This window comes from Duganella sp. SG902, assembly GCF_013376005.1.
Classification (GTDB): Bacteria; Pseudomonadota; Gammaproteobacteria; order Burkholderiales; family Burkholderiaceae_D; genus Rugamonas.
On record NZ_JABMJK010000019.1, the window covers coordinates 1 to 57,671 of the forward strand.

Consider the following 57,671-nt stretch of genomic DNA (forward strand, 5'->3'; position numbering starts at 1 on the left):
AGGGTGTAGTCGCTCTGAGTCCGCTTTCGTCCAGTTCCCATCTCGCTCTCCTAAGAAAAGGCGGGAAATGACAACTTAAACCAGGACGGGTCACATCCGAAAAAAAAGCCACCGCAAGCGGTGGCTTTGTCGTTTTTAGGCTTCCGCCGTTTTCGGCGGGTCCATCTCGCCTTCCCACTTCGCCACCACGGCGGTGGCGATGCCGTTGCCGATGACGTTGGTCGCGGAGCGCGCCATGTCGAGGAAGTGGTCGATGCCCAGCAGCAGCAGCATGCCGGCTTCCGGAATGTTGAACTGACCCAGCGTCGCGGCGATCACCACCAGCGAGGCGCGCGGCACGCCGGCCATGCCTTTCGAGGTCAGCATCAGCACCGCCATCATGGTCATCTGCTGGCCCAGCGACATCTCGATGCCGTACGCCTGCGCGATGAACACAGTGGCGAAGGTGCAGTACATCATCGAACCGTCCAGGTTGAACGAGTAGCCGATCGGCAGCACGAACGAGGCGATGCGGTTGCGCACGCCGAAACGCTCCAGGCCCTCCAGCGTTTTCGGATACGCCGCCTCGCTCGACGCGGTCGAGAAGGCCAGCAGCGCCGGGCTGCGCATTTCCTTCATCAGCGCGAACACGCGGCCTTTGAGGAACAGGAAGCCGATGAAGATCAGCAGCGTCCACAGCAGCACGATGCCGAAGTAGAACTCGGCCATGAACACGCCGTAGGTCGACAGTACGCCCAGGCCGCTCTTGGCGATGGTGCCTGCCACCGCCGCGAACACGGCGAACGGCGCGAACTTCATCACGTAGCCGGTCACTTTCAGCATCACGTGCGCCACGCCGTCCAGTGCGTCGATCAGGGCATTGGCTTTCTGGCCCACGGCCGCGGCGGCCGAGCCGAAGAACAGCGAGAAGATCACAATCTGCAGGATCTCGTTCTTGGCCATGCCGTCCACGATCGACGACGGCACCAGGTGGGTGACGAAGTCTTTCAGGGTCAGGCTGGAGGTGGCCAGGTCGGCCTTGGCGGCGGTGGCGGCCATGTGGCCCAGCAGCGCGTCGCCCGGACGGAAGATGTTGACCAGCACCAGGCCCAGGCTCAGCGACATCACCGAGGCGATGAAGAACCAGCCCAGCGTCTTGACGCCGACGCGGCCGACGGCGGTGGCGTCGCCCATCTTGGCGATGCCGCACACCAGCGTGGAGAACACCAGCGGCGCGATAATCATCTTGATCAGGCGCAGGAACAGCGTGGTGATCAGCGCCATGGTGTCGGCAAAGCCGGTGGGACTGGCCAGATTGTCATGGGCGAAGTAACCGGTGATGATGCCTAGCACCAGTCCAATCAGGATGTACGTGGTCAATCGGCTTTGTTTGTTCATATTTTGAGGTTTCCTGTGGTAGTGTCTCTCTGAGCCTGAACAGCGGGATGGGTAGCCGCTGCTTTCTTCTTATGGCGGCAGCCGGTTTCGGGTGCGTCGGCTGCTGAAACTATTGGCAAGTTCCGCAGTATCCTTGTGGGCAAGGGCGCTGTCAAGCGCGTGGCTGCGCGCAAAATAATCTACTTTCCTATGATCGAAATCAAAAATATCAGCAAGTGGTATGGCCAATTCCAGGTGCTCAAGGAGTGCGGCACCCGGGTTGAAAAAGGCGACGTGATGGTGATTTGCGGCCCGTCCGGCTCCGGCAAGTCCACGCTGATTAAGACCGTCAACGGGCTGGAACCGTTCCAGCAGGGGGAAATTATCGTGGACGGCACCTCGGTCGGCGCCAAGGGCACCGATTTGCCGGCGCTGCGCGCGCGCATCGGCATGGTGTTCCAGAATTTCGAGCTGTTCCCGCATTTGTCGGTGCGCGACAACCTGACGCTGGGGCAAATCAAGGTGCTGGGGCGCGGCAAGGACGAGGCCACCGAGCGCGGCTTGCATTATCTGGACCGCGTCGGCCTGCTGGCGCACCAGGACAAATTCCCGGCCCAACTGTCCGGCGGGCAGCAGCAGCGGGTGGCGATCGCCCGCGCGCTGGCCATGGACCCGATCGCCATGCTGTTCGACGAGCCCACCTCGGCGCTGGACCCGGAGATGATCAACGAGGTGCTCGATGTGATGGTCGGCCTGGCGCAGGAGGGCATGACCATGATGGTGGTCACCCACGAGATGGGCTTCGCCCGCAAGGTGGCCAACCGGGTGGTGTTCATGGATCAGGGGGCCATACTGGAGGACAGCAGCAAGGAGGAGTTCTTCCACGCCCCGCGCACGGAACGCGCGCGCGATTTCCTGGCCCGTATAATTCACTGATGAACATTCCTTTCAAGCAATTGAGCGCCGCCATGCTGGCGCTGGGGCTGCTGAGCGTGGCTCATGCGGCGGATAAGATCGCCGCCGATCTGGTGCTGACCAAGGCGACCCTGATCGACGTGGCCGGCGGCAAGGCGGTCAAGGGCAAGTCGGTGGTGCTCAAGGGCGACACCATTCTGGCGGTGGTGGACGACAAGCAGTTGTCGCGGTACGCGGCCAGCAAGACCATCAGCCTGCCGGGCAAATACCTGATGCCGGGCCTGTGGGACACGCACGTGCACTTCGGCGGCGGGCCGGCGCTGATTGAAGAGAACAAGCATTTGCTGCAACTGTATCTGGCCTACGGCATCACCGCCGTGCGCGATTGCTCGGGCGATTTGCCCGATACGGTGTTGCAGTGGCGCGACCAGGTCAACGCGCGCCAGCTGGAAGGCCCGACCATCTTCACCTCCGCCGCCAAGCTGGAGGGCTACAAGCCGCTGTGGAAGGGCACCATTGAGGTCGGCACGCCGGAAGAGGTGAGCCGGGCGCTGGACAAGCTGCAGGGCCAGAAGGTGGACTTCGTCAAGATCACCGAGAACACGTTGAAGCCGGAGATTTACCTCGAAGCCCTGCGTCAGGCCAAGGCGCGCGGCATGCGCACCTCGGGCCATATTCCGGTGCAGCTGACGCTGGCGACCATGTTCGACGCCGGCCTGGGCACGGTGGAGCATCAGTCGTATCTGCTGCGTGCGGCCACGCCGCGTGAGAAGGAATTGACCGAGCAGGTCGCGGCCGGCACGCTGACCGGCAAGGAGGCCGTCAAGCAGAGCCTGGCCTCCTACGATGAAGCGACCGCGCGCGCCTCGTTCCGTTACATGGCGTCCAAAGGCACGGCGGTGGTGCCGACCTTGTCGGTGTCGCGCGTGGTGGCGTACCTGGACGTGGACGATCACGCGCATGACGAAGCCTTGCAGTACATCGGCAAGGGCCTGCGCGCCACCTACGACTGGCGCGTGCAGCGCGCGGCGCAGGACGACGCGGCGGCGATCGCGCAGCGCAAGGCGGTGTTCGAGAAATCGGCGTCGCTGCTGCCGATCCTGCAGCAGGAAGGCGTGAGCATCATCGCCGGCACCGATGCGGGCTTCCTGAATTCCTACGACTATCCGGGCCAGGCGCTGCACGATGAAATCGGCCTGTACGTGAACTATGGCCTGACGCCGGCGCAGGCCCTGCAAACGGCGGTGATCAACGGCCCGCGCTTCCTCGGCAAGCTGGATCGCTACGGCGCGCTGGAGGCGGGCAAGGTGGCCGACGTGCTGGTGCTGGATGCGAATCCGCTGCAGGACATCGGCGCCACCCGCAAGATCCGCACCGTCATCAGCAAAGGCAGCGTCTACGACCGCGCCCGCCTCGACAAAATCCTGGCCGACACCAAAGCCTGGGCGGCCCAAACCAAGGCCGAATAAGCCGCCAGAGCAACTACCGTAAGGCATAATGTGGACATTCTTACATCTTGAGACCGCCATGCCTTTGATTCGTTCCCTGTTTTTTGTGCTGATGTGTTTTGCGCCCGTGGTTTGGGCGGCCGATGCGTTTCCGGCAGGGGCGCCGATGAAGGGGCCGGTGGGCTTTGTGTATGCGATTTACTATGCCGAGGCGCCGGCGGCCGAGCCGCTGGCAGCGCTGAATGCGGCGTTGGCGCGGCAAGGCGGCAAGATCACGGTAGTGAAGGATCTGGCGGAAGCGCCAACCGCGCCGCAAGTGGTGGCCACGCTGGACGCGAATATTCAGAAAACCTACCCGCCGCCCAGCGTGCGAATGATCGAATACTTCGGCCGTGGCCTGAGCAAGGCGCAAGCGCAGGCGCTGCAATTGGCTCAAACGGCGCTGGTGCTGGAATTCCGCGCGCCGGCATCGCCCACTTACGCCGCGCTGCGCGCCGCGGACAGCCTCCTGCTGCAAGTGGCCGAGCAAACCGGCGGCTTGATCTGGGACGAGGAAACCCGCGAGATCTTCACCACCGCCGAATGGCGCAAGCGCCACGTCGAGGGCTGGCAAGGCGATGTGCCCAACGTAATCCGCCACACCGTCATCCACGCCTATCAGGGTGACAATCTGCTGCGCGAAATCACGCTGGGCATGGCCAAGTTTGGCCTGCCGGATATCGTGGTGAACGATGTCGCGCATTCGCAGAACAATCAGGCCGGTAACCTGATCAACATCCTCGCGCAAGCGCTGGTGGAGGGGGCTGAGATCGGCCAGGGCGGGGCCATGACGCTGAACCTGAAGACCATCCGGCACGATGGCTTCCGCAACGGCCAACTGCCATCGCTGGTCGACAATGCCAAGGGCGTGGCCCAGCTATCGCTTTACAAAGGCCAGCCGGAAGAAGGCGATCCGCAAAACCGCCTGCTGGAAGTGGGCTTTGAGCGCTACCCCGGACCGGACCGCTACGCGCGGCAGACCGCCTTGTTCGCGTCCCTGTTCGGCTTCACCGACACGCTGCAGATGGTTAAGCACGATGACGCGATCCTGGCCGCCAGCGCCGCCGCCAAGGCCAAGCTGCCCGCCTTGCGCCAGCGCTTCAACGCCGGCTTGAAGCCGGGCGAATACGTCATCGTCAAGGCGCCCTTCGCCACGCCGGACGAGGGCCGGGAATGGATGTGGGTGGAAGTCACCAAGTGGGATGAAAAAGAGATCACCGGACTGCTGAACAACGAGCCGGCTCAGATTCCGACGCTGCACAGTGGTCAGATCGTCAAGGTCAAGGTGGCCGACGTATTCGACTATCTGCTGTATGACGGCAAGGGCGGCGAAGAGGGCAACGAGTCGGGCAAGCTGATGGCCCGCCAGCGCGCCGGGCAGTGAGAACCGGGTAAAATATCGGCTATTCGCATTTTGAAAGCCCGCCGCCATGTCCGACCTCGAACAAACGCCAACCAGCATCACCATCACCCGCCCAGACGACTGGCACCTGCATCTACGCGACGGCGCCACGCTGGCCAGCGTGCTGCCGCACAGCGCCCGTCAGTTCGGCCGCGCGATTGTGATGCCGAATTTGAAGCCTCCGGTCACCACCACCGCCGCCGCCATCGCCTACCGCGAGCGCATTCTGGCGGCTCTGCCGGCGGGGCTGGATTTCGAGCCGTTGATGACGCTCTACCTCACCAATAACACCCAGCCGGACGAAATCGTGCGCGCGGTGGAGAGTGGCGTGGTGCACGCGGTGAAGCTGTATCCGGCCGGCGCCACCACCAACTCGGACGCCGGCGTGACCGATCTGGCCAACTGCTACAAGACGCTGGAGAAGATGCAGGAACTTGGCCTGCCATTCCTGGTGCACGGTGAGGTGACCGATCAGGATATCGACCTGTTCGACCGCGAGGCGGTGTTCATCGAGCGCGTCATGCGTCCGCTGCGCCGCGATTTCCCAGCGCTGAACATCGTTTTCGAACACATCACCACCAAGCACGCCGCGCAGTACGTGGCGGAAGCCGAAGGCCCGATCGCCGCGACCATCACCGCGCATCACCTGCTGTACAACCGTAACGACATCTTCAAGGGCGGCATCCGTCCTCACTACTACTGCCTGCCGGTGCTGAAACGCGAAGAGCACCGCCTGGCGCTGGTGACGGCGGCGACCAGCGGCGACGAGCGCTTCTTCCTCGGCACCGACTCGGCGCCGCACGCCAAGGGTGCCAAGGAAGCCGCCTGCGGTTGCGCCGGCTGCTACACCGCGCTGCACGCGATGGAGCTGTACGCCGAAGCCTTCGAACGCGCCGGCGCGCTGGACAAGCTGGAAGCCTTCGCGTCGCTGAACGGCCCGGCCTTCTACAACCTGCCGGTCAACCAGGGCAAGATCACGCTCAAGCGCGAGCAGTGGACGCTGCCGGAAGCCCTGCCGCTGGCGGACCAGCAAGTCATTCCACTCAACGCCGGCGAAACCATCAACTGGAAAATGGTGTAAGCAGTGCTGGCTACAATCGACTGGTCGCGTCCGTGGTACGAATCGGTACGCGACGCGGCCGGCCGGTTGTCCGCGCAGGCGCATTTCCGCGATGAGTTCAGCCAGCAGGCCGCCGCGCTGGGCCTGCGCAACCACCTTGGCTTGCCGCTGTCCTTCGTGCCGCAGGAGGATCTGCCGGAAGGCACGGCCTACGAGGAACACATCGGCGCCACCGGTTGCGTGCCCACGCGCGACAACCTGCATGACTTCTTCAACGGCCTTGTGTGGCTGACTTTCCCGCAAATCAAAGTCCAGCTGAACGCCCTGCAGGCGGCGCAGATCGCGCTGGACGGCGTCGGCAAATCGCGCGGCCCCGCGCGTGACGGCGCCACCATCTTCGACGAAAACGCCGCTTTGCTGGTGGTGCGCGATAACGCGGACGGCCATGCGCTGATTGAGGCGCTGCGCGAGCATCGCTGGCACGAAGCGTTTGTCGAGCGCCGCGCGCAGTGGGGCAATGATGCGCAGACCTGGCTGTTCGGTCACGCGCTGATGGAAAAGCTGGTGGCGCCGCGCAAGGCCATCACCGCCCACACCCGCATCCTGCTGGCAGGCGACGATTTCTTCACGTTGGACCACGCCGCTCGCCGCGCATGGATCGACGCCACCGTCGCGCGACAACTGGCCGAGGAGGGACTGAGCACCGCCGGCTTCACGCCGATGCAGGCGTTGGGCGTGCCGGGCTGGTGGCCGGGGCAGGACGAAGCCTTCTACGCCGACGCAACGGTGTTCCGCCCCAAGCGGGCAGGCGCAGTAAAATAGTCGCTTCGACATCAACTCACACGCCGCCGACGCGGCAGAAAGTCCATGCCATGACGCAGCCAATCCGCTGGGGTATTCTCGGCACCGGCAAAATCGCCAAAGCCTTCGCCACCGCTTTGCAGGACACGCCTGACGCCAAACTGGTGGCCGTCGCTTCGCGCTCTGTGGACAGCGCTACCAACTTCGGCCAGCAGTACGGCGCCGAGCGTTTTCACGGCAGCTATCAGGCGCTGGCCGACGATCCGGATGTGGATGTGGTCTACATCGCCACGCCGCATCCCATGCACCATGAGAACGCGCTGATATGCCTTAACGGCGGCAAGGCGGTGCTGGTGGAGAAGTCGTTCACCATGAACCGGCGCCAGGCCGAGGACATCATCAACCTCGCGCGCGCGAAGAAGCTGTTCGTGATGGAGGCGATGTGGACGCGCTTCATGCCATCCGTGGTGGAAGCCAAGCGCATCGTCGACAGCGGCGAGATCGGCAAACCGGCCAACGTCACCGCCGATTTCGGTTTTACGTCGGACGCCGGCCCGGAGCACCGCCTGTTCGCGCCGGAGCTGGGCGGCGGCGCGCTGCTGGACCTGGGTATCTATCCATTGTCGATGGCATCGTTCTTCCTGGGCGGCGTGACTGGCGTGAAGGCGCAGGCGGAGATGACCAATACCGGCGTCGATATGCAAACCGCGTTCACCCTGTCGCACGAAGGCGGCGGCGTGTCGTCCTGCGCGTGCAGCCTGCGTTCGCGCACGCCGACCGAGTTGACCATCTCCGGCGAGAAGGGCTTCGTGCGCCTGCATGACCGCTTCCACAACACCGACAAGGTCACCGTCACGCTGGTGAACGGCGCTTCGCGCAGCGAGCGCACGCTGGATCTGCCAAAAAGCGGCAACGGCTACACGCACGAGGCGCAGGAAGTGGGCCGCTGCATCCGCGCGGGCCTGATCGAAAGCCCGGTGATGCCGCACGCGGAAACGCTGGCCATCATGGGCACGCTGGACGAGATCCGCGCGCAGATCGGTTTGCGCTATCCGGCCGACGAGTAAGCAAGGCCGCGCCGAAGTGGTTACAATCCCCGGATACGAATTCAATAACGGGGATAGATCATGCTTGCCACGGACCGCACACTGACCTTGAAAAACGTGCTGCTCGCCACTGGCGTCATCCTGACGCTGGCGATGGGCGTGCGTCATGGTTTTGGCTTCTGGCTGCAACCGATCTCCCAGGCCAATGGCTGGACGCGCGAGACGTACTCGCTGGCGCAAGCCATGCAAAACCTGATGTGGGGCGCGTTCGGCCCGTTCGCCGGCATGGCGGCGGACCGCTTCGGCACCATGCGCGTGGTGCTGGTCGGCGCGCTGTGTTACGCGGCGGGGCTGGTGTGGATGGCGATGGTGACGCAGCCCACCCTGTTCGTGCTGGGTACCGGCGTGCTGGTGGGGCTTGGTCTGGCCTGTACCGCGTTTGGAGCGGTGAGCGGCATCATCGGCCGCGTGGCGCCGCCGGAAAAGCGTTCGTGGGCGTTCGGTGTCTCGGGCGCGGCCAGCTCGTTCGGCCAGTTCATGATGATGCCGATCGAGCAGCAGCTGATTTCCGCCGTCGGCTGGCAGAACGCCTTCTACATCCTGGGCGCCTTGATCCTCCTGTTGATGGTGCCGATGGCCCTCTACCTGCGCGAGCCAGCCGTGCAGCATGCGCATGGTCCGCAGCAAAGTGTGCGCGAGGCGGCCAGCGAGGCGCTGGGCAATCGCTCCTTCCTGTTCCTGGTGGCCGGCTATTTCGTGTGCGGCTTCCAAGTGGTGTTCATCGGCGTGCATCTGCCGGCCTACCTGAAGGATCAGGGCATCGTCAATCCTAATGTGGCGGTGCTGGCGCTGGCGCTGATTGGCTTGTTCAACATCTTTGGTTCCTATTACGCGGGCAAGCTGGGTGGGCGCTTCCCGAAACGCTATTTGCTGTCGACGATTTACTTCTCGCGTTCCGTGGTGATTTCATTGTTCCTGCTGGCGCCCTTGATGCCGCTGTCGGTGTACCTGTTCGCGGCGGCGATGGGGGTGTTGTGGCTGTCCACCGTGCCGCTGACGAACGGCATCATCGCCGGCGTGTTCGGCGTGAAGCATATGTCGATGCTGGCGGGGATCGTGTTCTTCTCGCACCAGCTGGGCAGCTTCCTGGGCGTGTGGCTGGGCGGTTATCTGTACACCAACACCGGCAGCTATGACATCGTGTGGGGCATCGCGATTGCGCTGGGTGTGATGTCCGGCCTGATCAACCTGCCGATCAACGAGCGCCCGCTGGCGCGCACGCAGGCGGCATGATGAAAACCTGGCTGCTGCGCGCCGCCGTCGCCGTTGTGCTGGCGCTGGGGTTCGCGGCTTACCTGACCCCAGACTTTGTGGTCGATCTGGCCAATCGGATTTATCTCTGTTTTTAAACCTTGAGGAATTCCTCGCGGCCGCCTAGCCAGCGGGCGAGGTGGGCTTCGACGGTGGCGGCTTTTTCGGGCGTGTTCGCGTGCAGCAGGTCGTGGGCGACGTCGCGGGCCTGGTCCACCAGCCAGCCGTCGGTTTCCAGATCCGCGAAGCGCAGCATGGCCTGGCCGGACTGGCGCGCGCCGAGGAATTCGCCAGGGCCGCGGATTTCCAGGTCGCGGCGGGCGATTTCGAAACCGTCCGTGGTTTCGCGCATGGTCATCAGGCGCTGCTTGGCGACGTGGCCCAGCGGGCTTTGGTAGAGCAGCAGGCATACCGATGCCGCCGAGCCTCGCCCCACACGTCCACGCAGCTGGTGCAGCTGCGACAGGCCGAAACGTTCGGCGTGTTCGATCACCATCAACGAGGCATTCGGCACGTCCACGCCCACTTCGATCACGGTGGTGGCGACCAGCACCTGCATTTCGTTGGCACTGAAGGCGTCCATCACCACCTGTTTTTCAGCGGGCTTCATGCGGCCGTGCACCAGGCCCACATTCAGGTCGGGCAGGGCTTCGGCCAGCAGGGCGTGTGTTTCGGTGGCGGTTTGCAGTTGCAGCGCTTCCGATTCTTCGATCAGCGGACAGACCCAGTAAATCTGGCGGCCTTCCAGCGCGGCGGCGTGCACGCGCTCGATCACTTCATCGCGGCGATTCTGGTCGATTGCGCGTGTGACGATCGGACTGCGGCCTGGCGGCAGCTCGTCGATCACTGACACTTCCAGGTCGGCGTAGTAGGTCATGGCCAGCGTGCGCGGAATCGGCGTGGCCGACATCATCAGCTGGTGCGGCACGGCGCCTTCCACGCCCTTGTTGCGCAAGGTGAGGCGCTGGCCGACGCCAAAGCGGTGCTGCTCGTCGACGATGGATAGGCCGAGGTTCTCGAACGTCACCACGTCCTGCAGCAGCGCGTGCGTGCCGACCACCAGCCGCGCTTCGCCGGATTCGATCATGTCGTAGGCGGCCTGCTTTTCCTTTTTCTTCAAGCTGCCGGTTAGCCAGGCGACCTTCACGCCCAGGGGCTCCATCCAGGCGGCGATTTTGCGGAAGTGCTGCTCGGCCAGGATTTCGGTCGGCGCCATCAGCGCGGCCTGGTAGCCGCTGTCGATGGCCTGGGCTGCGGCCAGCGCGGACACCACGGTCTTGCCGCTGCCGACGTCGCCCTGCAACAGGCGCTGCATCGGATAGGGCTGACGCAGGTCGGCGCTGATTTCGGCCAGCACGCGCTTTTGCGCGCCGGTCAGCTTGAACGGCAGGGCAGCCTCCAGATTGCGCGACAATGCGCCGACCTTGGTCAGCGCCGGCGAACCTTTGGCGCGGCGCGCGCGCTGGGCGCGTTTGAGGGACAGCTGCTGTGCCAGCAGCTCGTCAAACTTCACCCGCGTCCAGGCGGGATGCGAGCGGTCGGCCAATGCGTGCTCGTCGACCTGCTGCGGCGGGTAATGCAGCAGCTTCACCGCCGGTTCCAGGTCGGACAGCTGCAGCTGGCGGCGCACGTCGGCCGGGATGGTGTCGGTCCAGTCGACCCGCTTCATGGCCTCGCCGATCGCGCGCCGCAGCACCGGCTGCGACAAGCCTTCGCCGGCCGGGTACACCGGCGTCAGGGAAGTCGGCAGCGGCGCGCCCTCGTTCACCACCTTGTAGGCCGGGTGCACCATCTCGGCGCCGAAGAAGCCGTGCTTCAACTCTCCGCGCACGCGCACCCGTGTGCCCTCGGCCAGTTGCTTCACCTGGCTGCCGTAGAAATTCATGAACCGCAGCTGCAAATCGCCGGTGCCGTCGCTGATGTGCACCAATAATTGCCGTCTTGGCTTGTAGGCGATCTCGTTTTTTGTGACAACGCCCTCAACTTGGGACGTGTCGCCGCCATGCAGCCGGGCTTCCTCGATGGTGATGACCTGCGTCTCGTCTTCATAGCGCATGGGCAGGTGCAGCACCAGGTCCATATCGGTGTGCAAGCCCAGTTTGGCCAGTTTGGCTTCCGCGCTGACGGTTTTTTTGGTAGTTTTCGACGGTGAAACAGGCATATGGCGTAAAATAGAGGGTTGGCCGCCGGTATTGTAAGGCCTACCGTATTTTTGTTTAACAGAGTCCGACCATGTATTCGCTTTCCGATTTCGATTTTAACTTGCCGCAAGAGCGTATTGCGCAATTCCCGCTGCCAGACCGCAGCGCTTCCCGTCTGCTGCATCTGGACGGCGCGCAGATTATCGACCGCCAGTTCGCCGACATCGTCGACCTGCTGCAGCCGGGCGACCTGCTGGTGATGAACAATACCCGCGTGCTGAAAGCCCGCTTCTTCGGCACCAAGGAGAGCGGCGGCAAGGTGGAAGCGCTGGTCGAGCGCGTGCTGGATAACCGCACGGTGCTGGCCCAGGTGCGTGCCTCGCGTTCGCCGCTGGCTGGCACGAAAATGCGGCTGGCCGATGCCTTCGACGTCACGGTGGGTGAGCGCGCCGGCGAATTCTTCACGCTGCACTTCGATGCCGACGTCTTCGACCTGATCGAAGCCCACGGCCGTCTGCCGCTGCCGCCCTACATCGAGCACGATGCGGATTCGTTCGACGAAAACCGCTACCAGACCGTGTTCAACAAAGTGCCGGGCGCGGTGGCCGCGCCGACCGCCGGCCTGCACTTCGACGAGCCGCTGCTGGAAAAACTGAAGGCCAAGGGCGTCAACTTCGCCTATGTCACGCTGCACGTGGGTGCCGGCACCTTCCAGCCGGTGCGCCACGAGAACCTGGCCGAGCACCAGATGCACACGGAGTGGTACACCATGCCGCAGGAAACCGTGGACGCGGTGCGCGCCGCCCGCGCGGCCGGCCGTGATGTGGTGGCGGTCGGCACGACCTCGCTGCGCGCTCTGGAATCGGCCTCGCAGACCGGTCAGCTGGAAGCCGGCAGCGCCGATACGGCGCTGTTCATCACGCCGGGCTACCGGTTCAAGACCGTTACCCGCCTGATCACCAATTTCCACCTGCCCAAGTCGACGCTGCTGATGCTGGTTTCGGCCTTCGCCGGTTTTGAAGAGATCCGCAAGGCCTATGCCCACGCGATCGCCCAGGAATACCGCTTCTTCAGCTACGGCGACGCCATGCTGCTGACGACGCAAGCTAAGGCATAAAAAATTTAGGGAATTTGGTTTAAACCGGATTGTAAAAGAGGTAAAGGAATACAATCTTTGAAACAGATGGTTTAACCAATCTTAGGACATTCAGCTAATGACCCCAACGCCGTTCTTGACCAGAATCGTGCTGCACAATTACAAGAGCATTGCGTCTTGCGATGTGCGCTTGGGGCCGCTTACCTATCTGGTTGGGCCGAATGGTGCAGGTAAGAGTAATTTCCTTGATGCGTTGCGTTTGGTGGCGGATGCACTGCGGACTTCGTTAAGTAATGCCATCAACTCGCGGTGGGGTGTCCTGCACCTCTTGCATCGCAACGTGGGCCAGGTGAGCCATCTTGGTATTCGGTTGGAGTTTCGTTTACCGGGGGGAAGCTCGGGCCACTATGCCTTTACGCTTGAGCGCTCCGAAAGTGCAGCGTATCAGGTTGGGGGGGAAGAGTGCTATGTAGGGCAGCATTGGTATCAAATTGCGCAGGGACGGCTGGTGGGTAGTTCTGTCACACCATTTCCCGCCATTTCGCAAGATCGCTTAGCGCTGGTAAGTGCTTCTGGGTTGCCGGTCTTTCGTCCAGTGTTTGACGCGCTTTCGGCGATGAGCATGTACAACCTGAATCCGCAGGCTATGCGTGCGCAGCAGCCCCCGCAAGATGGGCACGTGCTGAAAGAAAATGGTGAGAATATCGCCGGGGTCCTGAATTACTTGCGCCAGTCGCATTATGATGCGCTGCAATTGATCGAAGAGTATTTGGCGATTATCGTTCCGACGGTGCATGGGCTTGAGCATTTCTCCTCGGGGCCGATGGAAACCGTGGTGTTCAAGCAAAGTCCTGGTGGTCAGATTGAGAATCGCTTCTATGCGAACAATATGTCCGACGGCACGCTGCGTGCTCTGGGTGTATTAACTGCACTGTTCCAGCGGAATGATGTTCATACGCCGCGATTGGTGGGATTGGAGGAGCCTGAAACGGCCTTGCATCCGGCGGCGTTTGCCGCAGTGCGTGAAGCGATGGTGCGGGCATCGGAGCAGCGACAGATTATCGTCGTCAGCCATAGTCCTGACTTGCTGGACGACATGGACCTGGAGCCCGAAAATGTTCTGTCAGTACAATCGGTTGGTGGTGAGACACTCATCACCGCAGTGGACGGCGGCTCGTACCAGGCAATCAAGACGCACCTGTACTCGGCCGGAGAATTGTTGAGAATGGGGCAGTTGGGCGCGGGGCATGCAAGTGTGCGTCCTGCGCCAGCGGTATTGTGGGGGCCTTCACCGCCATGAACGTGATAGCGATTGTTGAAGGCGATGGCGAAGTCAAGGCTCTACCCACGTTGTTGCGCCGGTTTCCTGAGTGGCGGGGCTGTGCTTGGGCAGATCTACCGCAGCCCATTCGTGTGCGCCGCGATCGCTTTCTCAACAACGATGACGAGTTTCGTAAGCAGGTTACTCTCGCGGGCTATAAGTGCGGTGAGGCTGGGTGGATTTTGATCCTGCTCGATGCCGATGATGATTGCCCGGTCACGATGGCTGATAGCATCCTGCGGCGAGCTCAGACGATAGTGCCGGGCCATAGGATATCGGTAGTGATTGCGACGCGCGAATATGAGGCTTGGTTTATTGCAGCCGCATCGTCGCTTGACGGGCAACGGGGATTTTCGCTGCCCGCCCATGTACCGGATGCTGAGTCGGTGCGCGCGGCGAAAGAATGGATAAGCAGTTGCATGCCGCATGGTCACAAATATCACGAGGTGCATGACCAAGCTGCGTTTTCGAGCCAAGTGAATTTGGACCTGGCCTACGCTAACAGCCGATCATTTCGAAAGCTGGTAAGCGAGTGGGACAAGCAAATGGCTGTTGCGGGATAAGAACAGATTGTTAATTGAAAGTACGGAATGCTGGAATTTAAATTACATAAAACCGACACCACCGGCGTGACCAAGGCCCGCCGTGGCGAGGTCAAGCTGAACCATGGCGTGGTGCAAACGCCGATCTTTATGCCGGTCGGCACCTATGGCTCGGTCAAGGCGATGTCGCCGCTGGAGCTGAAGGAAATCGGCGCGCAGATCATCCTGGGTAACACCTTCCACTTGTGGCTGCGTCCGGGCAATGACATCATGGCCAAGTTCGGCGGCCTGCACGACTTCATGGGCTGGGACAAGCCGATCCTGACCGATTCCGGCGGCTTCCAGGTGTTCTCGCTGGGCGCGATGCGCAAGATCACGGAAGAGGGCGTGCATTTCAACTCGCCGATCAATGGCGACAAGCTGTTCCTGTCGCCGGAAATCTCGATGCAGATCCAGCGCGTGCTGAATTCGGACATCGTGATGCAGTTCGACGAGTGCACCCCTTATGAAATCGATAACCGCCCGGCCACGCTGGACGAGGCGGCCAAGTCGATGCGCATGTCGCTGCGCTGGGCGCAGCGCTCCCACGACGAATTCCACCGCGGCGAGAATCCGAACGCGCTGTTCGGCATCGTCCAGGGCGGCATGTTCGAGAAGCTGCGCGATGAATCGCTGGAAGGCCTGGAAAAGATCGACTTCCCGGGCCTGGCCATCGGCGGCCTGTCGGTGGGCGAGCCGAAGGAAGACATGATGCGGATCTTGCAACACGTCGGCCCGAAACTGCCGGCCAACAAGCCGCACTACCTGATGGGCGTCGGCACGCCGGAAGACCTGGTGGCCGGCGTCTCCAACGGCGTCGACATGTTCGACTGCGTGATGCCTACGCGTAACGCCCGCAACGGCTGGATCTTTACCCGCTTTGGCGACATCAAGATCAAGAACGCCCGCTACAAGGATGACAAGGAACCGTACGACAGCACCTGCTCGTGCTACGCCTGCAAGAACTTCTCGCGCGCTTACCTGCACCACCTGAACCGTACCCAGGAAATCCTCGGCGCGCGCCTGAACACCATCCACAATCTGCACTATTACCTGGACATCATGCAGCAGATGCGCGACGCCCTGGATGCCGACCGATTCCCGGCCTGGGTGCAGCAATTCCACGCCGATCGCGCGCGAGGGGTGTAAAAGTCCTAACGCCGTGCGGCCAGTGCTAGAATACAGCGCTGTTTTTTAAACTATAGATATCGGAGTCACCTGTGTCCTTCTTCATTTCCAACGCTTACGCCCAATCCACGACCGACGTCTTGGGCTCGTCCAGCTTCCTGGGCCAATATGGTTTCCTGATTCTGATGTTCGTGGCCATGTACTTCCTGATGATCCGTCCTCAGCAGAAGCGCGCCAAGGAGCAGAAGGCCATGATGGAAGCGCTGGCCAAGGGCAATGAAGTGGTCACCGCCGGTGGCGTGCTGGGCAAGATCACCAAGATCTCCGACCTGTACGTGACCCTGGAAATCTCCAGCGGCGCGGAACTGGTGGTGCAAAAGAACTCGATCACGATGGTGCTGCCGAACGGCACGCTGAAGAGCCTGTAATTCCCCCGGCCCGCACACGCTGCGGGCCTTTTGACGTCACCACTGAACGTTAGAGCTATATGAATCGTTATCCAGTCTGGAAATATATCGTTATCGCCGTCGCCATCCTGCTGGGCGCGCTGTTCACGGTGCCGAACTTCTTCGGCCAGTCGCCGGCGGTGCAGGTCACCAGCGGCAAGTCGACCGTCAAGATGACCGCCGACATGACGGCCAAGGTGGCCGACGTGCTGGCCAAGGCCGGCATCGCCAACAACGGCCTGACCTTCGACGGCAGCGGCAACTACGCCTCCGTGCGCGTGCGCTTCGCCACCCCGGACATCCAGTTCCAGGCCAAGTCGGTGCTGGAGAAGGGCCTGAACGCCGATCCTGAAGATCCAACCTATCTGGTGGCGCTGAACCTGCAGGAAGACACCCCGCAGTGGATGCAGAGCCTGCACGCGCTGCCGATGTACCTCGGCCTCGACTTGCGCGGCGGCGTGCACTTCCTGATGCAGGTGGACAGCAAGGCAGTGCTGGCCAAGCGCGTCCAGGGCATCCAGGCGGCGGCCCGCGCCGCGCTGCGCGACAAGAACGTGCGTCACGCCGGCATCGAGCTGGTCGGCAATACGGTGGAAATCAAGTTCCGCGACGACGCCACCCGCCAGAAAGCCAAGGACGTGCTGTCCAGCCAGATCGCCGACCTGAACTTCGTCGACGCCGGCGAAGGCAGCGAGCTGAAAACCGTGGTCAGCCTGAAGCCGGCCGCGCTCAAGCAAACCATTGACGATGGCGTGAAGCAGAATATTTCCACCCTGTCCAAGCGCGTGAACGAGCTGGGCGTGGCTGAGCCGGTGATCCAGCAGCAAGGCCCGGACCGTATCGTGGTGCAGCTGCCGGGCGTGCAGGACGTGGCGCGCGCGCGCGCCGTGATCGGCCGCACCGCCACGCTGGAAGTGCGCATGGTGGACGAATCGATCACCCCGGGCACCGAGCTGACCGCGGCGATCCCGTTCAACTCGGAACTGTTCACCGTCGGCAAAGGCGTGCCGGTGGTGCTGCTGAAGGACGTGGTGCTGAGTGGTGAGTACATCTCCAGCGCCGTGGCCAGCTTCGACCAGAACCAGCAGCCGGCCGTGGGCATCGACCTGAACGGCGACGGCGGCCGCCGCATGCGCGACGCCACCCGCGACCGCGTGGGCAAGAAGATGGCCATCGTGCTGAAGGAGAAGGGCAAGCCGGAAGTGCTGTCGGTGGCGACCATCCAGAGCGAACTGGGTAGCCGCTTCCAGATCACCGGCATGGGCAACGCCGAGAACTCGGCCGAGCTGGCGCTGTTGCTGCGCTCCGGCGCGCTGTCGGCGCCGATGGAGGTGATCGAGGAACGCACCATCGGCCCAGCGCTGGGCGCCGAGAACATCGCCAAGGGCATTCACTCGACCTTGTACGGCTTTGCCGCCATCGCGATCTTCATGATCGCCTACTACATGATCTTTGGTTTCTTCAGCGTGTTTGCGCTGGCGTGCAACCTGCTGTTCCTGCTGGCCATCCTGTCGCAGCTGCAAGTGACCCTGACCCTGCCGGGCATGGCCGCGATCGCGCTGGCGCTGGGTATGGCGATTGACTCGAACGTGCTGATCAACGAGCGTATCCGCGAAGAGCTGCGTGCCGGCGCCACGCCGCAGGCGGCCATCGCGGCCGGCTTCGACCGCGCCTGGGCGACCATTATCGACTCCAACGTCACCACGCTGATCGTCGGCGTGGCGCTGTGGGTGTTTGGTTCCGGTCCGATCCGCGGCTTCGCCGTGGTGCACACGCTGGGTATTCTGACCTCGATGTTCTCCGCCGTGTTTGTCTCGCGCGGTGTGGTCAACCTCTGGTACGGCCGCAAGAAGAAACTGCAGTCGATCGCAATTGGTACCGTCTGGGTACCAGGTCAGAAATAATCAGGGGTACTGAAGATGGAATTTTTCCGCATTAAAAAAGACATCCCGTTCATGCGCCACGCGCTGGTGTTCAACGTCGTTTCGGCGTTGACCTTCGTCGCGGCCGTGTTCTTCCTGCTGCATCGCGGCCTGCACTTCTCGGTGGAGTTCACCGGCGGCACGGTGATGGAGCTGCGTTACCAGCAGGCGGCCAATCTGGAACGGATCCGCCATACGCTGGAAAGCATCGGCTACGAGCAGCCTGAAGCCACCGGCTTCGGCACTGCCCACGACGTCATGCTGCGTCTGCCGGTGGTGAAGGGCATCACGCCGAAGGATGCGTCGGCGCAGGTGTTCGACGCGCTGTGCAAAGCTGAAAGCGGCAGCCTGAAGCAGATCGACACCGTGACCGCCAAGGGCGAGCACGTCGTCAAGCAATCGTGCGCGGGCGCCGGCGATGCCGAGCTGGTGTCGCTGCAGAAGGTGGAGTTCGTCGGTCCGCAGGTGGGCGACGAGCTGACCCAGAATGGCCTGAACGCGCTGGTGATGGTGGTGATCGGTGTGATGATCTACCTGGCCGTGCGCTTCGAGTGGAAGTTCGCGGTGGCGGCGATTATCGCCAACTTGCACGACGTGGTGATCATTCTGGGCTTCTTCGCCTTCTTCCAGTGGGAATTCTCGCTGACGGTGCTGGCCGGTATCCTGGCGGTGCTCGGTTACTCGGTGAATGAGTCGGTGGTTATCTTCGACCGTATCCGTGAGAACTTCCGCAAGCAGCGCAAGGCTTCGGTGCATGAAGTGATCGACAATGCGATCACCTCGACCATCTCGCGTACCATCATCACCCACGGCTGCACGCAGATGATGGTGCTGTCGATGCTGTTCCTGGGCGGCCCGACGCTGCACTACTTCGCGATGGCGCTGACCATTGGTATTTGCTTCGGCATCTACTCGTCGGTGTTCGTTGCCGCCGCCGTCGCCATGTGGCTGGGCGTGAAGCGCGAAGACCTGATCAAGCCGATCAAGGAAAAAGACGAGACCGACGGCGCGGTCGTTTAAGTCAGGCCGGCTTGCATCGTCATTCCGGCGAAGGCCGGAATCCATAGAACATCAGCGTTATCGCAGCTCATGCGTTCTATGGGTTCCGGCCTTCGCCGGAACGACAGCGCCTCCCTCGGGGAGGTTTTTTTTTACCCGCGCAGCTTTTGCGCGGCGGACGGGCTGAGGCCGAACAGCTTGCGGTAGTCCGACGAGAACTGGCTGAAGTTGCACAGCCCCCATTCCCCGGCCAGCTCGCCGATGGCGCGGCCGTCGTGCAGCTGGCGCCGCACCCCGTTCAGGCGCAAGGTGCGCAGATAGGCGTTGGGACTCATCCCCAGCACATCCTCGAAACAGTATTGCAGCGTGCGCCGGCTGACGTGCACCTGCTCGCACAACTCCGGCACCGTGATGCTGCTGCCGCGATGCGCCAGCATGTAGTCGCGCGCCTGCGCCACCACCTGGCGCCGCCGTTGCAGGCTGGCCGTCATCGCCGGCTCCACGCAGCTGTGGTCCAGCAGCTCCAGCAGCCCGCCCAGCACCGCATCCTGCCACGAACCGCCGGCCTCGGCGACGCTGTTGACCCGCTCCCCTGCGCCGTCCGCCGGCAACAGCTGCGCCAGCGTACGCACGCAGGCCGCGCGGGCGGCACGGTCGACCTGCAGCAGATCGGCCGCCTGCACCCGCTGCCAGTCGATCTCGCAGCCCAGCCGTCGCGCGTTGTCCTCCAGTAACTGACGGCTGACCACGATGCCGTAGATGCTGTACGCCGCCGGCGTGACCAGCTCGAACTCGATATTGCCCGGCTGCACCATCATCCAGTCCGCCTCTGCCTGGCGGCCGTTGATGCGCGTCAGCGCGCCATGGTCCGGCAGGCCGAACCAGATGGCGTCCGGCCACACGCGGCAGGACTGCCGCACGGCCTGGTTCAAATCCTCGCGGAACACCTGCAAGCCCGGCAGGCGCAGCTCGGTCAGCGCGCCGGCGAAACGCCCGGCGCTGATCTGGTCATAGCATTGATGCCAGTTGGTCAGCTCGCTTGCCAGCTGGTCGGCGTCCTGCGCCTGTACCGTGCGCAACACGCCGCTCACATCCGGCGCATGGCGCCAGCCCTGTGTGCCATTCTGGTGCATAGGAACTCCCTGAAAGATAAGGTTGTTGCAGCCAGCACGCCCCGCGTCCGCTTTGCCGATTTGCTATAACGGCCGCGCGTCTTGCGCTCCTATACTCGATTCGAGCAACTTCCATACCTGCCACCAAGGAGAATAAAGTATGAGCACACAAGCAGCCGCCGGGGGCACCCCGGCGCTACAGCAGTCGCTGGGCACCTTCCAGCTCTGGGGCATCGCGGTGGGCCTGGTCATCTCGGGCGAATATTTCGGCTGGAGCTACGGCTGGGCATCGGCCGGCACCCTGGGCTTCATCGTCACCGCGCTGTTCGTGGCGGCGATGTACATCACCTTTATTTTCAGCTTCACCGAGCTGACCACCTCGATCCCGCACGCCGGCGGCCCGTTCGCCTACAGCAAGCGGGCGTTTGGCCCGCTGGGCGGCTACCTGGCCGGCGCCGCCACGCTGATCGAATTCGTGTTCGCGCCGCCGGCGATCGCGCTGGCCATCGGCGCCTACCTCAATGTGCAATTCCCCAACATCGATCCCAAGCTGGCGGCGGTGGGCGCCTATCTGGTGTTCATGACGCTGAACATCGTCGGCGTGCAGATCGCGGCCAGCTTTGAATTGCTGATGGCGCTGCTGGCCATCTTCGAATTGCTGGTGTTCATGGGCGTGGTGTCGCCGGGCTTTTCGATGGCCAACTTCACCAAGGGCGGCTGGTCGGGCCAGGACAGCTTCAGCGCGCTGGCCATTCCCGGCATGTTCGCCGCCATCCCGTTCGCGATCTGGTTCTTCCTGGCGATCGAAGGCGTGGCCATGGCGGCCGAGGAAGCCAAGGATCCGAAACGCTCGATTCCAATCGCCTACATCACCGGCATCATCACCCTGGTGCTGCTGGCGATCGGCGTGATGGTGTTCGCCGGCGGCGCCGGCGACTGGACCAAGCTGGCCAACATCAACGACCCGCTGCCGCAGGCCATGAAACTGATCGTCGGCGACAACAGCAAATGGCTGCACATGCTGGTGTGGCTGGGCTTGTTCGGCCTGATCGCCTCCTTCCACGGCATCATTCTCGGCTACTCGCGCCAGATCTATGCGCTGGCGCGCGAGGCCTATCTGCCGCGCTACCTGGCCGCCGTGCATCCACGCTTCAAGACGCCGCACCGCGCCATCATTGCCGGCGGCGTGGTCGGCATCGCCGCCATCTACAGTGACGAGCTGATCAAGATTGGCGGGCAGACCCTGACCGCCAACATCGTCACCATGTCGGTGTTCGGCGCCATCACCATGTACATCATCAGCATGTTGAGCCTGTTCAAGCTGCGCCGCGCCGAGCCCCATATGGCACGGCCGTTCCGCGCTCCGTTCTATCCACTGTTCCCTGGCATCGCCCTGGCGGGCGCCTGCGTCTGCATGGCCACCATGATCTATTACAACCCGCTGATCTTTGGCCTGTTCGCCGCCTTCCTGGCGATCGGCTATGGCTTCTTCCTGGCCACCAAGAGCAACCGCGCGCAACACGTCACCGCTTAATTTAATGGAGAAATGCATGACCATCACCCGTACCCTCCTGTCCTTGCTGACCTTGCTTGCCGCCGGCGCAGCCAGCGCGGCCGAACCTGCACCTGACTGGACCGAAAGCGGCAACGTCAGCCTGGTGTCCGACTACTTGTTCCGTGGCGTCTCGCAAACCCAGGCCAAGCCCACGGTGCAGGCCACGCTCGACTTCACCCACGCCAGCGGCTGGTACGTCGGCGTATTCGGCTCGGGCGTGTCGCACGCCGCCTACAACAACGGCGGCGGCGCCGAGATCGACCTGTACGGCGGCTACCGCGCGCCGCTGGCGGATGGCACGCTGGATGCCGGCATCGTCACCTACTGGTATCCAGGCGCCCACTACCTGGCCAGCGGCAAGGACATCAAATACCACACCCAGGACGCCAAGCTGGCCTGGAACATGGGCGCGTTCAATGTCACCGGCTGGGTCACGCTGAGCAAGTACTGGTTCGGCTTCACGGTCGATCCGTTCAGCGGCCAGCGGGTCGATACGCGCGGCTCGGCCTACGCCGAGGTGAACTGGAATCCCGAGCTGGCGCCCGGCCTGGTGCTCAATCTGCATGCCGGCCACCAGTCGGTGCGCAAGCTGGGGATGTACAATTTCTACGACCTCAAGGCGGGCGTGACCAAGACCGTTGGCAACTGGGCGTTTGCCGCAGCCGCCGTCTACAACAGCGGCGACGAGTCGCGCAACGGTACGCCGCTGTGGGTGTTTTACAATGCCGACGGCAGCGGCAAATACGTCGCGCAAAAGCGTGTGCTGCTGACGGTCACCCGCAACTTCTGAACCAGGCAGCACGGAGGCGTAGCATGAGCAGTTTTGCGCACACAGTGGGCAGCCGGACCTACCAGTTCCGCGACCTCAAGGACCTGATGGCGAAAGCCACGCCGGCCCGCTCGGGCGATTACCTGGCCGGGCTGGCGGCCGCCACCGCCGAGGAGCGCGTGGCGGCGCAGATGGCGCTGGCGGCGCTGCCGCTCAGCATCTTCCTGCAACAGGCCCTGATCCCGTACGAGGATGACGAAGTCACCCGCCTCATCATCGACAGCCACGACCGCGCCGCCTTCGCCGCCATCGCCCATCTGACCGTGGGCGACTTCCGCAACTGGCTGCTGGGCGACGCCGCCGACAGCGCCGCGCTGGCCGCCGTCTCGCCCGGCGTCACGCCCGAGATGGCGGCGGCCGTCTCCAAGCTGATGCGGGTGCAGGACCTGATCCTGGTGGCGAAGAAATGCCATGTCACCACCGCCTTCCGCAACACCATCGGGCTGCCGGGCCGCATGTCCACCCGCCTGCAGCCCAACCACCCGACCGACGACGCCACCGGCATCGCCGCCAGCGTGCTGGACGGCCTGCTGTACGGCAGCGGCGACGCGGTGATCGGCATCAACCCGGCCACCGATAACGTGCCGCAGGTGATCAAGATCGTCACCATGCTGGATGAAATCATCAGCCGCTACGGCATTCCCACCCAGTCCTGCGTGCTGACCCACGTCACCAACAGCCTGGCGGCGATCGAGCGCGGCGCGCCGGTGGACCTGGTGTTCCAGTCGATCGCCGGCACCGAGGCGGCCAACGCCGGCTTCGGCATCAACCTGGCGCTGCTGGCGGAGGCGCGGCAGGCGGCCTTGTCCCTGCGGCGCGGCAGCGTCGGCGACAACGTCATGTATTTTGAAACGGGGCAGGGCAGCGCCCTGTCCGCCAACGCCCACCACGGCGTCGATCAGCAGACCTGCGAGGCCCGCGCCTACGCCGTCGCGCGCGCCTATGCGCCGCTGCTGGTCAACTCGGTGGTCGGCTTCATCGGCCCGGAATACCTATACGATGGCAAGCAGATCGTGCGCGCCGGCCTGGAGGACCATTTCTGCGCCAAGCTGCTGGGCCTGCCGATGGGCTGCGACGTTTGCTACACCAACCATGCCGAGGCCGACCAGAACGATATGGACATCCTGCTGACCTTGCTGGGAACGGCCGGCTGCACCTTCGTCATGGGCATTCCCGGCTCGGACGACATCATGCTCAACTATCAGACCACCTCCTTCCACGACGCGCTGTATGCGCGCCGCGTGCTGGGCCTGAAGCCGGCGCCGGAATTCGAGGCTTGGTTGCGGGAGATGGAAATCTTTACCCGCGACCCGCTGCCGACCTTGGGGCGCGCGCTGCCGCCGACCTTTGAGCGCGCCTTGCTGCGCCTGTCGTGAGGGCGGCCGGATGAAAGACGAACTGATCATCGCCAACCCGTGGCGCACGCTGCGCCGCTATACCGACGCCCGCATCGGCCTGGGCCGCGCCGGCGTCAGCCAGCCGACCGCTGAACAGCTGGCCTTCCAGCTCGACCACGCGCGTGCGCGCGACGCGGTCCACACGCCGCTGGACGCCGCCGCGCTGGCGCAGGCGGTGCGCGATGACGTGCCCGCCGCGCCGCCGGTCCTGCAACTGCATAGCGCCGCCGACAGCCGCGCCGTGTATCTGCAGCGGCCCGACCTCGGCCGCCGGCTGGACGAGGCCTCGCGCCAGCAGTTGCAGGCTATGCCGCGTGACGAAGCCGGCTACGACCTGGCCTTCGTGCTGGCCGACGGCCTGTCCTCGCTGGCGCTGACGCAGAACGCCGTGCCGCTGCTGCGGGAGGTGCAGGCCCGCCTGGCGGGCGAGCAGTGGCGCCTGGCGCCGCTGAGCATCGTCCGCCAGGGCCGCGTTGCCATCGGCGACGACATCGCCCACCTGCTGAACGCGCGCTGCGTGGTGGTGCTGATCGGCGAGCGTCCCGGCCTCAGCTCGCCGGACAGCCTGGGCCTGTACCTGACCTGGGCGCCGCAGCCCGGCCTGAGCGACGCCAGCCGCAATTGCATCTCCAATGTGCGCCCGGCGGGCTTGACCTACGACGCCGCAGCGTTCAAGCTTCACTACCTGCTGTCCGAAGCGCGGCGGCGCCAGTTGTCCGGCGTCGCCCTGAAAGATGAAACCGCCGCCGAGGGCGCCAACCTGGAGGCGCCACAGCGCAATTTCCTGTTGGAGTGAGACCCGCACCATGAGCCGAACCGGCCGCCTTTTCATGTTGATGGACGCCATGCGCGGCTACCGCCGCCCCGTCACCGCCGCGCGGTTGGCGGAGCAGTTGGGCGTTTCCGAACGCACCATCTATCGCGACATCCAGACCCTGGCCGGGCTGGGCGCGCCGCTGGAGGGGGAGGCCGGGGTCGGCTACATGCTCAAGGCCGGCTTCTTCCTGCCTCCCCTGATGTTTGGCCCCGACGAGCTGGAGGCGCTGGTGCTGGGCGCGCGCTGGGTGCGCCGGCAGGGCGACGAGGCGCTGGCGGCGGCGGCCAGCAACGCGCTGGCCAAGATCGCCGCCGCCACGCCCAAGGACCTGCGCGACGACATGGCCGAAACCAGCCTGTGGGTGCCGATCGGCCAGGACCAGCAGGACGCCAGCGACATCCATGTGCGCCCCGTGCGCGAAGCCATCCGCTATCAGCATCGCCTGCGCATGTCCTACCGCGACGAGCACGGCGCGCCCTCCGACCGCGTCGTATGGCCATTCGCGCTGGCGTACTTCGAAGGCAAGCGCCTGCTGGCCGCGTGGTGCGAGATGCGCATGGCGTTCCGTCATTTCCGCATCGACCGCATCGCCGCGGTGGAATCGCTGCGGCAGCGCTACCCGGCGCGCCGCCACGACCTGCTGAAGACCTGGCGCCAGGAACACAACCTGCGCGAAGACTCCTGACAAAAACTGTCGCAGCCCGGTTCTACGATGGAGACATCAACCCACCGGAGATACCAAATGCGACTCTACTACCATCCCGCCTCCACTTGCTCGCGCCGTGTCATGCTGGCCGCCATCCATATGGGCACGCCGCTGGAACTGACCGAAGTCAATCTCATGAGCGAGGAAGACCGCCGCCGGCTGGTCGCGCTCAATCCCAACAACAAGGTGCCGGTGTTGCAGGACGGCGACTTCACGCTGTGGGAATCGTGCGCCATCATGCAGTACCTGGCGGACCGTACTCACGGGCAAACCCTGTATCCCGATAACATCATCGCGCGGGCCGACATCAACCGCTGGATGCTGTGGTCGGCCCAGCACTTCGCGCCGGCGCTGGGCGTGATCGTCTACGAGAACATCTGGAAAGGCCTGATCGGCAATGGCGGCGCGGACCCGGCGGAGATCGACCGCGCCAGCCGGCTGGTGGCGCAGTTCGCTGCCGTGCTGGAGCAGCACCTGGCCGGCCGCGACTGGATCGTCGGCGAGCGGCTCACGCTGGCCGACTTCGCCATCGCGGCGCCGCTGACCTATATCGAGCAAGCCAAGCTGCCGGTCACGCACTACCCCAAGCTGATGGCCTGGCTGGCCCGGGTCTCCGAGCTGGACGCGTGGAAACAGACCATGCCCGCCTGGTGATTGCATAAATACCATGCTTATGTGAAGTAACGCACAGAACGGAAGGGCGGGGCGGGGTATTCTGGACTCGTCTCCTCTGGAGGAGATCCCTAGTTTTGGACTTTGCCCGCTGCCCAGCGGGCTTTTTTTTACAGCATCAGCACCGCGTACAGCGACTGCACCTCATCGGCGGACTCGGTCATGATGGCGTGCAGCGTGCCTTCGCCCACCACGAAGTCGATGGTGCGGGCGCCCTGCAGGGTGGTGGCGCCGGGCCGCTGGTGCAGCGGCGAATGCACCGGCGCCAGATCGTTGGCCAGCAGCAGGGTGTCGCCCAGCGTTTCCGGCGGCAGCGCGCGCAAGCCTACCCACATCGACTCGATCGCCTTGAACACGCCGTCCGGCACGCCCAGATGGATCATCACGCCGCGGCCAATCTCCAGCTCGCCGTGCTCGACCCAGTCCTCCGGCTCGCCCTGCATCACTTCGGGATAGTCGCCGGCGCTGGCCAGCATGTAGAAGCCAGCCACCTCGTGCATGATGCCGGCGAACAGCGCGGTGTCGGGATCGACGTGGGTCACGCGGCGCGCGATCACCTGCGCCAGCGCCGCCACGTGGGCGGTGTGTTCCCACAACTGGTTGATTTTCGCCGCCAGCGACGGCTCGGTCACCTGGCTGCCGATCTGGCGCACGATCACCGCCGCCACCAGCGATTGCAGCGTGCGGATGCCGAGCCGCTGCACGGCCGCGCGCACGCTGGAGATTTCGGTTCCGGAACGGTTGTAGGCCACCGAGTTGGCGATCGCCACGCTGCGCGCGGCCAGCAACGGATCGGCCTGGATCAGCCTGGCGGCCGCTTCCACATGACAGTCGGGGTCATTGAGCGCCTGCTGCAGGCGCAGCGAGGCGTTGACGTTGGCCGGGAACGTGAGTTCTCCCCGGCTCGCCTGAGCAGCGATAGTCCTGAAGGCGTCGAGTCTGTCCATGCTCAAAAATTATACTCAAAATATTGCCATGCGGCACTTTTTCTGAAAATACTTTTTGCGGCGTGGATTTCACCCAACAGCGCCTTGTGAGTGGGCGCTTACTGCTCGCTGAAGATCGCGTCGCAGCCTTCCACCGGCTCGTCGGTGTCCTGCAGCTCGTCGACCAGGTCGAGGTCGAACAGTTCCTCCACCGCGTTCATGAAGCTGTTGTGGGTGCTCGCGCCGATCAGGCGGTAGATTTCACCGTCCTCGTTGCGCACGCCGACGATCAGCGCCTCCTGGCGCACTTCGTCGGCCGGCGCCACGTCCAGCAGCAGGTTGCCGATGATGTGTTTGTCGAATTTGGCAGGCTTTTTGCCTTCCAGCAGAGAGGTTTTCAAATCTGTTTCCTTGGTGTTTTAATCGCAGTCATGGGTGGACGGCGTTCCAGTCTGGCCGGCCATGATGACAGTTTTAAGCGCGGACAGGGTTTTTTCAAGCTGCGCGAAGTCGTCGTCGGTGTAATGGGCGAACACTTTGCCGCTTTGCGAGATCACTTCCGGGAACACGGTGCGGAAGGTCCGCTCGCCGTCCTCGGTCAGCTTCACAAAGAAGGAACGCTTGTCGCAATCGTTGCGCTGACGTTCCACCAGCCCTTTTTGCTCGAGCCGCTCGATCACCCCGGTGAGGGTGCCCTTGGTGATCAAGGTCTTGTCGCCCAGTTCCTTATAGGACATGCCGGGGGTGTTGCCCAGCGTGGCGATGATGTCGAATTGCGCATGCGTCAAACCGCTCCGGCGCACGTACTCGCCGGAGAGCCGTTCGTAGCCCTGCATGCATTCGGCCAGCAGCCGTATGCTTTTCAAGAATCGTTCACCCATGGGACGTGATTATAGCCGCTTCGCACCGGGCTTTCCGGCGGTTACACTATGCGCACGCCAATCAAAAGAACAATGATGCCTGTACATCTGCGCGGCATAGCCGCTTTGCTGCTAGTCACCCTGGTCTGGGGCACGACCTTCCCCGCGATGAAGAATATGACCGGCTACCTGTCGGCCAGCTGGATCGTGCTGTGCCGCTTCGCGCTGGCCGGCGCGCTGCTGCTGCCCTTCCTGTGGGGCGTGCGCTGGCGCGACCTGCGCTGGGGCATCCTGGCCGGCGTGGTGTTGTTCCTGTGCTACGTGTTCCAGATCGAGGGGCTGGCGCTGACCAGCTCCAACCGCAACGCCTTCATCTGCGGCCTGAACGTGCTGGTGCCGCCGCTGATCGGCGTGGCGCTGGGCGCGCGGCTCGAGCGCCGCATCGCCGGCGCGTTGCTGCTGTCGGTCGCGGGCCTGTTCGCGCTGTGCTGGGAAGGCGGTTTCAGCTGGGGCCGCGGCGACACGCTGGCGCTGCTGTGCGCGCTGTTCTTCGGCATCTACGTCAAGCTGATGGAGTCGTTCACGCGCAAGGTGGACAAGCTGATGGCGCTGACGGCGTCGCAAATTGTCACCGTGGCGGTGTGCGCGGCCGTCTGGCTGCTGCTCACCGAGGTGCCGCTGGGACTGGCCGAGCGCGCGCGGGACTTGCCGGACTATATCGCCTACATCCGCAAGGGGCTGGAGATGTACAGCGTCAACCTGATCTATTTGGGCGTGATCGCGACCGCCGCCATCATCTCGCTGCAAACCTGGGGCCAGAGCCATAGCAGCGCCAACGAGGCGGCCGTGATCTACGCGTTCGAGCCGGGCTGTGCCGCCATCTTCGCCTATTTCTGGCTGGGCGAGACGCTGGCCTGGAACGGCTTGCTCGGCGCGGCGCTGTTGATCTCCGGTATGATAGCGAGCCAATGGAGCACCGAGCGTCCCGCGACGGTCCTGGCGCCGGAGTAGTCCAGATGTCCTTCGATACCCTTTCCAGCCTCGCCCCGCAGCGGCCCTTGCGCCTGTTGCTGGTCAACGCCGGCGAGGCGGACGCCATCACCTGGGCCGGACTGGCGCAGCCGCTGCGCCTGGCCGCCGCCGCCCTGGGCCGCGAGCTGCTGCAACTGGAAACCATGACGCCGGCCCAGGTGGTGCTGGCCCAGCCGAACTGGCACATCGCGCTGCTGGTGGCCGACGAGCGGCAGGCGCCCTTGCCGCCCGAGCAGGCGCGCGCCGTGATCGAGCGTTGCCGCTCGGCCGATTATTGGGGCGGCGTCGGCGCCGGCGTGCTGTGGCTGGCCGAGGCCGGCCTGATGGCGGGCGTGCGCATCGCCCTGCCGTGGGCGCTGTACGCCGACACCGAGGACATCACCGAGCGCGCCATCCTCACGCCCCACCTGTTCGAGCTGGACGGGCGCCACCTGAGCTGCTGCGGCGGCGCCGCCTCGATCGACTTCGCGCTGACCCTGATCGAGCACCTGTTCGGCGCCAGCGTGCAGGCGTCGGTCAAGGAAAGCCTGTGCGTGGAGCGCGTGCGCGGCCCCGAGGAGCGTCAGCGCGTGGCCCTGCAGGCGCGCTTTGGCGCCCTGCAGCCGCGCCTGTCGGAGGCGGTCACGCTGATGGAGACCAATATCGAGGAGCCGCTCTCCACCGACGACATCGCCAATTTGGTGGGCCTGTCGCGCCGCCAGCTGGAGCGCCTGTTCAAGCAATACTTGGGCAGCCTGCCGTCGCGCTACTACCTGGAGCTGCGCCTGCAACGCGCGCGCCAGCTGTTGCTTGAGACCAATCACTCGATCGTGCAGGTGGGGCTGATGTGCGGCTTCTCGTCCGGCTCGCACTTCTCGACCGCCTTCGGCGCCCTGTTCGGCAACACCCCGCGCGAGGAGCGCCAGCGCAAATTGCAGTCATGATAAGTTTACTTTGCGGCCAAAAGTAAAAATTCTTGTCGCCATTTGAAAAGAACTTTAGCATCCCGGCTTTTACAATGAGTCCACGCGGCGCTGTGCCGCGCATGACCCACATCTTGATAGGGAATGCCATGAATGCCAATGTAGATACGACCGCCCTCAACCGTCCTGTGACCCGTCAGACGTTCGACGAGGTACTGGTGCCGACTTACGCACCGGCGGCGATGGTTCCGGTCCGAGGCGCGGGGCTGGACCTGTGGGACCAGTCCGGCAAACACTACCTGGACTTCACCTCCGGCATCGCGGTCGCCGCGCTGGGCCACTGCCACCCCGTGGTGGTGGAGGCGCTGACCCGCCAGGCCAACACCCTGTGGCACCTCGGCAACGGCTACACCAATGAGCCGGTGCTGCGCCTGGGCCTGGCGCTGACCGAGGCCACCTTCGCCGACCGCGCGTTCTTCTGCAACTCCGGCGCCGAGGCCAACGAGGCGGCGCTGAAGCTGGCGCGCAAGCACGCGCACGCCAAGTTCGGCCCGCACAAATCGCGCATCATCTCGTGCTACCAGTCGTTCCACGGCCGCACCCTGTTCACCGTGTCGGTCGGCGGCCAGTCGAAATACACCGAGGGCTTCGAGCCGCTGCCGCCGATGATCAACCACATCATCTACAACGACATCGAATCGGCGCGCGCCGCCATCGACGACGACACCTGCGCCGTGATCGTCGAGCCGCTGCAAGGCGAGGGTGGCGTGGTGCCGGGCAACAAGGCCTTCCTGCAGGAGCTGCGCGACCTGTGCACCAAGACCGGCGCCCTGCTGATCTTTGACGAAGTGCAGTCGGGCATGGGCCGCACCGGCGAGCTGTTCCACTACATGAGCTACGGCATCACCCCGGACATCCTGACCTCGGCCAAGGCGCTGGGCAACGGCTTCCCGGTGGCCGCCATGCTGACCACCCACGAGCTGGCCGCCACCTTGAGCGTCGGTTCGCACGGCACCACCTATGGCGGCAACCCGATGGCCGCCACCGTGGCGCTGACCGTGCTCAACACCATCAACCAGCCAGCCTTCCTGGCGCGCGTGAAGGAAGCCGGCGCCAAGCTGCGCTCGACCATGGAAAAGCTGATCGCCGACTATCCGCAGGTGTTCCGCGAAGTGCGCGGCGCCGGTCTGCTGCTGGGCCTGGTGGTGGCGGACGGGTGGACCGGCCGTTCCAAGGATATCCAGAAGGCCGCCGAGGCCAACGGCATGATGGTGCTGATCGCCGGCATGGACGTGGTGCGCCTGGCGCCGGCGCTGATCGTCTCCGACGAGCAGATCGCCGAAGCCGACCGCATCCTGCGCCTGTCGCTGGACGGCCTGCTGAAAGCGGCTTAAGTACCACCATCACGTCATTCCGGCGAAAGCCGGAATCCATACACGATGTTCGAAGCCGGACACTCAGCATGGATTCCGGCCTTCGCCGGAATGACGTTTTAAGGTTCACTCAATGAAGGAGTTCCCATGTATGTAGTCCGTCCGGTCGAACTTGCGGATATCGCAGCCCTGGAAGCGCTGGCCGCGGTGCCCATGCCCGGAGTGCATACCCTGCCCAAGACGCGCGAGAAAATCCGCACCATGGTGGAGCTGTCGATCGCCTCGTTCGCCGCGCACGTCGACATCCCGAGCGAGGAGGGCTACCTGCTGGTGCTGGAGTCGCCCGAGACCAAATCCATCGTCGGCACCGCCGCCATGTTCGCGGCGGCCGGCTCCAACGGCACCTACTTCTCCTTCCGCAACGACGTGATCCAGCAGGTCTCGCGTGACCTCAACATCAGCCACAGCGTGCACGCGCTGACGCTGTGCTCCGAGCTGACCGGCTACTCGCAGCTGTCGTCGTTCTACGTCGGCGAGCGCGAACACGGCACGCCGGAGGCGGCGCTGCTGTCGCGCGCGCGCCTGATGTTCGCCGTGCTGGCGCCGCACCGCTTCTCGGACCGCTTCTTCGTGCCGCTGGCCGGCGTCACCGACAGCGAGGGCGGCTCGCCGTTCTGGGACGCGCTGGGCCGCAAATTCTTCAAGATGGATTTCCTCGACGCCGAACGCACCATCGGCGGCGCCCGCAACCGCACCCTGATCGTCGAGCTGATGCCACACTATCCGGTCTACGTGCCACTGCTGCCGGGCGACGCCCAGGCGGCCATGGGCCAGATCCATCCCTCGGGCGAACTGGCGTTCAACCTGCTGACCGCCGAAGGCTTCGAGGCCGACGACTACATCGACATCTTCGACGGCGGCCCGATCCTGCAGGCGCACAAGAATTCGCTGCGCACCTTCACCGGCGCGCTGCAACGCCGCGTCGCCACCTCGGTGGAGCAACCGGACCGCGGCCGCGAGCCGCAGCTGCGCTACGCCGTGTCGTCCGGCTCGGAGCACAACTTCCGCGCCGTGATCACGCATTGCCCGGCGCTGGATTCTCAACTCAGCGTGGCGCTGTCCGCAGAGGTGCAGGAAGCGCTCAAGGTCGCCGAAGGCGACACCGTCATCTGCGTCAGAATATAAAAACGAGAACACCTATGCTAGTTGTACGCGCAATCCAAGCCACAGACCTCGACGCCCTGTACGTCATGGCCACCCAGGTGGGCAGCGGCATGACCACGCTCAAGCCGGACATGAAGATGATGGGCGACCGCCTCAACATCGCCGTGGCCTCGTTCGCCGAGACCATCCCGCCCGAGCAGCGCGACTACATGTTCGTGATGGAGGACACCGACACCGGCCGCCTGGCCGGCGTGTGCGCCATCAAGGGCTCGGTGGGCCTGACCGAGCCGTTCTACAACTACCGCATCGGCACCCTGGTGCACTCCAGCCGCGAGCTGAATGTGTTCACCCGCATGGACACGCTGTACCTGTCGAACGACCTGACCGGCAGCACCGAACTGTGCTCGCTGTTCCTGCATCCGGACTACCGCAGCGGCAACAACGGCAAGCTGCTGTCCAAGAGCCGCTTCCTGTTCATCGCCCAGTTCCCGCACCTGTTCACCGAAAAGCTGATCGCGGAGATGCGCGGCTACCAGGAGGAGAGCGGGCGTTCGCCGTTCTACGAAGGGCTGGGCCGCCACTTCTTCAAGATGGATTTCGACCACGTCGACGCGCTGACAGCGGTCGGCAAGAAGTCCTTCATCGCCGAGCTGATGCCGCGCCAGCCGTTGTACGTGGACTACCTGCCGCAGGACGCGCAGGAGGTGATCGGCAAGGTGCACACCTCCACCGCGCCGGCACGCCGCCTGCTGGAGCAGGAGGGCATGTACTTCGAGGGCTACGTCGACATCTTCGACGCCGGCCCGGTGCTGCAGGCCCGCGTGTCCGAGCTGCGCGCGCTGCGCGACAGCGCGCTGGCCGAAATCGGCTTGACCACCGACTGGGATTCCGCCTGCGCGCCGGAGAGCGCGGCGGCCGAGCCCATGCTGGTCTCTAACACCAACATGAAAGATTTCCGCATGATCCTGTCGCAGGCGGTGCCGGTCAACGGCGCCATCGCCTTGCCGGAGGCGGAGCAAAAGCTCCTGCGCTGCCACACCGGCGACACCGTGCGCACCCTGACTCTCAATCCGAGGAAGAACAATGGCTAATTCAGTGGCAAACATCAGTAACTTCATCAACGGCGAATGGCTGCACGGCAGCGGCGCGGAACTGGTCACCATCAACCCGGCCACCGGCAAGCAAACCTGGAGCAGCAACGAGTCCACCGCGCAGGACGTGGCACAGGCCACCACCGCCGCCCGCGCCGCGTTTGACGCGTGGGCATTGACGCCGCTGGAGCAGCGCATCGCCGTCTGCACCCGCTTCCGCGACCTGCTCAAGCAGGACGCCGAGGAGCTGGCGCTGCTGATCTCCGAAGAAGTCGGCAAGCCGCTGTGGGAAGCGCGCACCGAAGTCACCACCATGGCCAACAAGATCGACATCTCGGTGCAGGCCTACGATGCGCGCACCGGCGAAACCCACAACAAGGTGGCCGATGGCGAAGCCGTGCTGCGCCACCGTCCGCACGGCGTGTTTGGCGTGTTCGGTCCTTACAACTTCCCCGGCCACCTGCCGAACGGCCATATCGTGCCCGCGCTGATCGCCGGGAACACCCTGGTGTTCAAGCCCAGCGAATACGCGCCGCGCACCGCCATCAAGACCGTGCAGCTGTGGGAGAAAGTCGGCCTGCCATACGGCGTGCTCAATCTGGTCAACGGTGGCCGCGACACCGGCATCGCGCTGGGCCAGAGCAAGCTGCTGGACGGCGTGCTGTTCACCGGCAGCTGCCAGACCGGCACCGCGCTGCATAAACAATTCGGCGGGCAACCGGGCAAGATGCTGGCGCTGGAAATGGGCGGCAACAACCCGCTCGTCATCTGGGACGCCAAGGAAGTCGACGCCGCCGTGTTCATGGCGATTTCGTCGGCCTTCATCTCGGCCGGCCAGCGCTGCACCTGCGCGCGTCGCCTGATCCTGCCGACCGGCGCGGCCGGCGACGCCATCGTTGCGCGCCTGATCGACGTGGCCAGCCGCCTGACCATCGGCCCATCCGACGCCGAACCGGCGCCGTTCATGGGCCCCGTGGTGTCGGCCGCTGTCGCCAAACGCCTGGTGCAGGCGCAGGCCGACATGGTCGCGCGCGGCGGCAAGCTGCTGCTGGAGATGAAACACCTGGACGCCAACACCGGCTTCGTCTCGGCAGGCATTGTCGACGTCACCGACGCCAAGGGCATTCCTGACGAAGAGTGGTTCGGCCCCCTGCTGCAAATCATTCGCGTGGCGGACTTCGACAGCGCCATCGACGCCGCCAACAACACCGCGTTCGGCCTGGCCGCCGCGCTGATTTCCAACGACGAGAAGCTGTGGAAGATCTTCCAGGTGCGCGCCCGCGCCGGCATCGTCAACTGGAACCGTCCGACCACCGGCGCCGCCAGCAGTGCGCCGTTCGGCGGCGTGGGTCAGTCGGGCAACCATCGTCCGAGCGCCTACTACGCGGCGGACTATTGCGCCTATCCGGTGGCGTCGATTGAAAACCCTGTCCTTGAAATGCCCGCGAAACTCTCGCCGGGCATGAACTTCTAAAAGGTAGCTGCAATGTCCGCACGCGAATTCAACTTCGACGGTCTGGTCGGCCCATCGCACAATTACGCCGGCCTGTCGTTCGGTAACGTGGCCTCGTTCAGCAACGTCAAGAGCGCATCCAACCCCAAGCTGGCCGCGCTGCAAGGCCTGGCCAAGATGCGCGCGCTGGCCGCGCGTGGTTTCGGCCAGGCGTTGCTGCCCCCGCAGGACCGTCCCAACTTCCGCCTGCTGCGCAGCGTCGGCTTCACCGGCAGCGATGCCGAGGTGCTGGCCAAGGCCGCCAAGGAATCGCCGGTGATCCTGGCGTGCGCCTATTCGGCCTCGCCGATGTGGACCGCCAACGCGGCCACCGTCAGCCCGTCGGCGGACAGCGCCGATGGCCGCCTGCACTTCACCTCCGCCAACCTGAACAACAAGCTGCACCGCGCGTTTGAGCACGAGCAGTCGACGCGCGCGCTGCGCGCCATCTTCAAGGACGAGAAGCACTTCGCCGTGCACGACGCGCTGCCTGGGACGCCGGCCTTTGGCGACGAGGGCGCGGCCAACCACACACGTTTGTGCAAGGACCACGGCAGCGCCGGCGTCGAAATGTTCGTGTACGGCCGCACCGAGTTTGACGCCGCCGCCACCGCGCCGAAAAAATACCCGGCACGCCAGACGCTGGAAGCCTCGCAGGCGGTGGCCCGCCTGCACGGCCTGTCGGCCGAGCGCACCATGTACATCCAACAAAATCCCGACGTCATCGATCAAGGCGTGTTCCATAACGACGTGATCGCGGTAGGTAACGCCAATGCCCTGTTCTACCACGAGCAGGCATTCGCCGACGAAGCAGGCGCGCTCGATCAGCTGCGCCGCGCACTCGCCGGCGTGGGCGCGGACCTGAATGCGATCCGCGTCGATACGGCGCGTGTGCCGGTGGCGGATGCCGTGGCCAGCTATCTGTTCAACAGCCAGTTGCTGAGCAAGGCCGATGGCAAGATGGCGCTGGTGATACCGCACGAATGCCAGGAAGTCGCCTCCGTGGCGTCGTATCTGGAAGGTCTGGTGGCCAGCGGCAGTGTGATCGATGAACTGATTCACTTCGACCTGCGCCAATCGATGCGCAACGGCGGCGGCCCCGCGTGCCTGCGCCTGCGCGTGGCGCTCACCGATGCCGAGGCGGCGGCCATGCACCAGGGCGTGGTGATGACCGAGACGCTGTACCATACGCTGGTGGCGTGGGTGGAAAAACATTACCGCGACCGCCTGGAGCCGGCCGACCTGGCGGACCCGCAACTGGCGATCGAAGTGCACACCGCACTGGAAGAATTGAGTCGTATACTGGGACTGCCAGGACTGTACGATTAAGACCCGCCGCGCAGCCACAAGCCGGCGCGGCGTCTGCAACACAAGATACCTATAACGTATTGGAGAAGCATGATGAAACAAATGCCACAAGACCTGCGTAAACAAACGCTGGATCTGGTCAACGCAAACAAGCCCGCCACCGAAGTCGCCGCACTGGTCAGTGCCTGGCTCGGCTCCCTGGATGATGAGGACCTGGCGGGCACCGCGCCCGATAGCCTGGCCCCGGTTTTGTGGGACGGTTTCACCCAAGCTTCCAAGCGCAGCGGCACTGGCGCACAAATCGCCACGCTGCGCTACGACGACGGCCGCGGCGGCAAGGCCACCGCGCTGCTGATCCTCAACGATGACATGCCGTATCTGGTGGACTCCATCGTGATGGCGATGCGCAAGCTGCGCGTCACCGCAAATGGCGTGCTGAACGCCGTGCTGCCGGTGTCGCGCAACGCGGACGGCGCGGTGGTGGCGGTTGGCGAGCATGGCGCCAAGCTGGAATCGTATGTGTTGGTGCTGCTGTCGGAAGATCTGCCGGAGGCGGAACTCGGCGCGCTGGTCGAACGTATTGTGATGGTGTCGCGTGACGCCGCCGTGGTGCGCCGCGACCGCGCCGCCATGCTGGAACACTTCAGCCGCATCGGCGCGGAAGCCGCGACCCACGGTGAAGAAGGCAAGGAGGTCGCCGCCTTCCTCGAATGGGCCAAGACCGAAGGCTTCGAACCGTTCGGCTACGCTTACTATCAGGTCAAGCCGGGCGTGCGTGAGCTGGAGCGCGACATTCCGAGCCGCATCGGCGTGCTGCAGGACACCTCGCACCCAGTGTACGGCACCTGCCTGGCCAACATCCCAGGCGACTTTGATACCCTGTCCAAGCGCGGCCACACCCTGTCCATCGTCAAGGCGGACGTGGAAGGCACGCTGCACCGCGACCAGCAACTGGACTTCATCGGCGTTCGCCACACCGACGCGCAAGGCGCCATCCTGGGCGAATACTGCTTCGTGGGCCTGTTCACCCGCGCCGCCACGTCCACGCCGCTGAACCGCCTGCCGTTCGCGCGCGGCCGCGTGGCGCGCGTGCTGAGCATCGCCGGCGTGCGCCAGGAAGGCTTCCGCGCCGAGAAATTCGTCGAGATCCTCGAATCGCTGCCGCGCACCGAGGCGCTGGAAGCGGAACCTGAATGGCTGGCGGAAGTCTGCGGCGCCGTGGTCTCGTTGTACAAGCAGCCGCGCGCCAAGGTGTTCGCGCGCCGCGACGTGTACGCACGCCACTTGAACGTGCTGGTCTACCTGCCGCGCGAGCGTTACAGCGCGAGCGTCGCTTCCGCGCTGGCGAAAGCGCTGCAAGCCAGCTCCGGCGCTCACCACGTCAGCTCGCAAACGCTGGTGGCGGACGGCCCGCTGGCGCGGGTGTACCTGATCGCGCATGGCGCGCGCTATCCGCTGGATCTGGAAACCGACATTCAGCAGCCGCTGTTGTCGGTGCTGGATGGCTGGCACGACCAGTTCTCCGTGCTGGCCGACGCCGTGACAGACGTGCCGCTGCGCGCCAGCCTGCGCAAGATGTGCGCCACGCTGCCGCCGGATTACGTTGCCGCGACCACGCCATCCGCCGCCTTCCACGATCTGGGCGCCATCCTGCGCAACCCGGACCCGGCGCGCGTGAACGTTCGCGTGGATGCCGACAATGGCCACACCACCATCCGCCTGTACTCGGTAGACCGCGTGCCCTCGCTGTCGACCATCCTTCCGGCGCTGCACAACGCCGGCGTGGCGATCGACCGCGAACAGGCCTACTCGCTGCGCGTGAATGGTGAGCGCCACTACGTCACCAGCCTGTCGGTGGATGCCGCCAGCGCCGTCAAGCTGGCCAAGCCGGAGATCGTGCCGGTGGCCGAGGAACTGTTCTCCACGCTGTTCAACAACGAAGCGGAAGACGGCCGCCTGAATGGCCTGGTCATCGAAGGCGGCCTGAGTGTGCGCGAAGTGCAGCTGGTGCGCGCCTACATGAGCTACTGGCGCCAGACCGGCACCAACTTCTCGGTGCGCTATATGGCTGAAACGCTGCGCACCCAGCCAGCGCTGGTCAAGGAACTGGTGAACGCCTTCCTGCAGCGCTTCGATCCGTCGCTGGACGACGCCACCCGCGCCGCCTCGCTGGACAAGCTGGCCGACATCAAGAGCCGCCTGCCGGCCATCAACCACGCCGACAGCGAAGCGGTGCTGGGCGCCATGGCGACCCTGATCGGCGCCACCCTGCGCACCAACTACTTCCAGAACAACCAGAAGGGCGACAAGATCATCTTCAAGTTCGACACCAGCAACCTGTCGCTGGTGCCGGAGCCGCGTCCGTTCCGCGAGATCTTCGTGTTCTCGCGCCGCTTCGAAGGCGTGCACCTGCGCGGCGGCCCGGTGGCGCGCGGCGGCCTGCGCTGGTCGGACCGCATGGAGGACTACCGCACCGAGGTGCTTGGCCTGGTGAAGGCGCAGATGGTGAAGAACGCCGTCATCGTGCCGGCCGGCGCCAAGGGCGGCTTCGTCTGCAAGCAGATGCCGAAGGACGCTCCACGCGAAACCATCGCGGCGGAAGGCGAAGCAGTCTACCGCCTGTTCATTTCCAGCCTGCTGGAGGTGACCGACAACCGCGTGCTGGGCAAGATCGTCTCCCCAACCGATACCGTCTGCTACGACGGCAACGACCCGTATCTGGTGGTGGCGGCCGACAAGGGCACCGCGACCTTCTCCGACATCGCCAACAGCATCGCCGTGCAGCGCGGCTTCTGGCTGGGCGACGCTTTCGCCTCGGGCGGCTCCAACGGCTATGACCACAAGAAGATGGGCATCACCGCCAAGGGCGCGTTTGAAGCGGTCAAGCGCCACTTCTACGAGATGGACCACGACATCCACGCGCAGCCTGTGACCATGGTCGGCGTGGGCGACATGTCGGGCGACGTGTTCGGCAATGGCGCGCTGTTGTCGCGCAAGCTGAAGATCGTGGCGGCCTTCGACCACCGTCACATCTTCCTCGACCCGAATCCGGACATGGAAGTCTCGTTCAAGGAACGCGAACGCATGTTCGCGCTGCCACGCTCCTCGTGGGACGACTACAACAAGGAACTGATCTCGAAAGGCGGCGGCGTGTTCCCACGTACTGCGCGCTCGATCGAACTGTCGCCGGAAATCCGTGCCGTGCTGGATATCGAGGAAACCGCGCTGGCGCCGGAAGAGCTGATGCACCGTATCCTGCTGGCGCCGGTGGACCTGTTCTACAACGGCGGCATCGGCACCTACATCAAGGCCTCCACCGAAACCCATGCGCAGGTGAAGGACCGCGCCAACGACAACATCCGCGTCAACGGCAATGAGCTGCGCTGCAAGGTGGTGACCGAGGGCGGCAACCTCGGTGCGACGCAGGCGGGCCGTATCGAGTTCGCGCTGTCGGGCGGCCGCATCTTCACCGACGCGATCGACAACTCGGCCGGCGTGGATTGCTCGGACCACGAGGTGAACGCGAAGATGTGGCTGGACGTGGAAATGAACGCCGGCCAGTTGAGCGAGGCGGACCGCAACCGCATCCTCAACGAGATGACCGACGATATCGAACGCCTGGTCCTGCGCGACAACACGCTGCAAACGCAGCTGCTGGTGCGCGAGCTGCAGGCGCAGGGCGACGCGGCCGTGCAGGACGGCTATGCCGCGCTGATCGCCTCGCTGGAGGAAGAGGGCGCGCTGTCGCGCGAACTGGAGCAACTGCCTTCGGTGGCGGAACTGGCGCGCCGCAAGGCCGATGGCCGCGGCCTGACCACGCCGGAACTGGCGGTGGTGATCGCCAACGTGAAGAACCGCTACAAGCGCATCCTGTCGGCGCTGCCGCTGACGGAAAACAGCTGGGCCGAATCGGTGCTCAAGCCGTACTTCCCGGATCTGCTGGTGGCAACCCGTCCGGCGCTGGCTCACCCGCTGGCGAACGCCATCCTGGCCACCGTGCTGGCCAACGAATCGGTCAACCGTTGCGGTCCGCTGATGCTGCGCCAACTGGCCGGCGAGCATGGCGTGGATGAAGCGGACGTGATCCTGGCGTGGGGCCAGGCGTGGTCCGCGCTGAACCTGGCGCCGGTGTTCAACGCGCTGGACGCGGATGCGCTGAAAGTGCCGCGCGCGGTGTCGATCAAGGTCGATGCGCACACCCGCGTGCTGCAAAAGGCCGTGATCGAAGGCGCGCTGTCGGTGCCTGCCGATCAGCTGCGCAAGGGCGTGGACGAGTTGACCCGCCTGTTCGCCAATCCGGAAACGCTGGCGCAGCTGACGCCCGTCAGCGGCCAGTCGGAGGCTGAGCTGACCTCCGGCCTGCGCCCGGAATTCGTGCGCGCCTGGATGGCGGTCGACGCGATCGAAGCGGTGGCGGCGTTTGTGTTCGCGGCCCTGTCGGTGCAGCGTCCGGCGGGCATGGACTTGCCGGCCTTCCTGCAAGTGGGCCTGGCGTTGCGCGCGCAGGTGGGCATCGACACGCTGGAACGCGGCCTGAAGCTGCCGGCCACCAGCCGTTCGCAGGAGCAGCTGCGCAGCTACGCGCAGAACGCGCTGCGCCGCACGCAGCAACGCCTGCTGTCGCAAGTGCTCAAGCATGCCACCGGCGATCACTCGGCGGTGGAGGCGGTGGAAGTCGTCGCCAACACGCTGGGCTTGTCGGGCTACGCGGTGGCGTCGGACCTCGAGCAGGCCATGCTGGACGTGTGGGCCTTGTCCGAGGCGGTCAACGCCACCGCGGTGGCGGCGTGACACGATGAGCGACTTGCCAGCAGCCTTGCCGCCGGCGGTCCGCGCGCTCGCGGAGGCGGACTTCAGCGCCATCGCGCCGCGCTTCGCGGCGGCCGGATTCACGGTCGCCGAGCCGGCGGACGGCATCATCACCATCAAGGCGGCTGGCGGCGCGGCGCGGCCGGCGGTGCTGGTCTCGGTCGGCGTGCATGGCGACGAGACCGGCCCGATCGAGGTCGTGGCTTACTTGCTGGACGCCTTGTCGCATCAGCCTTCCGCGCTGGCGGTGGATCTGATGCTCTGCGTCGGCAACATCGGCGCCATCCGCGCCGGCAAGCGCTTCATCGACGCGGACCTGAACCGCATGTTCCGTGCACAGCGCGGCACGCTGGAGGGCACGGCGGAAGCCGCGCGCGCGGACGTGATGATCGCGGCCACCACCGCCTTCTTCAAGGACGCGGGGCCGGTGCGCTGGCATCTCGACCTGCACACCGCGATCCGGCCGTCGGTGTACCCAACCTTCGCCATCGTGCCGGAGCTGATTCGGGACGAACCGCGTGGCGCGTTGATCGACTGGCTGGGCCTTGCCGGCATCGGCGCCATCATCATGAATCCCGCCTCGGTGGGGACGTACAGCTATTACTCGGCCGAACATCACGCGGCGGCCGGCACCACCATTGAACTGGGCCGCATTGGCACGCTGGGGCAGAACGACCTGGCGCAGTTCCAGGAGGCGTCGCAGGCGCTGGACGACCTGCTGCGCGGCGCGCCCAAGCGCGAGGGCACGCGGCGGCCGCACATCTTCAACACCGCGCGCCAGATCATCAAGTTGAGCGACCAGTTCAAGATGGCGTTCGGCAAAGAGACCCATAACTTCACCGCCATGAAACAAGGTGAAGAGATCGCGCGCGATGGCGACACCATCTACACCGTGCAGTATCCGGAGGAGCTGGTGGTGTTCCCAAATCCCGACGTGCGGGTGGGCTTGCGCGCGGGCTTGATGGTGGTGCGGGTCGGCTGATCTTTACCCGCCTTTACACTTCGCGGGGTCATTGATACATGGATTGGTTCGTTAACAGGAGCAGCATTGTCCTTAACTACGGAGTAAGAGCCATGACGACCGCAATCAGCAGCACATCCAGCAACAGCACCAGCGCCGCCACCTTCGACCCATCGAAAGGCGCGGCGCGTTTCGCCTCCAGGGTCTTCAAGGACATGGATGCCGACACCGACGGCAAGGTCAGCAAAGACGAATTCGTGAAAGGCCTGGAGTCCAAAGGCGTCTCGTCCGAAGACGCGACCAAACAATACGAGGCGATCGACAAGGAGGGCACCGGCTCGATCACGAAGGATGACCTGGAATCGGCCATCAAGAGCGGCGACTTCAAGCCGCCACGTCCTCAGGGCGGCGGCGCGGCACCGCAAGGTGGTGGCGGTGGCGCCAGCAGTGTCAGCGCGAGCAGCGCCAAAACCTACGAGGCCGCCGACAAGAACGAGGACGGCACCGTTACGCAGCAAGAGCAGCTGGTCTACGACATGGCCCAAGCCGCCAAATCCGCAGCGGCGTCGACCAGCGCCGACAAGCTCGGCACCAACATCGACGCTCTGGCTTGAGAGGGGGTTAGGCGCGGACGATCAGGGCGGTCAGGGTGATGGCCAGGCCGACCAGCATCATGGCGGCGCCGGTGACGGCGGCGGGATGGAAGCGGCGGGATACGGTCGGGATTTTCTTGATCGGCATGCTGGCTCTCCTTCTTGGCTTTTGGTAACACTTGCCTCAAGCGTAACCTGCGCCTAGTTTCCAATCTATACATGCCGCTGTATCAAAAGTAAGCACTTGTAACGTCAAGGCGAGGGAGGTTGTATTTCTGGCACAAAATACCTGTAGGGCCGCGCGCCGCCAGGCCCTATAATCGCTGTGTTTTTTGCCTGAATATAGACTCCCACAAGGATTGCCTGTGAACCAAACGCTGGTCCAGAAACTGACCCGTACCAAGCCGGTCGACAATAAAAACACCGAACAAGCTGCAAGCAGCAGTAACAGTCTGCACCGCTCCATAGGCCTGTTTCCCCTGACGATGATCGGCGTCGGCGCCACCATCGGCACCGGCATCTTCTTCACCATGGTCGAAGCCGTACCCAAGGCCGGCCCGTCGGTGATCCTGTCCTTCCTGATCGCGGCGATCACCGCCGGCCTGACGGCGCTGTGTTACGCCGAACTGTCGTTCCGCATTCCCGCCTCCGGCTCCTCGTACTCGTTCGCCTACGCCACCGTGGGCGAGTTCCTGGCCTTCATCATGGCCGCCTGCCTGCTGCTGGAGTACGGCCTGGCCGCCAGCGCCACCGCCATCGGCTGGTCGGACTACCTGAACAACTTCCTCAACAACGCGTTCGGCTGGCACATCCCCGAACTGCTGCGCACGCCGATGATCGTCTCCACCGCGCACGGCATCGAGATCCACGGCGGCCATATCAACCTGCCGCCGATCATCCTGGTCTGCCTGTGCTGCCTGCTGCTGGTGCGCGGCGCCAAGGAGTCGGCCACCACCAACGCCATCATGGTGCTGGTCAAGCTGGCCATCCTGATCTTCTTCGTGGTGATCGCCTTCAGCGGTTTCGACATCAACAACTTCCACCCGTTCTTCAGCCCGGACGGCGGCGTGCACTACACCGGCGTGGCCGGCGTGACGGCGGCGGCGGCCACCGTGTTCTTCTCCTTCATCGGCCTGGATACCGTGGCCACGGCCGGCGAGGAGGTGCGCAACCCGACCCGCAACGTGCCGATCGGCATTCTGGCCGCGCTCGGCATCGTCACCCTGTTCTACATGCTGGTGGCGGTGGCCGCGATGGGCGCGCAGCCGGCGGCCAAGTTCGCCGGCCAGGAAGCCGGCCTGGCCGTCATCCTGCAGAACGTCACCGGCCAGACCTGGCCGGCGCTGGTGCTGGCGGCGGGCGCCGTGATCTCGGTGTTCAGCGTGACGCTGGTGACCATCTACGGCCAGACGCGCATCCTGTACGCCATCGCCAAGGACGGCCTGATCTCGAAATCGTTCCAGAAGGTCAGCCCGCGCACCGGTTCGCCGGTGCAGAACACGCTGATCGTGTGCATCGTGGTGGGCCTGGTGGCCGGCTTCGTGGACGCCACCTTCCTGTGGGACATGGTCAGCATGGGCACGCTGACGGCCTTCATCGTGGTGTCGCTGGCGGTGCCGGTGATGCGCCACAAGGAAGGCGCGTCGGCGGTGAAGGGCTTCCGCGTGCCCGGCGGTCCTTACCTCGTGCCGGGCTTGAGCATCGGGGCCTGCTTATATCTGATGTTCGGCTTGTCGATGACGACTTATACCGTGTTCGTGATCTGGATGAGCGCGGCGATTCTGACCTACTTCCTGTACGGGATGAGAAATTCCCGGCTCAACTAAAAAAGCCCCGGCCGCTTGCGCGCGCCGGGGCTTTTTGCCATTTTGCTCAGTAGCTGTATAGCTTATTCAGCCTTGTTTTCTGGCTTGTTGCCCAGGTAGAGGCGCAGCACCAGGCCGGACAGGGCGATTGCGGCAGGCAGGTTTTCGATGATGGTCAGCATGGTGTTCTCCTTGAAGTAGATTCGATTAACCGCGGGAAGCGAAATAGCGCAGCTCAGCAGCCAGGTTAGGCGAATGCAGCTCGCTATCGGCGGCCAGGCGGTTCAGCCACCAGATGGTTTCTTCCTTGTTGCGCTGCGATACAACTGGCTGGACAGCGAACAGGGCGGCGATCAGTTGACGCGCGGCGTTGGCGATGTTGGCGAAGTAGCCGTTGTCAGCAAAGGTGTTGTAGGTCGTTGCGCTCATTTGAAGCTCCATGAATATCCGTTTGATGCGTTGCAGTATGCGCCCCTTTCAGTAATAAATAAACTTTTGATTTGTGATACGAGCCATAAATTAAATGTATAACTCCGTGTTTTCCCTATGAAACACCATTGCCCTTTGGCAGCAAATTTCTTTTCTCGGTGAAACTACGTTCAGGTATGATTGTGTCCGTTTGGCAATAATCTGATGGGGTTGGGATGTCGCTGCGCACAAAATTCATGCTGGCTTTGCTGCTGACCGGACTGGCCGCGGTGGCGATGGTGGGCACCCTGGCCTATATCGGCATGACCAAGAAGGTGGATTCCATCCGGCGCGAGCGGGCGGCGGAGCAGTTCCATACGGCGGTCACCGCCTACCTGCGGAAGTACGGCAGCTGGCAGGACAGCCCCGGCAAGCAGGGCTTCGATGAATTCATGCAGTCCGGCGAGCAGCCGCCGATGCTGTCGGACGGCGCGCAAAGCGAAGACCGCCGTCCGCCACGCGACGAGGGACGCGGCCCGCAGGACGATCCTCGGGGCGGCATGGATGACGGCCGCGGACCGCCGCCGCGCGGCGAGGGCGAACCAGAGCGCCGGCCACGCGGCGAGGGCAATGACGAGGGCCGCCGCCCGCCACGCCGGGGCGGCGAACCGCCATTCCGTTTCATCCTGGCCGATCAGGACTTTCGTGTGGTGCTGGGCGCCGGCGTGTACCGCCATGGCGAGGCGCTGCCCGAGGCCGCGCGCAAGGATGCGCGTCCGGTCATGGTCAATGGCCGGGTGGCCGCCTACGTGTCGCCGGAGGGCGTCATCACGCCGAGCAAGCAGGAACTCCAGTATCTGGCCGCGATGCGCGAGGCGCTGTGGTATGGCGTCAGCGGCGCGGCGGTGCTGGCGTTGGTGCTCGGCTTCCTGTTAAGCCGCAGTCTTGGCCGCACGCTCGGCCACCTGACCAGCGCGGTGCGCGCCATGCATGGCGGCTCGCTGCTGCAGCGCGTGCCGGTGGAGGGCAAGGACGAAGTGGCCGAACTGGCCGTCGCCTTCAACGACATGAGCGAGAAGCTGGCGCGCTCGCACCAGGAGCTGCAGGAGTCGCACCAGACCATCCTGGCGCAGGCCGAGCAAATGCGCGAGCTCAGTGTGCGCGACGCGCTGACCAAGCTGCACAACCGCCGCCACTTCGACGAGCAGGCCACCACCTTGTTCAGCCACGCGGTGCGGCACAAGCGCCCGCTGGCGATGGTGATCGGCGATATCGACTACTTCAAGAAGATCAACGACCAGTTCTCGCACGCCACCGGCGACGCGGTGCTGCGCCAGGTCGGCGAGATCCTGCGCAGCCATATGCGCCTGAGCGATCTGGTGGCGCGCTACGGCGGCGAGGAATTCGTGATCGCCTTCCCGGAGACCGAACTGCCGCAGGCGGCCGCGCTGTGCGACAAGCTGCGCGGGATTATCGAGTCCTTCCCGTGGCATCAGGTGCATCCGGACCTGAAGGTCACGATGAGCATGGGCGTGTATGCCGACCTCGCGGCCGGCACGGCGGAAGCCATGTTGCAAAAGGCCGACGCGCTGCTGTATCGCGCCAAGGAGACGGGCCGCAACCGGGTCTGCTTCGCGGCGTGATCAAGCCCGGCGGTCCAGCCAGCGGCCGCCAAACATGGTGCACACCAGCGCCGCCACAACCAGCGTGATACCGGCCCACTGCCAGCCGGTGATGGTGTCGCCCAGCGCCACCATGCCAGACGCGATGCCGATCACCGGCACGCCAAGGCTGAAAGGGGCGACCCGATTGACCGGGTGGCGCTTCAATAGCCGGGTCCACAGCGCGTAGCCGATGATGGTGGACATCCAGCCGATATACGCCACGGACACCCAGGCCGCCAGCGGCGCGCCGACCCATTGCCAGCGCGTGGCCGGATCATCGAAGGCCAGCGACAGCAGCACGAAGGGCACGATGGGCACGGCGCCGCACCAGACGATAAAACTGATCACGTCGAATTCCGGCGTGGCCCGCTGCGCGCGCCGCACCACGATGTTCGACACCGCCCACATGGCCGCGCCGGCGAGGCATAGCGCGAAACCGGCGGGCGTGATGTCGCTGGCGTGGATCGCCCGCAGGGCGCTCATGGCGAAGCACAGCAGACCCACCGCAGCCAGCGCCAGGCCGGCCAGCAGGGCGCGGCTGGTGCGCTCCTTCAGTAGCAGGAAGCCGAAGATGGCGGTGAAGAAGACCTGCGTCTGCAGGATGACCGACGCCAGCGAAGCCGACATCCCCACCTTCAGCGACAGGAACAGCAGGCCGAATTGACCCACGCCCTGACTCAGGCCGTAAGCGAGTATCCACCTGGCCGGCAGCTTGGGTGGCCTCACGAACAGGATCAGCGGCAGGATGGCGAACACGTAGCGCGCCGCGCCCAGCTGGAACGGCGTCAGGTCGCGCAGGCCGACTTTCATGGCGACGAAGTTGGTGCCCCAGATGATAACCACCAGCAGGGCGGAAAGCAGGTCGCGGGTGGTGAAGGATGAGTTGGCGGTCATCCTCCCATGTTACGTCACATCGCGCAGGATTGCTTCGCTGTGGACGATGATTTTCACGGCGTCCGCCTGCAATAGACGGATGCGGCGCTGGACCAGCGGCCAGCCGGACCACGGTACCAGCGCGGCAGCGGCGGCGGCGGCTTCCTGCGCCGACAGCGTGGAGGCCGACATCAGCGCGTGCTCGCCCGCCTGCACAGCTGCCTCGCGCGCGCCTGCCTGGTGCGGGGCCAGCGCCAGCGTGAGCACCTCCACCACCTGCTGGTGGCTTTCCGACAGCATGGCGTTCAGCGGCCCGGTCGGCAGTTCCTTCACGTGGCGGCGCAGGATGGCGCGCAGGGCCGCCACGTGCGCCATCAGCAGGTAGTTCTGCACGATGAACTGATTGATGTCCTCCACCGCGCGTTGCTTGCTGGACGGCTCGTCGAGCATGCGCACCAGCGCGGAGCTCAGTCCCGCCAGCGCGTCCATCAGGCGTTTGCGCTCGATGCGGTAGGCGAAATCGTCCTTGCCCTTCCCTTGCAGCAGATCGAAGCTGGCCCGCATGTAGCGCAGGTTCACCTCCAGCACGCCGCGCACCAGGCGTGGCAGGCTTTGATACTCCCAGTTGGCCAGCACAAAGCTGAACGCCGTCGCCACCACCGCGCCAACGATGGTATCGACCAGCCTTTCCATGATGAGGTTCTGGTTGCCCGGCGCGATCAGGTACATCTGCAGCAGGATCATCACGCTGACCGCCACCGCCGCGTAGCGGTAGCGCAGGTAGACAAAGGTCGGCATGGCCACAGTGGACAGCACCAGCGCGCCGAGGATGAAGGCCGGGTAGTTGAGGAACTTGAGGATCAGCGCCGTGATGACGCAGCCGATCACGGTGCCGACGATGCGGTCGCGCCGGCGCTGCTTGGTCATGCTGAAGGATGGCTTCAGGATGATCACGATGGTCAGCACGATCCAGTAGCTGTGCGCCGCATACGGCAGCCAGGCGCCGACCAGCAGGCCGACCGAAATCGCCATCGCCACGCGCAGCGAGAAGCGGAAGATCGGCGAATTCCAGCGCAGGTGCGAGAGGATCATGCGGAATTCGTACTTCTGCTGCGACAGGAACGGCCCCATGTCGGCGTCGGCCCAGAATGGCGTGGTGTCGTAGACCTTCTGGCTGGCCTGATGCAGCTCGCCGATCATCTTGATGATGGCGCGGATCTTGTTGCGCTGGGCGCGCAGCACGGCCAGCGCCTCCTGCTGCGGCTTGCCTTCGTTGATGCGTTGCTGGATGGCGGCCAGTTCGGCCTCGATCGCGTCCAGTTCCGGCCCGTATGAAATCTCGGGATAGGACGCCTTCTTGCGCGTGACGTCATACGCCACCGATTCGATATCGCGCGCCGCCTTGTAGGCCAGGTCGTGCAGCGTTTTCAGCACCGGCGAATCCGCCAGGTGCACGCGCAGCTGCGCGTAGTCGGTGTGGGTGGAGAGGATCAGCTCATACAGGTCCAGCATGCAAACGTGGACCTGCACCACGATGGCGTCCTTGGCGTTGTTGTGCGAGCGCAGGATCAGGTCGCGCGAGGCTTGCTGGCGGTCGGCCAGCAGGCTTTGATGGCGGATCAGCTTATTGAATTGTTCGGTGAGGTTGTAGCGCGTGTCGTAGAAGTCGGCCTTGATGTCGATGTAGGCCGCCAGCTCGAACAACGCCTCCGCCAGCACCTGCTGCTTGATGCGGTGGCGCAGTGTCCAAGAAATGCCCATCGCGTAGGCGAGGTAGGCCACCGCGCCCAGTGTGAACAAACCGGTGTGGATGAAGGATTCGCGCGCCGTCATCGAGTGCTCCATCGACATGGTCATGATGAACAGCGTGGCCAGTTGCAGCGGCATCGACTTGCGGCCGTAGACCACCATCATGCAGGCGCCAAAGCTGATCACCACCAGCATGGTCATGAGCAGCCAATGATAGGGCGCGCACAAACTGATGAGCAGCGTGACTGCGCCGCACAGCAGCACCGAGGCGCTCATCTCGTTGAATTTGTGGCGCAGGGGGCTGGGCATGTCCATCAGCGCGGTGCAGAGCGCGCCGATGCACACCGTCATGGCGACGGCCATGTCGGCGAATTGAAGGGTGAACAACGTGACGCCTACCAGTCCGGCGGCGAAACGCAAGCCAAGATAAAAGTAATGGCTATAGAAGAAGGTGCGCAGGTTGAGTGCGTAATGCATGGCTATGGCCTTGTGGGCAGCTTGCATGCGCATCTCAGGATCGCCAAGATGCGCATGTGGGTAACGCGAAGAACTGAATTTTAGAGGACGGACAGCACCGGGTAGCGGCGCCATTCAGGTTCCGCGTGGCGTTTGCCGTTGGCGAAGATGAAGCCGAGCACCGCGTCCTGATTGGACAGCAGTGCCGGATTGGCGGCCTTCCATGCCTCGAATTTGGCTTTCAGCTCAGGCTCGGTTTCCAACATTTCCAGCGCCAGGTCTTCGAACACGTAATCGGAGTAGTTCTCCTTTTTCTCCAGCACGCTGTTGAAGAAGCCCCAGCGGAAGAAGGAATCATGCCCTTGCGGCTCCAGCGTTTCGACGGCGTAGCGGGCGTTGGCCTGCTTGAGCGGAACGAAGTAGTCGCCGGGCTGCACGGTGAAGCTGCCGGTGCGCGCTTCCAGCCGCACCTCGTCGTGGTACATATGGCCTTCGTAGGCGGTCGGGCGCGAGGTCACGGAAACGATGTGGTAGTACTGCGCCTCCACCGTCGATGCCTCGTCGAAGCGGGCCATGTCGACGCCGTTCCACTGCAGGCGCTCGATGGCTTCGCGCCAGGCTTGCGGCACGATGTAGCCTTTCGGCGCGCGCACGGTGGCCGCCGGCACAAAGCTGTTGTAGTAGGCGATGTCCTTTTCCCACGGCTTGCTGCGGTCGTACGACAGGCGCTGGTAGTCGCCCAGCAGCGACGGGCTGCGCTTGGCCTCATAGCCCTTGAAGCGGAAGGTCGACGGATTATTCTCGTCCATCTTCCACGCCACGGTCCATTCGCTGGCGTTGGCGGCCTGCTCGCGGGCGGCGGCGCGCAGCTGCCTGATTTGTTCGCCGTGCGAGACGGTGAAGGCCATGGTCACGTCCAGCAAGGCGCGCATCGATTCGTAGCGGTCCTTGAAGGGCTTGAGCATGTGCGTCTCCGGCATGAAGCCGATCACGTGGTGCAGGGCGGCGAAGCCGGTCGAGAAGCGCGGCACTTCGAGGAACTCGGCGATGCCGTCGTCCGGCGTGTCCTTGACCGGGTTGACGTACGGGCAGGTCGGCCAACCCTTCGCTTCCATCTCCTGGTAGATGTGCGGCAGCATGGTCTCGCGCAGGAAGGGGCCGAGGCCGTAGCCCAGCTTGTCCGCCTGCGTGTGGATCAGGGTCATGGTGTATGGATAGTCGGCGCCGTTGGAGGTGTGGGTGTCGACCATCACGTCCGGGTCCCAGCTGGTCAGCAACTGGTTGAAGAGACGAGCGTTGAGCGTGTCGCACTTGACGAAGTCGCGGTTCAGGTCGAGGTGGCGGCTGTTGCCGCGGAAGCCGAATTGCTCCGGGCCGTCCTGGTTCACGCGCGAGGTGTTGGCGCGGTTCAGGGCGCCGTCGACGTTGTACAGCGGGACGAACAGCAGCACGGTCTTGCCCAGCGCCGCCAGCTTGGCCGGATCGAAGCACAGGTCGCGCACGATGGCCATGCAGGCATCCACGCCTTCGGGTTCGCCGGGGTGGATGCCGTTGTTGTTGAATAAGACGGTGCGGCCCTCGGCCTTGATCTGGGCGCGGTCGTGCACGCCGTCGGCGCTGACCACGCCTGCGTGCACCGGGATGCCGCCGTCGGACACGCCGATTTGCTCAAATCGCAGCACCTGCGGGAAGCGCTGCGCCAGGGCTTCGTAGAAGGCGATGCATTCGCTCCACGTGGTGGTCTGGTTTTGATTGCCTTTTTCATAAGGCGTCGGCATGTCTGGGTGCATGGTCGTCTGGATCTCAGAGGGTGTGTGTTGGGGGTGGGCGGGCCGGGTAAGCCCGCTGTCGAGGGCGAGATTGTATCATCGTGCCCGTTTTTTGAGCGCCGACGGCGGGATCGTTGCGTTGCTTCAAAGAAAATTCGAGCGGTCGATGCTTTACTGGCTGGATGTGGAATCAGCCGGGAGAACAGCATGGGACAGGGCTTGCGGACGGTGGCCGTGGTGGCGGCTTTGGCGTTGGTGTGCAGCTGGGGCGTGGCGCAGATCGGGCCGCGCTATGTGATCGAGCTGCGCGGCAAGGATGGCGCCACGGTCGGCATGGCGCAGGGCCGCGTGCAACTGGTGGCGCGCGGCGTGGTGCTGATCCGTTTCCAGGGACTGCGCCTGCTGGCGGTGGACGCCGACAGCGAGGCCTACAGCCAGGAGGCGGCGCGCGACTGGCCGGCGGCCGACCTGCTGCTGCTGGTGCCGGCCGGCGCCGGCCATTACGACGGTTTGGCGCCGCTGCGCACGCTGCGCGCGGACATGCCGGTGATCGTGGCGCTGGCGGCCGGCGAGGGTGTGCCGGCGGCGCCGGCCGGCGGGCCGCAGCTGTATCCGATGCAGGTATGGAACACGCTGGATCTGCGCAAGAAGAACACGCGTCTGCGGGTGACGGCGATGGCGGGCGCGCCGGGCACGCGCGGCGTGGCTGGCTTCATGCTGGAGGTCGGCAACAGTCGTTCCTCGTACCGGCTGTATGTGAGCGGCGCGCGCGACGAGGCGCCGGCGCTGGCGCAGCGCCTGCCCGGCGCCGATCTCGCGTTGCTGCCGGCGCGTGAGGCGCCGCTGCTGCTGGCGCTCAACCGTGGTGCGCCGGCCGGGGGCGCGCCGGCCGCGCTGACCACGGCCGGCTATGCCTTCACCGCGATCAGGCGCTGATTACTTCTTGCCGGTGGTCTCGACCCACTGGGCGTAGGCATCGATGAATTTCTTCAGGAACTGTTTTGTGCTGTCGTTGTTGAGCTTGCCGTCCGGGCCGAGCAGGTTGGCGGCGCCGCCGATGTAGGCTTCGGGCTGCTGCAACAGCGGCATGTCGAGGAACACCATCGACTGGCGCAGATGGTGGTTGGCGCCAAAGCCGCCGGTGGCGCCGGGCGAGACGCTGACGATGGCGGCCGGCTTGCCGCTCCACACGCTGGCGCCGTACGGGCGCGAGCCGACGTCCAGCGCGTTCTTCAGCGCGGCCGGGGTCGAGCGGTTGTACTCGGGCGTGAAGAACAGCACGCCATCGACCTCCTTGATGCGTTGGCGGAAATGCGTCCACGCCTGTGGCGCCACCGCGCCATTCTCTTCCAGGTCCTGGTTGTACATCGCCAGTTCGCCGATCTCGACGATTTCAAACGCCAGCGACGGCGGCGCCAGCGCGATCACCTCGTGGGCGAATTTCCGGTTCAGCGAATCCTTGCGCAGGCTGCCGATCACAACAGCGATTTTCTTCGCGGGCATGACATCTCCTTACGGTAAGTGGACGGAAGCCATACTGTAACCGATCCGGAAAAAATGGCTCACACGGGCTTGGCGACCATCAGGTAGAACACCGCGAGCAGGGCGAAGAAGGCGGGCGCGCCGAGGATCACCCAGCCGGTGAAGCAGCGCCAGAAGGCGCGCGGCAGTTCGCCGCCAGTGGCCGCCGCCACGGCCGACAGGTCGCGCAGGCGGATCTGCAGCCATACCACCGGCAGCCAGCAGCACAGCGCGATCAGGTACAGCGCCAGCGACCACATGATCCAGCGGCTGTGCAGCGGGTAGCCGGCCAGATGGATCAGGTAGAACCCGGTGGCCGGCTGCACGATCATGGTGACGCCGGTAAATAGCCAGTCGGCAATCACGACAATGCGCGTGACGGCGGCGATCACCACCACGTTGCGGCTGATGACGGCGAACAGCAGATACCACGCCGTGCCGATGCCGGTGCCGAACAGCAGCGTCGAGGACAGGATGTGCAGCCACTTGTAGACAAAGTATTCCATTGCTTTTCTGCGTCGCGCCGTCCGTATGGGTTTTTCTGTATCTTGAACTGCGACCATACACGAATCAGGAGAAGCCGCATGGACGATTGGAAAGCCGCAATAGGCAAGGGCATGGTGCCGGGCGCGCTGGCCAGCGTGGCGTCGGCGGCCGTGTTGGCGCTGTGCTCGAGAAAGGAAAGCGGCCATGTGTTCGCGGGCACCAATGCCATCAGTCACTGGCTGTGGGGCGACAAGGCCTTGCGCAAGAATGCGCCGACCTGGAAATACACGCTGGTCGGCTATGGCATCCACCACGCCAGCTCGTTGATGTGGGCGAGCTTGTTTGAACAGGCGGCGGCCACCGTGCTGGCTCGCAAATCCGTCGGGACCACGCTGACGGCGTCCGCCGCCGCGACGGCGGTGGCTTGCTTCGTCGACTACCAGTTGACGCCGAGGCGCTTGCGGCCCGGCTTTGAGGAACGCGTCTCGCGCGGTTCGCTGGCGCTGGTGTACACCGCGTTCGGCCTGGGCCTGGCGGCTGGCGCGCTGATCAATCACCGCAAGGACCGCGCGTGACCGGCGCGCGCGGGCGGGTGTGTGTGGGCTTGCAGGGCGCCGGCACCTACGGCGCCTATACCTGGGGCGTGCTGGACCGTTTGCTGGACGAGGAGGATTTGCTGTTCGACAGCATCAGTGGCTGCAGCTCGGGCGCCATCAACGCGGTGGTGCTGGCCGATGGCTACGCGCGTGGTGGCGGCCGGCGCGGGGCGCAGCAGGCGCTGCGCCGCTTCTGGACCGCGCTGGGACAGGCGATGCTGATGAGTCCATTGCAGCGCACGCCGCTCGACCATCTGGCCGGCGGCTGGACGATGGAATTCTCGCCTGCCTACCAGATGCTGGAAATGGCCGGCGCGGCCGTGGGGCCGGTGCCGGACATGCCGTTCTCGCAGAATCCGCTGCACAACCTGTTGGCGGTGCTGGTGGATTTCGAGCGCGTGCGCGCGTGTGAAGAACTGGAACTGTTCATCGGCGCCACCAACGTGCGCAGCGGCGCCGGCCGCATCTTTACGCGCGACGAGATGGACGCGCAAAAAGTTATGGCATCGGCCTGCCTGCCGACCGTGTTCGCCGGTGTGCGGATCGATGGCGAGGCCTACTGGGACGGCAGCTACGTGGCCAATCCGCCGCTGGCGCCGTTCCTGCTGCGCGACGACGCTGACGTGATCATCGTGCGCAACAACCCGATCGCGCGCCAGCACGCGCCGCGCAACATGGCCGACATCGCCAACCGCTCCAACGAAATCGCCTTCAACATCAGCTTCCTGCGCGAGGTCGCGGCCTTGCCGCAGGGACAGCCGCGCCTGCACATGATCAGCGGCATCGAGCTGCTTGGCGGCTATGGTATCTCCAGCAAGCTCAATGCCGAGCCGCGGTTCCTGCGGCACTTGCACGACGAGGGGCATGCGGCGGCCACGCGCTGGCTGGCGCGGCACGCCGGGCAGATTGGGCTGGCCTCGACGCTGGAAATCCTGCAGGACTACAGCGTGGCGTAAAAAAACCACGCCGCATTGCCGGGGCGTGGTTCCTGGTTGTCGCGGGAAACGCTTACTCGGCGTTCATTTCCTTCAGCAGATTGTCGGCGTGGTCGACGTGCTTCATGTTCCACAGGATGTAGCGCAGGTCGACCTGGATGTCGCGCGTCATGGCCTTGTTGAAGTCCCAGTCCGAGATGATGGAATCGAGCGTGCCGTCAAACGCCAGGCCGATCCATTCGCCCTTGCTGTTCAGCGCGGCCGAGCCGGAGTTGCCGCCGGTGATGTCCAGCGTGGCCAGATAGGCCACCGGCACCGACTTCAGCACCGGATCGACGTACTTGCCGAAGTCCTTGTCCTTGATGGCTTTCAGCTGCGCCGCCGGGGCGTTGAACTCGCCCTGGCCGGTGGCCTTGGCGGCCACCCCCTGCACGGTGGTGAAGGCCTTCCAGGTGGTGCCGTCCGCGCCCGGGGCGCGGCCGGCGATCTTGCCGAAGGTCACGCGCAGGGTGCTGTTGGCGTCCGGATAAACCGCCTGGCCCTTGCTGTGCATGTAGGCGATCTTGGCCTTCATGTAGTTGGCGTAGGCTTGCTGCAGCTTGCCGCCGAGCTCCTCCTCTTCGGCCTCGGCCTTCAGGTCCGGCTCGTACAGCGCCACGGCCGCCTTGATGAAGCTGTCGTTGCTGGCCTTGAACTCCTCCGGCTTGCGCTCCAGCCACGCCTTGCGCTCGTTGGTGTCGTTCAGCTTGGTGCCGGCGTACAACTGGTCCAGCGCGGCCTGCAGCTGCTCCTTGCTCATGCCGTCCTTGATGCCGACCACGGCGTCGAACGCGGCGTTGCGCTGGGACGCCGGCTGGGCGGCGTACTTGACGAGGCTGTTCATGATCAGCGCCTTGTCGACCTTCTCGTCGTAATTGCGCACCAGCGCGTCGACGGCCGACTTGATGCGTGGCACGTCGCGTTGCTGGAAGCCCGATTTGCGCTCGGCGTCCGGCTTGGTGTTCTCGTTGGCCAGGCGGTACAGGGTGCGCGCCGTGTTCAGCAGGCGTGGCTTGGACGAGCTGAAGTAATAGTCACGCTTGTACTCGGCGTCGCGCTGGGCGATCAACTGTTCCACCAGCGCGATGTCGCCGGCGTACTCGGCCTTGCGCTTGGCGTCGGCGTTGATCCACTGCTTGAGCGCCTCGTGCTCGGCGGTCTTACGCTTGAGCATGTCGCTGCCGGCGTAGGAGTCCAGCATGCCCTGGCGGTTCTTGTAGTAGTTGTTGATATTGGCCACCTGCGACGCGTACTTCAGCGCGGTGTCCTTGTTGTCCTTGGTGGCGTCGGCGATGATGGCCAGGTTCTCGGCCGAGGACTTCACGAAGGCCGGATAGTTCCAGTCGAAGGTGAACGCCACTTCCGACGGCAAGCGGTGGCGGTTGGTGCGGCCGGGATAGCCCAGCACCATGATGAAGTCGCCCTCCTTCACGCCTTCCTTGGCCAGCTTCAGGTAGTGCTGCGGCAGGTAGGGCACGTTGTCCTTGCTATAGTCGGCGGCCTTGCCGTCCTTGCTGACGTAGGCGCGGTAGAAGCCGTAGTCGCCGGTGTGGCGCGGCCACATCCAGTTATCGGTGTCGCCGCCGAACTTGCCCACGCCCTCGGGCGGCGCGTGCACCAGGCGCACGTCGCGGATTTCCAGCTGCTTGATCAGGTAGTACTCCAGGCCGCCGTAGTAGGACGACACCGTGCAGCGGTGGCCGGGATCCTTCTCGCACTCGGTCTGCAGGGTTTTCTGGTTGTTCTCGATGGCGTCGCTGCGCTGCTTGCCGCTCAGCTTGGCGACGGCCGGGGTGATGATCTGCTTGCTGACATCGGTCACCGCCTTGGTCACGTAGACGCGGGTGCCGGGCGCGGCGGGCAACGCCTCGCCCAGGTTGCGGGCCAGGAAACCGTTGGCCAGCAGGTCGCGTTGCGGCGTGGAATTGTGCGCCACGCTGCCGTAGACGCAGTGGTGGTTGGTGGCGACCAGGCCCTGGGGCGACACGAAGGAGGCCGAGCAGCCGCCGAGGCTGACGATGGCGCCCATGGGGAACTCGGTCAGCTTGGTCAGGTTGGCGGGATCGAGTTTCAGGCCGGCTGCCTTCAGTTGCTTGGCTACTTGTGGCAGCTGCTGCGGCATCCACATGCCTTCGTCGGCGTGGGCTGCGGTGCTCAGGATGGCGAGCACGAGGAGGGATTTTTTCATTTGTCTTCCTGATAAATTGTGGCGAACAAAGTATCGTCAGACCTTCCGTTCACGTCAACCAGAATTTTCAGGAAAATAACTCCGGGGTCAGGTCCTCCATTTCTACACGGGCTGTGCCGTAGCGGCCGCTACGGCACAGCCCGTGTAGAAATGGAGGACCTGACCCCGGATTGGAGGGCTTAGTCGGCCTTGATGGCTTCGATCTGGATCGCCAGCTTTACTTCGGGCGAGAAGTTCGGCAGGCCGTAGTTGAGGCCGAAGTCGCTGCGCTTGAACTCGGCGCTGGCGTCGGCGCCGCACACTTCACGCTTCAGGCGCGGGTGCATGATGCACTTGAACTTGTTCACCTTCAGCGCCACCGGCTTGGTTACGCCCAGCAAGGTCAGCTCGCCGTCCACCGCCACCAGCTTGTCGCCCTCGAACTTGAACGATTTGCTGGTGTAGGTGATGGTCGGGAATTTCTCCACGTTGAACATGTCCGCGCCCTTGGCGTGCGAGTTCATCTTGTCGAAGCCGAAGTCGATCGAGGCGGCGTCGATCTTCACGTCCAGCGCGCCGGTCTTGGCCGCCG

At 64.4% G+C, this 57,671-nt stretch carries 49 protein-coding genes (1 of these 49 running past the window's edge); 35 read left to right on the top strand and 14 right to left on the bottom strand.

The genetic code is table 11. The annotated features are described in order from the left end of the window. Positions 1-135 precede the first annotated feature (135 nt). Positions 136-1,377 carry a dicarboxylate/amino acid:cation symporter gene (locus tag FHW83_RS26795; RefSeq protein ID WP_176649422.1) on the bottom strand — a complete coding sequence of 414 codons (1,242 nt, stop codon included), beginning with the start codon at positions 1,375-1,377 and terminating at the stop codon, positions 136-138. Between the two features lie 189 nt (positions 1,378-1,566). Between FHW83_RS26795 and FHW83_RS26800 the strand changes: the two genes are divergently transcribed. From FHW83_RS26800 to FHW83_RS26830, 7 genes are read left to right on the top strand one after another with little or no spacing between them, the layout of a single operon-like run. Then, positions 1,567-2,292: an amino acid ABC transporter ATP-binding protein gene (locus tag FHW83_RS26800; protein ID WP_176649423.1), complete on the top strand. Its 726-nt coding sequence runs from the start codon at positions 1,567-1,569 to the stop codon at positions 2,290-2,292. Continuing rightward, positions 2,292-3,740 carry an amidohydrolase family protein gene (locus tag FHW83_RS26805; RefSeq protein WP_176649424.1) on the top strand — a complete coding sequence of 483 codons (1,449 nt, stop codon included), beginning with the start codon at positions 2,292-2,294 and terminating at the stop codon, positions 3,738-3,740. The genes FHW83_RS26800 and FHW83_RS26805 overlap by 1 nt, the downstream gene beginning before the upstream one ends. A gap of 58 nt (positions 3,741-3,798) precedes the next feature. Further along, positions 3,799-5,142 carry a DUF2314 domain-containing protein gene (locus FHW83_RS26810; RefSeq protein ID WP_176649425.1) on the top strand — a complete coding sequence of 448 codons (1,344 nt, stop codon included), beginning with the start codon at positions 3,799-3,801 and terminating at the stop codon, positions 5,140-5,142. Between the two features lie 46 nt (positions 5,143-5,188). Further along, the gene (gene pyrC / locus FHW83_RS26815) at positions 5,189-6,241 is read left to right on the top strand and encodes a dihydroorotase (protein ID WP_176649426.1); all 1,053 of its coding nucleotides are present in this window, start codon (positions 5,189-5,191) and stop codon (positions 6,239-6,241) included. A gap of 3 nt (positions 6,242-6,244) precedes the next feature. Next, positions 6,245-7,042 carry a DUF3025 domain-containing protein gene (locus FHW83_RS26820; protein ID WP_176649427.1) on the top strand — a complete coding sequence of 266 codons (798 nt, stop codon included), beginning with the start codon at positions 6,245-6,247 and terminating at the stop codon, positions 7,040-7,042. 50 nt (positions 7,043-7,092) lie between these two features. Then, entirely contained in the window at positions 7,093-8,088 is a 996-nt protein-coding gene (locus FHW83_RS26825; protein WP_176649428.1) for a Gfo/Idh/MocA family protein, read from the top strand. Positions 8,089-8,148: 60 nt separating this feature from the next. Next, entirely contained in the window at positions 8,149-9,360 is a 1,212-nt protein-coding gene (locus FHW83_RS26830; RefSeq protein WP_176649429.1) for an MFS transporter, read from the top strand. Between the two features lie 112 nt (positions 9,361-9,472). Here FHW83_RS26830 and recG read toward each other — a convergent pair whose 3' ends face one another. Next, on the bottom strand, positions 9,473-11,539 hold the full coding sequence (gene recG, locus FHW83_RS26835) for an ATP-dependent DNA helicase RecG (RefSeq protein WP_176649430.1): 2,067 nt from the start codon (positions 11,537-11,539) through the stop codon (positions 9,473-9,475). 71 nt (positions 11,540-11,610) lie between these two features. Between recG and queA the strand changes: the two genes are divergently transcribed. The 7 genes from queA (at position 11,611) to secF (ending at position 19,033) form a co-directional block, all read left to right on the top strand. Then, positions 11,611-12,636, top strand: a complete 1,026-nt coding sequence (queA, locus tag FHW83_RS26840) for a tRNA preQ1(34) S-adenosylmethionine ribosyltransferase-isomerase QueA (RefSeq protein ID WP_176649431.1) — start codon at positions 11,611-11,613, stop codon at positions 12,634-12,636. A 97-nt stretch (positions 12,637-12,733) separates the two neighbouring features. Then, on the top strand, positions 12,734-13,915 hold the full coding sequence (locus tag FHW83_RS26845) for an AAA family ATPase (protein ID WP_176649432.1): 1,182 nt from the start codon (positions 12,734-12,736) through the stop codon (positions 13,913-13,915). Next, positions 13,912-14,499 carry a DUF4276 family protein gene (locus FHW83_RS26850; protein WP_176649433.1) on the top strand — a complete coding sequence of 196 codons (588 nt, stop codon included), beginning with the start codon at positions 13,912-13,914 and terminating at the stop codon, positions 14,497-14,499. Before FHW83_RS26845 ends, FHW83_RS26850 begins: the two co-directional genes overlap by 4 nt. A 27-nt stretch (positions 14,500-14,526) precedes the next feature. Continuing rightward, entirely contained in the window at positions 14,527-15,666 is a 1,140-nt protein-coding gene (gene tgt, locus FHW83_RS26855) for a tRNA guanosine(34) transglycosylase Tgt (RefSeq protein ID WP_176649434.1), read from the top strand. A gap of 71 nt (positions 15,667-15,737) precedes the next feature. Next, a complete protein-coding gene (gene yajC, locus FHW83_RS26860; protein WP_176649435.1) occupies positions 15,738-16,073 on the top strand; it encodes a preprotein translocase subunit YajC in 336 nt (111 codons plus the stop codon). A 59-nt stretch (positions 16,074-16,132) separates the two neighbouring features. Next, positions 16,133-17,995 carry a protein translocase subunit SecD gene (gene secD / locus FHW83_RS26865; RefSeq protein ID WP_176649436.1) on the top strand — a complete coding sequence of 621 codons (1,863 nt, stop codon included), beginning with the start codon at positions 16,133-16,135 and terminating at the stop codon, positions 17,993-17,995. Between the two features lie 15 nt (positions 17,996-18,010). After that, entirely contained in the window at positions 18,011-19,033 is a 1,023-nt protein-coding gene (secF, locus tag FHW83_RS26870; protein WP_176649437.1) for a protein translocase subunit SecF, read from the top strand. A 131-nt stretch (positions 19,034-19,164) separates the two neighbouring features. On the opposite strand, the gene FHW83_RS26875 is transcribed toward secF, so the two are convergent. Next, positions 19,165-20,145 (bottom strand): helix-turn-helix domain-containing protein, encoded by a 981-nt coding sequence (locus FHW83_RS26875; RefSeq protein WP_176649438.1) that lies wholly within the window; start codon positions 20,143-20,145, stop codon positions 19,165-19,167. 139 nt (positions 20,146-20,284) lie between these two features. Here FHW83_RS26875 and eat point away from each other — a divergent pair, with 139 nt between their 5' ends. The 6 genes from eat to FHW83_RS26905 are packed head-to-tail and all read left to right on the top strand — an operon-like array spanning position 20,285 to position 26,082. Beyond that, positions 20,285-21,658 (top strand): ethanolamine permease, encoded by a 1,374-nt coding sequence (eat, locus tag FHW83_RS26880; RefSeq protein WP_176649439.1) that lies wholly within the window; start codon positions 20,285-20,287, stop codon positions 21,656-21,658. 16 nt (positions 21,659-21,674) lie between these two features. Beyond that, positions 21,675-22,469, top strand: a complete 795-nt coding sequence (locus FHW83_RS26885) for a TorF family putative porin (RefSeq protein ID WP_176649440.1) — start codon at positions 21,675-21,677, stop codon at positions 22,467-22,469. 23 nt (positions 22,470-22,492) lie between these two features. Beyond that, positions 22,493-23,884 (top strand): ethanolamine ammonia-lyase subunit EutB, encoded by a 1,392-nt coding sequence (locus tag FHW83_RS26890; RefSeq protein WP_176649441.1) that lies wholly within the window; start codon positions 22,493-22,495, stop codon positions 23,882-23,884. Between the two features lie 10 nt (positions 23,885-23,894). Then, a complete protein-coding gene (gene eutC, locus FHW83_RS26895; protein WP_176649442.1) occupies positions 23,895-24,701 on the top strand; it encodes an ethanolamine ammonia-lyase subunit EutC in 807 nt (268 codons plus the stop codon). A 10-nt stretch (positions 24,702-24,711) separates the two neighbouring features. Next, positions 24,712-25,407 (top strand): YafY family protein, encoded by a 696-nt coding sequence (locus tag FHW83_RS26900; RefSeq protein WP_176649443.1) that lies wholly within the window; start codon positions 24,712-24,714, stop codon positions 25,405-25,407. Between the two features lie 57 nt (positions 25,408-25,464). Continuing rightward, positions 25,465-26,082: a glutathione S-transferase family protein gene (locus FHW83_RS26905; protein WP_176649444.1), complete on the top strand. Its 618-nt coding sequence runs from the start codon at positions 25,465-25,467 to the stop codon at positions 26,080-26,082. Positions 26,083-26,210: 128 nt separating this feature from the next. On the opposite strand, the gene FHW83_RS26910 is transcribed toward FHW83_RS26905, so the two are convergent. The 3 genes from FHW83_RS26910 to FHW83_RS26920 all read right to left on the bottom strand — a co-directional run bounded on the left by FHW83_RS26910 (position 26,211) and on the right by FHW83_RS26920 (position 27,907). Continuing rightward, on the bottom strand, positions 26,211-27,047 hold the full coding sequence (locus FHW83_RS26910; protein ID WP_176649445.1) for an HDOD domain-containing protein: 837 nt from the start codon (positions 27,045-27,047) through the stop codon (positions 26,211-26,213). A gap of 98 nt (positions 27,048-27,145) precedes the next feature. Continuing rightward, entirely contained in the window at positions 27,146-27,427 is a 282-nt protein-coding gene (locus FHW83_RS26915) for a hypothetical protein (protein ID WP_176649446.1), read from the bottom strand. A gap of 18 nt (positions 27,428-27,445) precedes the next feature. After that, positions 27,446-27,907 carry a MarR family winged helix-turn-helix transcriptional regulator gene (locus FHW83_RS26920; RefSeq protein WP_176649447.1) on the bottom strand — a complete coding sequence of 154 codons (462 nt, stop codon included), beginning with the start codon at positions 27,905-27,907 and terminating at the stop codon, positions 27,446-27,448. Between the two features lie 72 nt (positions 27,908-27,979). Here FHW83_RS26920 and FHW83_RS26925 point away from each other — a divergent pair, with 72 nt between their 5' ends. The 11 genes from FHW83_RS26925 (at position 27,980) to FHW83_RS26975 (ending at position 44,437) form a co-directional block, all read left to right on the top strand. Next, positions 27,980-28,897 carry a DMT family transporter gene (locus tag FHW83_RS26925; protein ID WP_229224380.1) on the top strand — a complete coding sequence of 306 codons (918 nt, stop codon included), beginning with the start codon at positions 27,980-27,982 and terminating at the stop codon, positions 28,895-28,897. Positions 28,898-28,902: 5 nt separating this feature from the next. Next, a complete protein-coding gene (locus FHW83_RS26930; protein WP_176649448.1) occupies positions 28,903-29,841 on the top strand; it encodes a GlxA family transcriptional regulator in 939 nt (312 codons plus the stop codon). Between the two features lie 128 nt (positions 29,842-29,969). Continuing rightward, the gene (locus tag FHW83_RS26935) at positions 29,970-31,214 is read left to right on the top strand and encodes an acetylornithine/succinyldiaminopimelate transaminase (RefSeq protein ID WP_176649449.1); all 1,245 of its coding nucleotides are present in this window, start codon (positions 29,970-29,972) and stop codon (positions 31,212-31,214) included. 126 nt (positions 31,215-31,340) lie between these two features. Beyond that, entirely contained in the window at positions 31,341-32,378 is a 1,038-nt protein-coding gene (locus tag FHW83_RS26940) for an arginine N-succinyltransferase (RefSeq protein WP_176649450.1), read from the top strand. A gap of 14 nt (positions 32,379-32,392) precedes the next feature. Then, the gene (gene astA / locus FHW83_RS26945; protein ID WP_176649451.1) at positions 32,393-33,448 is read left to right on the top strand and encodes an arginine N-succinyltransferase; all 1,056 of its coding nucleotides are present in this window, start codon (positions 32,393-32,395) and stop codon (positions 33,446-33,448) included. Next, a complete protein-coding gene (astD, locus tag FHW83_RS26950) occupies positions 33,441-34,922 on the top strand; it encodes a succinylglutamate-semialdehyde dehydrogenase (RefSeq protein WP_176649452.1) in 1,482 nt (493 codons plus the stop codon). Before astA ends, astD begins: the two co-directional genes overlap by 8 nt. Positions 34,923-34,934: 12 nt before the next feature. Then, complete coding sequence (gene astB / locus FHW83_RS26955) at positions 34,935-36,269, top strand: N-succinylarginine dihydrolase (RefSeq protein ID WP_176649453.1); 1,335 nt, start codon at positions 34,935-34,937, stop codon at positions 36,267-36,269. A 72-nt stretch (positions 36,270-36,341) separates the two neighbouring features. Further along, entirely contained in the window at positions 36,342-41,039 is a 4,698-nt protein-coding gene (locus FHW83_RS26960; RefSeq protein WP_176649506.1) for an NAD-glutamate dehydrogenase domain-containing protein, read from the top strand. Between the two features lie 4 nt (positions 41,040-41,043). Beyond that, complete coding sequence (locus FHW83_RS26965) at positions 41,044-42,039, top strand: succinylglutamate desuccinylase (protein ID WP_176649454.1); 996 nt, start codon at positions 41,044-41,046, stop codon at positions 42,037-42,039. Between the two features lie 92 nt (positions 42,040-42,131). Continuing rightward, complete coding sequence (locus tag FHW83_RS26970) at positions 42,132-42,632, top strand: EF-hand domain-containing protein (protein WP_176649455.1); 501 nt, start codon at positions 42,132-42,134, stop codon at positions 42,630-42,632. Between the two features lie 344 nt (positions 42,633-42,976). Further along, positions 42,977-44,437 carry an amino acid permease gene (locus FHW83_RS26975; protein WP_176649456.1) on the top strand — a complete coding sequence of 487 codons (1,461 nt, stop codon included), beginning with the start codon at positions 42,977-42,979 and terminating at the stop codon, positions 44,435-44,437. A 186-nt stretch (positions 44,438-44,623) separates the two neighbouring features. Here the strand turns inward: FHW83_RS26975 and FHW83_RS26980 are convergent, their stop codons facing one another. After that, positions 44,624-44,845, bottom strand: a complete 222-nt coding sequence (locus tag FHW83_RS26980) for a hypothetical protein (protein ID WP_176649457.1) — start codon at positions 44,843-44,845, stop codon at positions 44,624-44,626. A gap of 215 nt (positions 44,846-45,060) precedes the next feature. Between FHW83_RS26980 and FHW83_RS26985 the strand changes: the two genes are divergently transcribed. Beyond that, the gene (locus tag FHW83_RS26985) at positions 45,061-46,467 is read left to right on the top strand and encodes a diguanylate cyclase (RefSeq protein WP_176649458.1); all 1,407 of its coding nucleotides are present in this window, start codon (positions 45,061-45,063) and stop codon (positions 46,465-46,467) included. Here FHW83_RS26985 and FHW83_RS26990 read toward each other — a convergent pair whose 3' ends face one another. The 3 genes from FHW83_RS26990 to FHW83_RS27000 form a co-directional block, all read right to left on the bottom strand. Further along, positions 46,468-47,382, bottom strand: coding sequence for an EamA family transporter (locus FHW83_RS26990; protein WP_176649459.1), 915 nt, complete (start codon positions 47,380-47,382; stop codon positions 46,468-46,470). It abuts the gene before it with no gap. Between the two features lie 9 nt (positions 47,383-47,391). Beyond that, positions 47,392-49,587, bottom strand: coding sequence for an FUSC family membrane protein (locus FHW83_RS26995; protein WP_176649460.1), 2,196 nt, complete (start codon positions 49,585-49,587; stop codon positions 47,392-47,394). Between the two features lie 80 nt (positions 49,588-49,667). Beyond that, positions 49,668-51,356 (bottom strand): M14 family zinc carboxypeptidase, encoded by a 1,689-nt coding sequence (locus tag FHW83_RS27000; RefSeq protein ID WP_176649461.1) that lies wholly within the window; start codon positions 51,354-51,356, stop codon positions 49,668-49,670. 186 nt (positions 51,357-51,542) lie between these two features. Here FHW83_RS27000 and FHW83_RS27005 point away from each other — a divergent pair, with 186 nt between their 5' ends. Beyond that, positions 51,543-52,271: a hypothetical protein gene (locus FHW83_RS27005; protein WP_176649462.1), complete on the top strand. Its 729-nt coding sequence runs from the start codon at positions 51,543-51,545 to the stop codon at positions 52,269-52,271. Here FHW83_RS27005 and FHW83_RS27010 read toward each other — a convergent pair whose 3' ends face one another. After that, positions 52,272-52,838, bottom strand: coding sequence for an NADPH-dependent FMN reductase (locus FHW83_RS27010; RefSeq protein WP_176649463.1), 567 nt, complete (start codon positions 52,836-52,838; stop codon positions 52,272-52,274). It lies immediately after the preceding gene. 59 nt (positions 52,839-52,897) lie between these two features. After that, positions 52,898-53,362: a DUF2269 domain-containing protein gene (locus FHW83_RS27015; protein ID WP_176649464.1), complete on the bottom strand. Its 465-nt coding sequence runs from the start codon at positions 53,360-53,362 to the stop codon at positions 52,898-52,900. 78 nt (positions 53,363-53,440) lie between these two features. On the opposite strand from FHW83_RS27015, the gene FHW83_RS27020 reads away from it, so the two are divergent. Further along, positions 53,441-53,917 carry a hypothetical protein gene (locus FHW83_RS27020; protein WP_176649465.1) on the top strand — a complete coding sequence of 159 codons (477 nt, stop codon included), beginning with the start codon at positions 53,441-53,443 and terminating at the stop codon, positions 53,915-53,917. Further along, entirely contained in the window at positions 53,914-54,894 is a 981-nt protein-coding gene (locus FHW83_RS27025; protein WP_176649466.1) for a patatin-like phospholipase family protein, read from the top strand. Before FHW83_RS27020 ends, FHW83_RS27025 begins: the two co-directional genes overlap by 4 nt. A gap of 52 nt (positions 54,895-54,946) precedes the next feature. Here FHW83_RS27025 and FHW83_RS27030 read toward each other — a convergent pair whose 3' ends face one another. Continuing rightward, the gene (locus tag FHW83_RS27030; protein WP_176649467.1) at positions 54,947-57,100 is read right to left on the bottom strand and encodes a S46 family peptidase; all 2,154 of its coding nucleotides are present in this window, start codon (positions 57,098-57,100) and stop codon (positions 54,947-54,949) included. 179 nt (positions 57,101-57,279) lie between these two features. Then, on the bottom strand, positions 57,280-57,671 hold the 3' portion of the coding sequence (locus FHW83_RS27035) for a YceI family protein (RefSeq protein ID WP_176649468.1). Its footprint extends 175 nt past the window's final position; 392 of the gene's 567 nt are visible here — the last part of the coding sequence; its start codon lies beyond the right edge, outside the window; it ends in the stop codon at positions 57,280-57,282.

Bases quoted from the DNA above. Each gene is read 5' to 3' on its own strand.
- FHW83_RS26935 (WP_176649449.1), top strand. From the start codon at position 29,970: ATGAATGCCAATGTAGATACGACCGCCCTCAACCGTCCTGTGACCCGT.
- queA (WP_176649431.1), top strand. From the start codon at position 11,611: ATGTATTCGCTTTCCGATTTCGATTTTAACTTGCCGCAAGAGCGTATT.
- FHW83_RS26810 (WP_176649425.1), top strand. From the start codon at position 3,799: ATGCCTTTGATTCGTTCCCTGTTTTTTGTGCTGATGTGTTTTGCGCCC.
- astD (WP_176649452.1), top strand. From the start codon at position 33,441: ATGGCTAATTCAGTGGCAAACATCAGTAACTTCATCAACGGCGAATGG.
- eat (WP_176649439.1), top strand. From the start codon at position 20,285: ATGAGCACACAAGCAGCCGCCGGGGGCACCCCGGCGCTACAGCAGTCG.
- FHW83_RS26940 (WP_176649450.1), top strand. From the start codon at position 31,341: ATGTATGTAGTCCGTCCGGTCGAACTTGCGGATATCGCAGCCCTGGAA.
- FHW83_RS26910 (WP_176649445.1), bottom strand. From the start codon at position 27,047: ATGGACAGACTCGACGCCTTCAGGACTATCGCTGCTCAGGCGAGCCGG.
- FHW83_RS26805 (WP_176649424.1), top strand. From the start codon at position 2,292: ATGAACATTCCTTTCAAGCAATTGAGCGCCGCCATGCTGGCGCTGGGG.
- FHW83_RS26930 (WP_176649448.1), top strand. From the start codon at position 28,903: ATGTCCTTCGATACCCTTTCCAGCCTCGCCCCGCAGCGGCCCTTGCGC.
- FHW83_RS26900 (WP_176649443.1), top strand. From the start codon at position 24,712: ATGAGCCGAACCGGCCGCCTTTTCATGTTGATGGACGCCATGCGCGGC.
- FHW83_RS26845 (WP_176649432.1), top strand. From the start codon at position 12,734: ATGACCCCAACGCCGTTCTTGACCAGAATCGTGCTGCACAATTACAAG.
- secD (WP_176649436.1), top strand. From the start codon at position 16,133: ATGAATCGTTATCCAGTCTGGAAATATATCGTTATCGCCGTCGCCATC.
- FHW83_RS26920 (WP_176649447.1), bottom strand. From the start codon at position 27,907: ATGGGTGAACGATTCTTGAAAAGCATACGGCTGCTGGCCGAATGCATG.
- recG (WP_176649430.1), bottom strand. From the start codon at position 11,539: ATGCCTGTTTCACCGTCGAAAACTACCAAAAAAACCGTCAGCGCGGAA.
- FHW83_RS26985 (WP_176649458.1), top strand. From the start codon at position 45,061: ATGTCGCTGCGCACAAAATTCATGCTGGCTTTGCTGCTGACCGGACTG.
- FHW83_RS26995 (WP_176649460.1), bottom strand. From the start codon at position 49,587: ATGCATTACGCACTCAACCTGCGCACCTTCTTCTATAGCCATTACTTT.
- FHW83_RS27000 (WP_176649461.1), bottom strand. From the start codon at position 51,356: ATGCACCCAGACATGCCGACGCCTTATGAAAAAGGCAATCAAAACCAG.
- pyrC (WP_176649426.1), top strand. From the start codon at position 5,189: ATGTCCGACCTCGAACAAACGCCAACCAGCATCACCATCACCCGCCCA.
- astA (WP_176649451.1), top strand. From the start codon at position 32,393: ATGCTAGTTGTACGCGCAATCCAAGCCACAGACCTCGACGCCCTGTAC.
- secF (WP_176649437.1), top strand. From the start codon at position 18,011: ATGGAATTTTTCCGCATTAAAAAAGACATCCCGTTCATGCGCCACGCG.
- FHW83_RS26925 (WP_229224380.1), top strand. From the start codon at position 27,980: ATGATGCCTGTACATCTGCGCGGCATAGCCGCTTTGCTGCTAGTCACC.
- FHW83_RS26980 (WP_176649457.1), bottom strand. From the start codon at position 44,845: ATGAGCGCAACGACCTACAACACCTTTGCTGACAACGGCTACTTCGCC.
- FHW83_RS26850 (WP_176649433.1), top strand. From the start codon at position 13,912: ATGAACGTGATAGCGATTGTTGAAGGCGATGGCGAAGTCAAGGCTCTA.
- FHW83_RS27005 (WP_176649462.1), top strand. From the start codon at position 51,543: ATGGGACAGGGCTTGCGGACGGTGGCCGTGGTGGCGGCTTTGGCGTTG.
- eutC (WP_176649442.1), top strand. From the start codon at position 23,895: ATGAAAGACGAACTGATCATCGCCAACCCGTGGCGCACGCTGCGCCGC.
- FHW83_RS26890 (WP_176649441.1), top strand. From the start codon at position 22,493: ATGAGCAGTTTTGCGCACACAGTGGGCAGCCGGACCTACCAGTTCCGC.
- FHW83_RS26800 (WP_176649423.1), top strand. From the start codon at position 1,567: ATGATCGAAATCAAAAATATCAGCAAGTGGTATGGCCAATTCCAGGTG.
- FHW83_RS27020 (WP_176649465.1), top strand. From the start codon at position 53,441: ATGGACGATTGGAAAGCCGCAATAGGCAAGGGCATGGTGCCGGGCGCG.
- FHW83_RS26990 (WP_176649459.1), bottom strand. From the start codon at position 47,382: ATGACCGCCAACTCATCCTTCACCACCCGCGACCTGCTTTCCGCCCTG.
- FHW83_RS26965 (WP_176649454.1), top strand. From the start codon at position 41,044: ATGAGCGACTTGCCAGCAGCCTTGCCGCCGGCGGTCCGCGCGCTCGCG.
- FHW83_RS26905 (WP_176649444.1), top strand. From the start codon at position 25,465: ATGCGACTCTACTACCATCCCGCCTCCACTTGCTCGCGCCGTGTCATG.
- FHW83_RS27015 (WP_176649464.1), bottom strand. From the start codon at position 53,362: ATGGAATACTTTGTCTACAAGTGGCTGCACATCCTGTCCTCGACGCTG.
- astB (WP_176649453.1), top strand. From the start codon at position 34,935: ATGTCCGCACGCGAATTCAACTTCGACGGTCTGGTCGGCCCATCGCAC.
- tgt (WP_176649434.1), top strand. From the start codon at position 14,527: ATGCTGGAATTTAAATTACATAAAACCGACACCACCGGCGTGACCAAG.
- FHW83_RS26825 (WP_176649428.1), top strand. From the start codon at position 7,093: ATGACGCAGCCAATCCGCTGGGGTATTCTCGGCACCGGCAAAATCGCC.
- FHW83_RS26795 (WP_176649422.1), bottom strand. From the start codon at position 1,377: ATGAACAAACAAAGCCGATTGACCACGTACATCCTGATTGGACTGGTG.
- FHW83_RS26960 (WP_176649506.1), top strand. From the start codon at position 36,342: ATGAAACAAATGCCACAAGACCTGCGTAAACAAACGCTGGATCTGGTC.
- FHW83_RS26830 (WP_176649429.1), top strand. From the start codon at position 8,149: ATGCTTGCCACGGACCGCACACTGACCTTGAAAAACGTGCTGCTCGCC.
- FHW83_RS26885 (WP_176649440.1), top strand. From the start codon at position 21,675: ATGACCATCACCCGTACCCTCCTGTCCTTGCTGACCTTGCTTGCCGCC.
- FHW83_RS26970 (WP_176649455.1), top strand. From the start codon at position 42,132: ATGACGACCGCAATCAGCAGCACATCCAGCAACAGCACCAGCGCCGCC.
- FHW83_RS27030 (WP_176649467.1), bottom strand. From the start codon at position 57,100: ATGAAAAAATCCCTCCTCGTGCTCGCCATCCTGAGCACCGCAGCCCAC.
- FHW83_RS27010 (WP_176649463.1), bottom strand. From the start codon at position 52,838: ATGCCCGCGAAGAAAATCGCTGTTGTGATCGGCAGCCTGCGCAAGGAT.
- FHW83_RS26875 (WP_176649438.1), bottom strand. From the start codon at position 20,145: ATGCACCAGAATGGCACACAGGGCTGGCGCCATGCGCCGGATGTGAGC.